Annotated in this window: 53 protein-coding genes and 1 tRNA gene (1 of these 54 running past the window's edge); 42 read left to right on the forward strand and 12 right to left on the reverse strand. The window is 66.3% G+C overall.

The features are described 5' to 3' along the window. Positions 1 to 86: 86 nt before the first annotated feature. A complete protein-coding gene (locus tag ABIC50_RS03465) occupies positions 87 to 1,004 on the forward strand; it encodes a 3-hydroxyacyl-CoA dehydrogenase NAD-binding domain-containing protein (protein WP_354161582.1) in 918 nt (305 codons plus the stop codon). A 7-nt stretch (positions 1,005 to 1,011) separates the two neighbouring features. Here ABIC50_RS03465 and ABIC50_RS03470 read toward each other — a convergent pair whose 3' ends face one another. Beyond that, a complete protein-coding gene (locus ABIC50_RS03470; RefSeq protein WP_011656476.1) occupies positions 1,012 to 1,860 on the reverse strand; it encodes a LysR substrate-binding domain-containing protein in 849 nt (282 codons plus the stop codon). Between the two features lie 332 nt (positions 1,861 to 2,192). Here ABIC50_RS03470 and madL point away from each other — a divergent pair, with 332 nt between their 5' ends. The 11 genes from madL (at position 2,193) to ABIC50_RS03525 (ending at position 11,307) form a co-directional block, all read left to right on the forward strand. Next, positions 2,193 to 2,588, forward strand: a complete 396-nt coding sequence (madL, locus tag ABIC50_RS03475; RefSeq protein WP_006754566.1) for a malonate transporter subunit MadL — start codon at positions 2,193 to 2,195, stop codon at positions 2,586 to 2,588. Positions 2,589 to 2,599: 11 nt separating this feature from the next. Further along, on the forward strand, positions 2,600 to 3,367 hold the full coding sequence (gene madM / locus ABIC50_RS03480) for a malonate transporter subunit MadM (RefSeq protein WP_354161585.1): 768 nt from the start codon (positions 2,600 to 2,602) through the stop codon (positions 3,365 to 3,367). Between the two features lie 164 nt (positions 3,368 to 3,531). Next, the gene (gene mdcA, locus ABIC50_RS03485; RefSeq protein ID WP_354161588.1) at positions 3,532 to 5,178 is read left to right on the forward strand and encodes a malonate decarboxylase subunit alpha; all 1,647 of its coding nucleotides are present in this window, start codon (positions 3,532 to 3,534) and stop codon (positions 5,176 to 5,178) included. A gap of 10 nt (positions 5,179 to 5,188) precedes the next feature. After that, complete coding sequence (gene mdcC / locus ABIC50_RS03490) at positions 5,189 to 5,503, forward strand: malonate decarboxylase acyl carrier protein (RefSeq protein ID WP_006754569.1); 315 nt, start codon at positions 5,189 to 5,191, stop codon at positions 5,501 to 5,503. Next, positions 5,500 to 6,423, forward strand: coding sequence for a biotin-independent malonate decarboxylase subunit beta (locus ABIC50_RS03495; RefSeq protein WP_354161591.1), 924 nt, complete (start codon positions 5,500 to 5,502; stop codon positions 6,421 to 6,423). The genes mdcC and ABIC50_RS03495 overlap by 4 nt, the downstream gene beginning before the upstream one ends. 79 nt (positions 6,424 to 6,502) lie before the next feature. Beyond that, the gene (gene mdcE, locus ABIC50_RS03500; protein WP_354161593.1) at positions 6,503 to 7,210 is read left to right on the forward strand and encodes a biotin-independent malonate decarboxylase subunit gamma; all 708 of its coding nucleotides are present in this window, start codon (positions 6,503 to 6,505) and stop codon (positions 7,208 to 7,210) included. After that, on the forward strand, positions 7,197 to 7,865 hold the full coding sequence (gene mdcG, locus ABIC50_RS03505; protein WP_354161596.1) for a malonate decarboxylase holo-[acyl-carrier-protein] synthase: 669 nt from the start codon (positions 7,197 to 7,199) through the stop codon (positions 7,863 to 7,865). Before mdcE ends, mdcG begins: the two co-directional genes overlap by 14 nt. Further along, positions 7,862 to 8,728: a triphosphoribosyl-dephospho-CoA synthase MdcB gene (mdcB, locus tag ABIC50_RS03510; protein ID WP_354161599.1), complete on the forward strand. Its 867-nt coding sequence runs from the start codon at positions 7,862 to 7,864 to the stop codon at positions 8,726 to 8,728. The genes mdcG and mdcB overlap by 4 nt, the downstream gene beginning before the upstream one ends. Further along, positions 8,725 to 9,657 carry a malonate decarboxylase subunit epsilon gene (mdcH, locus tag ABIC50_RS03515; protein ID WP_354161602.1) on the forward strand — a complete coding sequence of 311 codons (933 nt, stop codon included), beginning with the start codon at positions 8,725 to 8,727 and terminating at the stop codon, positions 9,655 to 9,657. Before mdcB ends, mdcH begins: the two co-directional genes overlap by 4 nt. Before the next feature lie 280 nt (positions 9,658 to 9,937). Then, a complete protein-coding gene (locus ABIC50_RS03520) occupies positions 9,938 to 10,459 on the forward strand; it encodes a phospholipase D-like domain-containing protein (protein ID WP_012363539.1) in 522 nt (173 codons plus the stop codon). Between the two features lie 179 nt (positions 10,460 to 10,638). Beyond that, complete coding sequence (locus ABIC50_RS03525; RefSeq protein WP_354162173.1) at positions 10,639 to 11,307, forward strand: phosphoribosyltransferase; 669 nt, start codon at positions 10,639 to 10,641, stop codon at positions 11,305 to 11,307. Here ABIC50_RS03525 and phaZ read toward each other — a convergent pair. Beyond that, positions 11,294 to 12,517, reverse strand: coding sequence for a polyhydroxyalkanoate depolymerase (phaZ, locus tag ABIC50_RS03530; RefSeq protein ID WP_354161605.1), 1,224 nt, complete (start codon positions 12,515 to 12,517; stop codon positions 11,294 to 11,296). The genes ABIC50_RS03525 and phaZ overlap by 14 nt on opposite strands. Positions 12,518 to 12,700: 183 nt before the next feature. On the opposite strand from phaZ, the gene ABIC50_RS03535 reads away from it, so the two are divergent. Together ABIC50_RS03535 and ABIC50_RS03540 are read left to right on the forward strand one after the other, a co-directional pair. Then, positions 12,701 to 13,330 (forward strand): glutathione S-transferase family protein, encoded by a 630-nt coding sequence (locus ABIC50_RS03535; RefSeq protein ID WP_175661795.1) that lies wholly within the window; start codon positions 12,701 to 12,703, stop codon positions 13,328 to 13,330. 357 nt (positions 13,331 to 13,687) lie between these two features. Next, entirely contained in the window at positions 13,688 to 13,882 is a 195-nt protein-coding gene (locus tag ABIC50_RS03540; RefSeq protein ID WP_006750289.1) for a hypothetical protein, read from the forward strand. 111 nt (positions 13,883 to 13,993) lie between these two features. Here the strand turns inward: ABIC50_RS03540 and proP are convergent, their stop codons facing one another. Further along, positions 13,994 to 15,475, reverse strand: a complete 1,482-nt coding sequence (gene proP / locus ABIC50_RS03545; RefSeq protein ID WP_138847958.1) for a glycine betaine/L-proline transporter ProP — start codon at positions 15,473 to 15,475, stop codon at positions 13,994 to 13,996. A 539-nt stretch (positions 15,476 to 16,014) separates the two neighbouring features. Between proP and ABIC50_RS03550 the strand changes: the two genes are divergently transcribed. Then, entirely contained in the window at positions 16,015 to 16,347 is a 333-nt protein-coding gene (locus ABIC50_RS03550) for a YnfA family protein (protein ID WP_011656489.1), read from the forward strand. 43 nt (positions 16,348 to 16,390) lie between these two features. Here the strand turns inward: ABIC50_RS03550 and dnaQ are convergent, their stop codons facing one another. From dnaQ to ABIC50_RS03565, 3 genes are read right to left on the reverse strand one after another with little or no spacing between them, the layout of a single operon-like run. After that, positions 16,391 to 17,125, reverse strand: coding sequence for a DNA polymerase III subunit epsilon (dnaQ, locus tag ABIC50_RS03555; RefSeq protein ID WP_175655941.1), 735 nt, complete (start codon positions 17,123 to 17,125; stop codon positions 16,391 to 16,393). A 38-nt stretch (positions 17,126 to 17,163) separates the two neighbouring features. Beyond that, positions 17,164 to 17,607 (reverse strand): ribonuclease HI, encoded by a 444-nt coding sequence (gene rnhA / locus ABIC50_RS03560; RefSeq protein ID WP_006758689.1) that lies wholly within the window; start codon positions 17,605 to 17,607, stop codon positions 17,164 to 17,166. Further along, positions 17,604 to 18,416: a class I SAM-dependent methyltransferase gene (locus ABIC50_RS03565; RefSeq protein ID WP_006750294.1), complete on the reverse strand. Its 813-nt coding sequence runs from the start codon at positions 18,414 to 18,416 to the stop codon at positions 17,604 to 17,606. The genes rnhA and ABIC50_RS03565 overlap by 4 nt, the downstream gene beginning before the upstream one ends. A gap of 18 nt (positions 18,417 to 18,434) precedes the next feature. Between ABIC50_RS03565 and gloB the strand changes: the two genes are divergently transcribed. The 8 genes from gloB (at position 18,435) to ABIC50_RS03605 (ending at position 29,035) form a co-directional block, all read left to right on the forward strand. Then, positions 18,435 to 19,316, forward strand: coding sequence for a hydroxyacylglutathione hydrolase (gene gloB / locus ABIC50_RS03570; RefSeq protein ID WP_354161608.1), 882 nt, complete (start codon positions 18,435 to 18,437; stop codon positions 19,314 to 19,316). Positions 19,317 to 19,467: 151 nt separating this feature from the next. Further along, positions 19,468 to 21,042 (forward strand): transglycosylase SLT domain-containing protein, encoded by a 1,575-nt coding sequence (locus tag ABIC50_RS03575; RefSeq protein ID WP_354161611.1) that lies wholly within the window; start codon positions 19,468 to 19,470, stop codon positions 21,040 to 21,042. Positions 21,043 to 21,201: 159 nt separating this feature from the next. Next, positions 21,202 to 22,434, forward strand: coding sequence for an MFS transporter (locus ABIC50_RS03580; RefSeq protein ID WP_354161614.1), 1,233 nt, complete (start codon positions 21,202 to 21,204; stop codon positions 22,432 to 22,434). A 363-nt stretch (positions 22,435 to 22,797) separates the two neighbouring features. Then, positions 22,798 to 23,943 (forward strand): glutamine-hydrolyzing carbamoyl-phosphate synthase small subunit, encoded by a 1,146-nt coding sequence (gene carA, locus ABIC50_RS03585; protein WP_006750298.1) that lies wholly within the window; start codon positions 22,798 to 22,800, stop codon positions 23,941 to 23,943. A 37-nt stretch (positions 23,944 to 23,980) separates the two neighbouring features. After that, a complete protein-coding gene (gene leuE / locus ABIC50_RS03590; RefSeq protein WP_105833746.1) occupies positions 23,981 to 24,652 on the forward strand; it encodes a leucine efflux protein LeuE in 672 nt (223 codons plus the stop codon). Between the two features lie 60 nt (positions 24,653 to 24,712). Beyond that, a complete protein-coding gene (carB, locus tag ABIC50_RS03595; protein WP_006750300.1) occupies positions 24,713 to 27,967 on the forward strand; it encodes a carbamoyl-phosphate synthase large subunit in 3,255 nt (1,084 codons plus the stop codon). Between the two features lie 118 nt (positions 27,968 to 28,085). Continuing rightward, a complete protein-coding gene (gene greA, locus ABIC50_RS03600; protein WP_006758682.1) occupies positions 28,086 to 28,562 on the forward strand; it encodes a transcription elongation factor GreA in 477 nt (158 codons plus the stop codon). A gap of 14 nt (positions 28,563 to 28,576) precedes the next feature. Continuing rightward, the gene (locus ABIC50_RS03605) at positions 28,577 to 29,035 is read left to right on the forward strand and encodes a DUF4149 domain-containing protein (protein WP_354162176.1); all 459 of its coding nucleotides are present in this window, start codon (positions 28,577 to 28,579) and stop codon (positions 29,033 to 29,035) included. A gap of 65 nt (positions 29,036 to 29,100) precedes the next feature. Here the strand turns inward: ABIC50_RS03605 and ABIC50_RS03610 are convergent, their stop codons facing one another. Continuing rightward, the gene (locus tag ABIC50_RS03610; RefSeq protein WP_012363551.1) at positions 29,101 to 29,628 is read right to left on the reverse strand and encodes a YhbY family RNA-binding protein; all 528 of its coding nucleotides are present in this window, start codon (positions 29,626 to 29,628) and stop codon (positions 29,101 to 29,103) included. A 193-nt stretch (positions 29,629 to 29,821) separates the two neighbouring features. On the opposite strand from ABIC50_RS03610, the gene ABIC50_RS03615 reads away from it, so the two are divergent. The 11 genes from ABIC50_RS03615 to phoR all read left to right on the forward strand — a co-directional run bounded on the left by ABIC50_RS03615 (position 29,822) and on the right by phoR (position 42,064). Beyond that, a complete protein-coding gene (locus tag ABIC50_RS03615; protein WP_012363552.1) occupies positions 29,822 to 30,484 on the forward strand; it encodes an RlmE family RNA methyltransferase in 663 nt (220 codons plus the stop codon). A gap of 166 nt (positions 30,485 to 30,650) precedes the next feature. Continuing rightward, positions 30,651 to 32,546, forward strand: a complete 1,896-nt coding sequence (gene ftsH / locus ABIC50_RS03620; protein WP_011656500.1) for an ATP-dependent zinc metalloprotease FtsH — start codon at positions 30,651 to 30,653, stop codon at positions 32,544 to 32,546. Between the two features lie 76 nt (positions 32,547 to 32,622). Then, a complete protein-coding gene (gene folP, locus ABIC50_RS03625) occupies positions 32,623 to 33,516 on the forward strand; it encodes a dihydropteroate synthase (RefSeq protein ID WP_471685942.1) in 894 nt (297 codons plus the stop codon). A 36-nt stretch (positions 33,517 to 33,552) separates the two neighbouring features. After that, a complete protein-coding gene (gene glmM, locus ABIC50_RS03630) occupies positions 33,553 to 34,908 on the forward strand; it encodes a phosphoglucosamine mutase (RefSeq protein WP_006758676.1) in 1,356 nt (451 codons plus the stop codon). Between the two features lie 455 nt (positions 34,909 to 35,363). Beyond that, entirely contained in the window at positions 35,364 to 36,398 is a 1,035-nt protein-coding gene (gene pstS / locus ABIC50_RS03635) for a phosphate ABC transporter substrate-binding protein PstS (protein WP_105833742.1), read from the forward strand. A 94-nt stretch (positions 36,399 to 36,492) separates the two neighbouring features. Then, positions 36,493 to 37,479, forward strand: a complete 987-nt coding sequence (pstC, locus tag ABIC50_RS03640) for a phosphate ABC transporter permease PstC (protein ID WP_011656504.1) — start codon at positions 36,493 to 36,495, stop codon at positions 37,477 to 37,479. Next, complete coding sequence (gene pstA, locus ABIC50_RS03645; protein ID WP_011656505.1) at positions 37,476 to 38,369, forward strand: phosphate ABC transporter permease PstA; 894 nt, start codon at positions 37,476 to 37,478, stop codon at positions 38,367 to 38,369. The genes pstC and pstA overlap by 4 nt, the downstream gene beginning before the upstream one ends. A 15-nt stretch (positions 38,370 to 38,384) precedes the next feature. Then, positions 38,385 to 39,233 carry a phosphate ABC transporter ATP-binding protein PstB gene (gene pstB, locus ABIC50_RS03650; protein ID WP_011656506.1) on the forward strand — a complete coding sequence of 283 codons (849 nt, stop codon included), beginning with the start codon at positions 38,385 to 38,387 and terminating at the stop codon, positions 39,231 to 39,233. Positions 39,234 to 39,251: 18 nt separating this feature from the next. Beyond that, positions 39,252 to 39,956: a phosphate signaling complex protein PhoU gene (gene phoU, locus ABIC50_RS03655; RefSeq protein ID WP_006750312.1), complete on the forward strand. Its 705-nt coding sequence runs from the start codon at positions 39,252 to 39,254 to the stop codon at positions 39,954 to 39,956. Between the two features lie 29 nt (positions 39,957 to 39,985). Continuing rightward, a complete protein-coding gene (gene phoB, locus ABIC50_RS03660) occupies positions 39,986 to 40,687 on the forward strand; it encodes a phosphate regulon transcriptional regulator PhoB (protein ID WP_006750313.1) in 702 nt (233 codons plus the stop codon). Between the two features lie 57 nt (positions 40,688 to 40,744). Further along, positions 40,745 to 42,064, forward strand: coding sequence for a phosphate regulon sensor histidine kinase PhoR (gene phoR, locus ABIC50_RS03665; protein WP_011656507.1), 1,320 nt, complete (start codon positions 40,745 to 40,747; stop codon positions 42,062 to 42,064). A 123-nt stretch (positions 42,065 to 42,187) separates the two neighbouring features. On the opposite strand, the gene ppk1 is transcribed toward phoR, so the two are convergent. Next, a complete protein-coding gene (gene ppk1, locus ABIC50_RS03670; protein WP_011656508.1) occupies positions 42,188 to 44,251 on the reverse strand; it encodes a polyphosphate kinase 1 in 2,064 nt (687 codons plus the stop codon). A 279-nt stretch (positions 44,252 to 44,530) separates the two neighbouring features. Between ppk1 and ppx the strand changes: the two genes are divergently transcribed. Continuing rightward, a complete protein-coding gene (gene ppx, locus ABIC50_RS03675) occupies positions 44,531 to 46,045 on the forward strand; it encodes an exopolyphosphatase (RefSeq protein ID WP_105833740.1) in 1,515 nt (504 codons plus the stop codon). A gap of 64 nt (positions 46,046 to 46,109) precedes the next feature. Here the strand turns inward: ppx and ABIC50_RS03680 are convergent, their stop codons facing one another. Next, positions 46,110 to 46,541, reverse strand: coding sequence for a hypothetical protein (locus ABIC50_RS03680; RefSeq protein ID WP_006750317.1), 432 nt, complete (start codon positions 46,539 to 46,541; stop codon positions 46,110 to 46,112). Between the two features lie 527 nt (positions 46,542 to 47,068). Between ABIC50_RS03680 and ABIC50_RS03685 the strand changes: the two genes are divergently transcribed. From ABIC50_RS03685 to ABIC50_RS03700, 4 genes are read left to right on the forward strand one after another with little or no spacing between them, the layout of a single operon-like run. Continuing rightward, positions 47,069 to 49,846 (forward strand): type VI secretion system Vgr family protein, encoded by a 2,778-nt coding sequence (locus tag ABIC50_RS03685; protein ID WP_354161620.1) that lies wholly within the window; start codon positions 47,069 to 47,071, stop codon positions 49,844 to 49,846. 35 nt (positions 49,847 to 49,881) lie between these two features. Next, positions 49,882 to 51,834 (forward strand): esterase/lipase family protein, encoded by a 1,953-nt coding sequence (locus tag ABIC50_RS03690; RefSeq protein ID WP_354161623.1) that lies wholly within the window; start codon positions 49,882 to 49,884, stop codon positions 51,832 to 51,834. Then, complete coding sequence (locus ABIC50_RS03695; RefSeq protein WP_244096832.1) at positions 51,828 to 52,868, forward strand: T6SS immunity protein Tli4 family protein; 1,041 nt, start codon at positions 51,828 to 51,830, stop codon at positions 52,866 to 52,868. The genes ABIC50_RS03690 and ABIC50_RS03695 overlap by 7 nt, the downstream gene beginning before the upstream one ends. An 11-nt stretch (positions 52,869 to 52,879) precedes the next feature. After that, positions 52,880 to 53,167 carry a PAAR domain-containing protein gene (locus tag ABIC50_RS03700; protein WP_175735768.1) on the forward strand — a complete coding sequence of 96 codons (288 nt, stop codon included), beginning with the start codon at positions 52,880 to 52,882 and terminating at the stop codon, positions 53,165 to 53,167. Between the two features lie 417 nt (positions 53,168 to 53,584). Here the strand turns inward: ABIC50_RS03700 and ABIC50_RS03705 are convergent. Further along, positions 53,585 to 53,661: transfer RNA gene (locus ABIC50_RS03705), tRNA-Pro, on the reverse strand. A gap of 161 nt (positions 53,662 to 53,822) precedes the next feature. Here ABIC50_RS03705 and sixA point away from each other — a divergent pair. Together sixA and ABIC50_RS03715 are read left to right on the forward strand one after the other, a co-directional pair. After that, a complete protein-coding gene (gene sixA / locus ABIC50_RS03710; protein WP_041491139.1) occupies positions 53,823 to 54,284 on the forward strand; it encodes a phosphohistidine phosphatase SixA in 462 nt (153 codons plus the stop codon). Positions 54,285 to 54,443: 159 nt separating this feature from the next. Then, positions 54,444 to 55,250, forward strand: a complete 807-nt coding sequence (locus ABIC50_RS03715; protein WP_011656520.1) for a GNAT family N-acetyltransferase — start codon at positions 54,444 to 54,446, stop codon at positions 55,248 to 55,250. 207 nt (positions 55,251 to 55,457) lie between these two features. Here the strand turns inward: ABIC50_RS03715 and ABIC50_RS03720 are convergent, their stop codons facing one another. After that, on the reverse strand, positions 55,458 to 55,628 hold the full coding sequence (locus tag ABIC50_RS03720) for a hypothetical protein (protein ID WP_006750326.1): 171 nt from the start codon (positions 55,626 to 55,628) through the stop codon (positions 55,458 to 55,460). Positions 55,629 to 55,766: 138 nt separating this feature from the next. Here ABIC50_RS03720 and ABIC50_RS03725 point away from each other — a divergent pair, with 138 nt between their 5' ends. Beyond that, the gene (locus ABIC50_RS03725; RefSeq protein ID WP_175668506.1) at positions 55,767 to 55,943 is read left to right on the forward strand and encodes a hypothetical protein; all 177 of its coding nucleotides are present in this window, start codon (positions 55,767 to 55,769) and stop codon (positions 55,941 to 55,943) included. 19 nt (positions 55,944 to 55,962) lie between these two features. On the opposite strand, the gene ABIC50_RS03730 is transcribed toward ABIC50_RS03725, so the two are convergent. Beyond that, on the reverse strand, positions 55,963 to 56,308 hold the 3' end of the coding sequence (locus ABIC50_RS03730; RefSeq protein WP_354161626.1) for an MATE family efflux transporter. It continues 1,025 nt past the right edge of the window; 346 of the gene's 1,371 nt are visible here — the last part of the coding sequence; the start codon falls outside the window, past its right edge; its stop codon occupies positions 55,963 to 55,965.

Raw genomic sequence — 56,308 nt, forward strand, 5'->3', positions numbered from 1 at the left:
GAAATTGCAACCGGCATCAATACGTGGCGATGCGAATCGATGCGACAATCGTCGCGCTATCCACAGACCACGGAGACGGGACGGACATGGACATTCAACGCATCGCGATCGTTGGCGCCGGCGTGATCGGCGCGAGCTGGGCGGCCTTCTATCTGTCGCAGGGCTTCGACGTCGTCGCGACCGATCCCGCGCCGCAGGCCGACGCGCGGCTGCGCGACGCACTCGCAGGGTTTCTCGGCGAACGCACCGCAGAACTTTCCGCGCGGCTGTCGTTCGACGCGGATCTCGTGCGCGCGCTCGACGGCGTCGATTTCGTGCAGGAGAACGGCCCCGAGAGGCTCGACCTGAAGCGGGAGTTGTACCGGCAGATGGACGACGTGCTGCCCGCGCGCGTGCCGATCGCGTCGAGTTCGTCGGGCCTGAAGATGTCGGAGATCCAGACCGCGTGCGACAAGCATCCGGAACGCTGCCTGATCGCGCATCCGTTCAACCCGCCGCACCTGATTCCGCTCGTCGAGCTGGTCGGCGGCGACGCGACCGACCCGGCCGTGATCGCGCGCGTGAAAGCGTTCTACGACGCGCTCGGCAAGCAGACGATCGTGCTCAACAAGGAAATGACCGGCCACGTCGCGAACCGGCTCGCCGCCGCGCTGTTTCGCGAGGTGTATCACCTGGTCGGCGAAGGCGTGGTGAGCGTCGCCGATGCGGACAAGGCCGTCGCGTGGGGCCCCGGCCTGCGCTGGGGACTGATGGGGCAGTGCCTGACCTATCACCTCGGCGGCGGCGCGGGCGGGATCGCGCACTTCCTCGAACACCTGTCGGGGCCGATCACGACGTGGTGGGACGACCTCGGCACGCCGTCGTTCGATCCGGCCGTCGATCGCAAGCTGAACGACGAACTGCGCGCGATCCAGGGCGAGCGTTCGATGCAGGAACTGGCGGCCGAGCGCGACCGGCTGCTCGTCGAGCTGATCGACGCGCGGCGGCGCAGTTTCCTGCCCTGAGCGCTCGCTACAGTTCGGCGGCCGCCGTGATCAGCGTCGCCTCGAGCGCGAGCGTCGAGCGTGATGCAGCCGCGGGCCGGTCGATCACGTATTCGAGTTCGCCGAGTTCGGGCAGCCCCGCGTCGAGCCGGGCGAGCCCGGCCGGAATCACGTAGCCGGCGAACGCGCTGACGCCGAGCCCCGCGCTCGCGGCCGCGCGCAGCACCGCGATGCTGCTGCTCACCACGGCGATCCGGTAAGGGCGGCCGACCGCCTCCAGCGACTCGAGCACACGGCGGCGCGACACGCTCGGCTCCGGGTGCAGCGCGAGCGGCAGCACGGCCTCGTGACCGGTGATCCGCGAATCGGGGCCGGTGCACCAGTACAGCGGTTCGCTGCGGATCACGCGGCCGCGCCGGCTGCCCGCGACGCGCTTCGCGAACACCAGATCGTGGCGGCCTTCGTCGAGCGCATCGAACAGGTCGCCCGACAGCCCCGTCGAGATCGCGAGCTCGACGTCCGGATTGCGCTGCACGAAGCTCGCGAGCGCGGCCGTCAGGTGCGCGCTCGCGAAATCCTCCGACATCGCGAGCCGCACCTTGCCCGACAGCGGCGGCCCGCACACCGACGTGACGGCCTCGTCCATCAGTTCGAGAATGCGCACCGCGTAGCGGAACAGCGCGTCGCCGTGCTGCGACAGGTGCACGTTGCGCGTGTCGCGCTCGAACAGCGGCCGGTCGAGCAGCTCCTCGAGGCGGCGGATGTGCTGGCTGACGGTCGACTGCGACAGGCTCACGCGCTCGGACGCGGCGGTGAAACTGCCGGACTGGGCGACGGCGACGAAGCTGCGCAGCAACTCGGGCGGTAAGGGACGCATTGCTAAATCCACTGAATCGGTTTCGACAACTTCATAAATGGCCGCATTTTGCGGCGCTAGTATCGGATCACGCCTCGGTGCGGCCCATGCAAGGGGGCACATCGGACGCGTAGCCCGTGTCGCGCCGCCAGCTCCATCGGTCAGTCTAAGCCATCCGGCGTCCGGCCCGAAACCGCATCATCCCATCGACCGCCCGAGAACGCGCTCGCACGACGAGCCGCCGGGTCGCGGCGCCCCGCCGCAGGAGACAGACTGTCCGCGCCCGGGACCGGCGTGCGGGCCTGGCTTCCGCACGCGTCAGGCGCCCGTCACGAAGAGACTGGAGACGACTCATGATCATCTACGGAACCGCGCTGCTGGCGTTCTGCCATCTGGCCGGGCTGTTCCTCGGCGACCTGCTGGGCGCCGCGATCGGCGTGAAGACCAACGTCGGCGGCGTCGGCATCGCGATGCTGCTGCTGATCTGCCTGCGCCTGTGGCTGCACCGGCGCGGCTGGCTGCCGAAGGAGACCGAAGCGGGCGTCGGTTTCTGGGGCGCGATGTACATCCCGGTCGTCGTCGCGATGGCCGCGAACCAGAACGTCGTCGCCGCGCTGAAGGGCGGGCCGGTCGCGCTGCTGGCCGCCGTCGGCGCGGTCGGGATCTGCGCATGCTGCATCGCGGTACTCGTGCGCACCGGGCGCGACGACACGGCCTTCGCGGGCGTGCCGCAATTCGAAGAACAGTGAAGGAGGCCGCCATGTTGCAGATGCTCGAAAAAACCGTCGCCCATAACGGGCTCGTCGCGTCGTTCGCGCTGGTCGGCCTGATCATGTGGGTGTCGTCGATCGCGTCGCGCAAGCTCACGTACGGCCGCGTACACGGCTCCGCGATCGCGATCGTGATCGGCCTGGTGCTCGCCTATGTCGGCGGCGCGTTCACCGGCGGCGAGAAGGGGCTCGCCGACGTGCGGCTGTTCGCCGGTGTCGGCCTGATGGGCGGCGCGATGCTGCGCGATTTCGCGATCGTCGCGACCGCGTTCGAAGTGCAGCCCGCCGAGGCGCGCAAGGCCGGCCTCGTCGGCGTCGTGTCGCTGCTGCTCGGCACCGTGCTGCCGTTCGTCGTCGGCGCGAGCATCGCGCGCGCGTTCGGCTACACCGATGCGGTCAGCATGACGACCATCGGCGCGGGCGCCGTCACCTACATCGTCGGGCCCGTGACGGGCGCGGCGATCGGCGCGAGCTCCGACGTGATCGCGCTCAGCATCGCGACGGGGCTGGTCAAGGCGATCATCGTGATGGTCGGCACGCCGGTCGCGGCCAACTTCATGGGCCTGAAGACGCCACGCTCCGCGATGATCTTCGGCGGCCTCGCCGGCACCGTCAGCGGCGTGAGCGCGGGCCTCGCCGCGACCGACCGCCGGCTCGTGCCGTATGGCGCGCTGGTCGCGACGTTCCATACGGGCGTCGGCTGCCTGCTCGGCCCGTCGCTGCTGTTCTTCACGACGCGCGCGCTGGTCGGCGCATAGCCGCCGCGTGCGATTCGGGCGGGCCGCGCATGTAGTCGGTGTGCGCGGTTTCCGGCGCGCCGAATCCATCGCGGCGCCCTCTGAGTCGCATTCTTCAACATCATCAATCGACGGCGGCGCCAGGCTTAGAATGCCGCTGGACCATCGAAGCGGGAGAACTGTTCATGACGGGATGGAATCACGCGCGGCAGGCGCGCGATGCACGCCTCGCGGCCGGCGCGGCGTACGCGCAGGGCAAGCGGGTCGATGCGCGCGACACCGTCGCGTTGCTCGAAGCGGTGCTGCGGCCCGGCGACCGCGTTTGCCTCGAAGGCGACAACCAGAAACAGGCCGACCTGCTCGCGACGGCGCTCGCCGACGTCGACAGCGCGAAGATCCACGACCTGCACATGGTGCAGTCGGGCGTCGTGCTGCCCGAGCATCTCGACGTGTTCGAGCGCGGCATCGCGAAGCGTCTCGACTTCGCGTATTCGGGCCCGCAGTCGCAGCGGATCGCGAAGCTGCTGTTCGGCGGCAAGATCGCGCTCGGCGCGGTGCACACGTATCTCGAGTTGTTCGCTCGCTACTTCATCGATCTCACGCCGCAGGTCGCGCTGATCGCGGCGGTCAGCGCCGATCGCGACGGCAACCTCTATACCGGCCCGAACACGGAAGACACGCCGACCGTCGTCGAGGCCACCGCGTTCAAGGACGGCATCGTGATCGCGCAGGTCGACCGCATCGTCGACAAGGTGCCGCGCGTCGACATTCCCGGCGACCGCGTGCATTTCGTCGTCGAGGCCGGCCGGCCGTTCTACGTCGAGCCGCTGTTCACGCGCGACCCGGCCGCGATCACCGAAACGCAGATCCTGACCGCGATGCTCGCGATCAAGGGCATCTACGAACCGTACGGGATCAAGCGCCTGAACCACGGGATCGGCTTCAACACGGCCGCGATCGAGCTGCTGCTGCCGACCTACGGCGCGAAGCTCGGGTTGAAGGGCAAGGTCTGCACGCACTGGGCGCTCAACCCGCACCCGACGCTGATTCCCGCGATCGAGTCGGGCTGGGTCGAGCAGATTCACTGCTTCGGTTCCGAAGTGGGGATGGACGACTACATCCGCGCGCGCTCCGACGTGTGGTTCACGGGCCCCGACGGGTCGCTGCGCTCGAACCGCGCGTTCTGCCAGACCGCGGGCCTCTACGCGTGCGACATGTTCATCGGCTCGACGCTGCAGATCGACCTGGCGGGCCATTCGTCGACGGTCACGGCCGAGCGGATCGCCGGCTTCGGCGGCGCGCCGAACATGGGCAGCGACGCGCGCGGCCGGCGCCATCCGAGCGAGCCGTGGCTGAAGGCCGGCGCGCAAGCCGACCCCGACACGCCGGCGGCGCTCAGGCGCGGCCGCAAGCTGGTCGTGCAGATCGGCGAGACGTTCGGCGACAAGAACGTGCCGATGTTCGTCGAGAAGCTCGACGCATTGAAACTCGCCGACAAGCTGCAGCTCGACCTCGCGCCGATCATGGTCTACGGCGACGACGTCACGCACATCGTCACCGAGGAAGGCATCGCGAACCTGCTGATGTGCCGCGACAAGGATGAGCGCGAGCACGCGATCCGCGGCGTGGCCGGGTATACCGAGGTCGGCCGCGGCCGCGACCGCAGGATGGTCGAGCGGCTGCGCGAGCGCGGCGTGATTCAGCGTCCGGAGGATCTCGGCATCGATCCGCTCGATGCCGACCGCCGCTGGCTTGCCGCGCGTTCGATCAAGGATCTCGTGCACTGGTCGGGCGGCCTCTATGCGCCGCCGGCCCGGTTCCGCAACTGGTGAGGAAGAGGGCATGGAACAGTTGAACTACCGCTTCACCGCGCGCGAGCGCGCGCAGGGCGAACGGGCCACGGCGCTCGTCGGCGTGGTCGCGTCCGGCAATCTCGAGGTGCTCGTCGAGCGCGTGCTGCCGGGCAATGAATGCGAGATCGACATCCGCACCGCGGCGGTGGGTTTCGGCGCGGTGTGGCAGGCCGTCGTGTCGGACTTCGTCGAACGGCGCGCGCCGGGCGGCCTGAAGCTGTCGATCAACGACGGCGGCGCGCGGCCCGACATGGTGTCGCTGCGGCTCGCGCAGGCCGTGCGCGCGATCGAGGGGGACGCATGACGACCGACATGATCCATGACGCGCCCGCGTTCGTCGCGAACGGCGCGAGCTGGTACGAAGCGTCGGCGCGCCAGCGCGTCGACGGGCTGCTCGACGCGGGCAGCTTCACGGAATTTCTCGGGCCGGGCGACCGCGTGACGAGCCCGCACCTGCCGTTGTTCGACCTGCCGCAGCAGTTCGACGACGGGATGGTGGTCGGCCACGGCCGGCTCGACGGCAAGCCGGTGTTCGTCGCCGCGCAGGAAGGCCGCTTCATGGGCGGCGCGTTCGGCGAAGTGCACGGCGCGAAGCTCACCGGGCTGCTGCGGGCGGCGCGCGAAGTCGGCACGCCGGTGCTGATCCTGTTCGATACGGGGGGCGTGCGGCTGCAGGAAGCGAACGCGGGCGAGCTCGCGATCGCCGAGATCATGCGGGCGCTCGTCGACGCGCGTGCGGCCGGCGTGCCGGTGATCGGACTGATCGGCGGGCGCTCCGGCTGCTACGGCGGCGGCGGGTTGCTCGCCGCGTGCTGCTCGGCGCTCGCGGTGTCCGAGCAGGGGCGCATCAGCGTGTCGGGCCCCGAGGTGATCGAGACCAATCGCGGTGTCGAGGAATTGGACGCGAAGGATCGCGCGCTGATCTGGCGCACGATGGGCGGCAAGCATCGGCGGCTGATCGGCGGCGCGGATCGTTACGTGGCCGACACGCCCGACGCGTTTCGCGCGGCGGCGCTCGAGCTGCTCAAGCGTGCGCCGACATTCGACGTGGCGATGCTGCGCGCGGAGCAGGCGCGTCTCGAAGCCCGCGTCGAACGGTTCGATGGCTGCAAGGACGCGCTCGACGTGTGGCGCGCGCTCGGCGCGGACACGCCCGAAGCGATCCCTGGGATGCCCGACGACGAATTCGCGAAGCTCGCCGACCAACTGCAGGAGCAGAAATGAAACGACCCCCACGCTCACTTCGTTCGCTGCCCCCCGAGGGGGCGCCTGCCTTCCTTGGGGCGGCCCGGCGGGAGGCAGCATGACGCTCGATGAAGTCCTGACCTCGCTGTTTCCCCAAGGCCATTCGATTACGCGTAGCGGCGGCCTGCTGACCGGCCACGCGCAACTGGCCGACACGCGCGTCGACGTGATCGGCGTGACCGACCGCTTACCGTTCGGCATCGACGAAGCGCTGACGCTCGCGTCGCACGTGCTCGACACGATCGAGCGCGGCGGCGACACGCCGATTCTCGTGCTCGTCGACAGCGACAGCCAGCGGATGAGCAAGCGCGACGAATTGCTCGGCCTGAACGAAGGGCTGTCGCATCTCGCGAAATGCCTGATGCAGGCGGAGCTCGCCGGGCACCGGACGATCGGGGTGCTGTACGGCCATACGGCCGCGGGTGCGTTCATCGCGACCGCGCTCGCGACGCGTACGCTGCTCGCGGTGCCGGGCGCCGAGCCGGAGGTGATGGACCTGCCGTCGATGTCGCGCGTGACGAAGCTGCCGATCGACGTGCTGAAGGAGATGGCGCGCTCGACGCCGGTGTTTGCGCCGGGGCTCGACAATCTCGTGAAGATGGGCGCCGTCGACGCCGTGCTCGATCCGGCCCGCGCGCTCGACGCGCAGGTCGGCGAATGGCTCGGCAGGCCGGCCGATCGCGGCGACGGCCGTGCGGCGCGCGGCCGGCCGGTCGCGGCCGACGTCGCGCGACGCGTCGAGGCACTCGCGCGTGCCGCACGCTGACACACCGCTGCGCCGCCACACGCTCGTCACGCTGACGGCGGCCGGGTGGCGCGCGGCATGCGCGCGCGATCCCGCGCTGGCGGCCGATCCGCTCGTGCAGGCGTGGGCCGCGCACGGCTGGCCGCTGATCGTGCGCCGCGCGTCGCCCGACGAGGCCGACGCGGGTCGCATTCCGCTCGGCTTGCCGCTGCCGCCTTCCGCGGGCAAGCGGCGCATCGCGCTGAACGTCGCCGCCGACGCGGTGGCGGCGGTCGGCCCGCTGCCTGCGCTGGCCGACGTGCTCGCTGCCGCGCCCGACGCATGGCACGCGACGTTGCGCGAGCTGGATGCGCTCGGCGCGCGCTGCGGCGTGCCGGGCCGCGTGTTCGGCAGCCTCGCCTGGCAGGCGCTGACGGGCGAGCGCTACCTCAGCGCGTCCTCCGATCTCGACATCGTGTTTCCGCTGCCGGCCGCCGCCTCGCTCGCCGCGTTGCTCGACGGCCTGGCGGCGCTCGATGCGCGCGCGCCGATGCGCATCGACGGCGAACTGCTGCGCGACGACGGCGCCGGCGTGAACTGGCGCGAACTGCATGCGCGGCTGCCTGAAGTCGCGGTCAAGACGGCAATCGCCGTCGAATTGATGTCGGCCGACGCATTCACGGGAGGCACGCGATGACTGCAGGAGCCGCCCGCCTCGCCACGGCGCCGTCCGACGCCGAGCGCATCGCCGCACTGGCCGAGCATAGCCTCGTGCTCGAAATCGATACGTATCCGAAACCGGGGCTCGTCAGTCACGTCGACACCGGCAGCCATGCGGACATGGATGCCACGACGTTCGCTCGCAGCGCGGCCGTGCTGCGGCCGTATTTCGCGGAGCTCGCGGAAGCCGGCGCGCGCGACGCGGACATGGCCGTGCTGCGCAAGATCGGGCTGCGCGCGGAGCACGCGATGCTCGCCGCGACCGGCGGCGTCAACACGCATCGCGGCGCGATCTTCGGGCTCGGGCTGCTGTGCGCGGCTGCCGGCCGCCGCACCGTGCCCGGCACGGCGGCCCGCGAGATGACGCTCGGCGCGTTCGTTGCGCAGCGCTGGGGCACCGACATCCTCGGCGGCCCGCGGCTGCCCGACAGTCATGGCGAGCGCGCGAGCCGTCGTTACGGCGTCGGCGGCGCGCGTCGCGAGGCGGCCGACGGGTTCGCGACCGTGTACGGCGTCGGGTTGCCGGCCCTGCGTCGCGCGCGGCGCAGTGTCCCGGGCGATCCGGAAGCCGCGCGTGTCGACGCGTGCTTCGCGCTGATCGGCGCGCTCGACGATACGAATCTGCTGCACCGGGGCGGGCAGGCCGGCCTCGAGTTCGCGCGGGCCACGGCACGCGCGTTCGTCGCCCGCGGCGGCATACGCGCCCGCGACTGGCGCTTGCGCGCGGCGGCCGCGCACCGCGCATTCGTTGCCCGTCGGCTGAGCCCGGGCGGCGCGGCCGACCTGCTGGCGATGAGCGTGTTCGTCGATGCGCTCGAAGCGGACGAGGTGGGGCGATGACGCTGGCGATCCTGTGCTCGGGGCAAGGCGCGCAGCGCGCGGACATGTTCGAGCTGACCGGCGCGGTGCCGCAGGCCGATGCGCTGTTCGCGCACGCCGGCCGGCTCCTCGGCGACGATCCGCGCGACTGGGTCCAGCACGCCGAACCGGACGCGCTGCACGAGAACCGCGCCGCGCAGCTCCTCTGCACGCTGCAGGCGCTCGCGGCGGCCGCGTTGCTCGATACGGTGTGGCCGCGGCCTCGCTGTGTCGCGGGATACAGCGTCGGCGAAGTCGCGTCGTGGAGCGTCGCGGGGATGATCGATCCGCACGACGCGCTGGATCTTGCCGATGCACGCGCGCGCGCCATGGACGCCGCGAGCGGCGGCGATGAACGGATGGCGTTCGTGCGCGGGCTGACCCGCGCGCAACTCGCGCAGCTATGCGACGGACGCGAGGCCGCGATCGCGATCGTCAATCCCGGCGACGCGTTCGTGGTGGCCGGGCGGCAGGCCGACGTCGCCGCGGTGGCCGACGACGCCGCACGCGACGGCGCGCTGCGCGTGGCGCCCGTGTGCGTGCGGATCGCGTCGCACACGCGACGGCTCGCGGCGGCGGTCCCTGCGTTTCGCGCGTCGCTAGCTGCCGTGAACGTGCACCGGCCGCCGCCCGGGACGCGACTGTTTTCGGGGATCGACGGCGCGTCGGTGCTCGATGTCGGCGCGGGGCTCGACAAGCTCGCGCGGCAGATCGCGGAGCCGGTCGAGTGGGCGGCTTGCCTCGCCGCGTGCGTCGAGGCCGGCGCGACCGCGTTTCTCGAACTCGGCCCCGGTCGCGCGCTGGCCGAGATGGCGGGCGGCGCGTATCCGGCGCTGCCGGCGCGCAGCGTCGCGGATTTCCGTTCCGTCGACGGTATCGCGAGCTGGCTCGCGCGCGTCGCGGCCGGCTGAGCGGCGGCGCGCAAGCGTCGGCAAGTGCCCCGCAGGCACCACGGAGGCACTACGCAGGCACGACGCAGGCACTACGCAGGTACTACGCATGCACTACGCAGCCACACGCAGCCACACGCAGCCACACGCAGCCACACGCAGGGCGGCGTCCCACAAGCGCCCCGACAACGCGGCAAATCGCCTCGTAAACCGCTCGGTTCGATAGCCATTCCGCCGCGTGTGTTGCGCCGGCGCAGCACCGTTTCAGCAGGTGCTTGCCACGCGAATTGGCGTCGCTACAATGGCGCCCGCCATGAGACCAGCCGCCTTCCTCCTCGCCGCGCTCGGCTGCGCGGCGAGCGCCCACGCCAGCCCGATTCCGTCCGACGCCGCGTCGGTCGGCACGTACTTTTCGTATGACAATGCGGCGGCCGACGCGACCGTCGACTTGATCGGCCAAGCGCAGCGCCGCGTGCTGCTGGCAGGCTACGCGTACGTGCCGCCCGCGGTCGCCGCCGCTCTGCGTACGGCGCGCTCGCGCGGGATCGAAGTGCGGGTCGTGCTGGTGCGTTCGTCGCGTGCCGGCAAGTACAGCGGCGCGGGCTATCTGAAATCGGCCGGCATCGACGTCGCGATCGACTCGCGCCACGGCGATCCGGCACCGCGCTTCGTGATCGTCGACGACAGCGTCGCGCTGACGACGCTGTCCGACGACGCCGCCGCGCGGGCGGAAACGGTGAACGTGTTCCAGCGCGCGCCGGAGCTCGCGCAGTCGTACGCGCAGTCGTTCTGGCGGCTGTACCGGCAGGCCGGCGGCCTCTGACCGGCGAGCCCGCCTGGGCGAACTCCACCGCCCCTTTCTTCGCGGCAAGCCCCAAACCGCAATCCGCAGCCTTCCACGCCGGTGTGACCCCGCTTGCATCGGCGCGTCCGATGAACCATGCTCGTTGGACAGGCGCCGGCGCGGGTATCGCGCATGGGGCGCCACGCAGGGAGCCGATCGTGACCGAGTGTTTTGCCGATCGCGCCGACGCGGGTCGCCGGCTTGCGGACGCGCTGCATGACTATGCGGGGCGTCGCGACGTCGTCGTGCTCGCGCTGCCGCGCGGCGGCGTGCCGGTGGCATACCAGGTCGCGCTGGCGCTGCGCGCGCCGCTCGACGTGCTGGTCGTGCGCAAGCTCGGCATGCCGTCCGATCCCGAATTCGCGATCGGCGCGATCGCGACCGGCGGGGTGATCCACCTGCAACACGCGGCGATTCGCGCGATGGGCGTGACCGATGGCCAGCTGGCCGACGTGATCGCGCGCGAAACCGTCGAACTGGAGCGTCGCGATGCGCTGTATCGCGGCGGCCGGGCGCCGCTGCCGGTCGACGGCCGCGTCGCGATCGTCGTCGACGACGGCGTCGCGACCGGCGCATCGATGCGCGTCGCGCTGCAGGCGCTGCGCGAGCGCCATCCCGCGCGCATCGTGGCCGCCGCACCGGTCGCGCCGGCCGGCGCGCGGCACGTGTTCGACGGTCTGGCCGACGCGTTCGTGACGGTGTCGCAGCCGTACCTGTTCTTCGGGATCAGCCAGTTCTACGCGCGTTTCGACCAGACCGGGGACGACGAGGTGCGCGCGCTGCTCGAGGCGTCCCGCGCGCAGGACGACGACATCACGTCCGTCTGATCCGGCGCCGGCGCGCTGCCGGGCGAGCGGCTTCGGCCTGCGCGAACGCCCGCTGCAGCGCCGGATGGACGTCGCCGCGCCACCGGTCGCCCGTGAACAGCCCGTAGTGATCGCAATCGTCGATATCGACACGATGGCGCTCGCCGGCGGCGAGGCCGCCGCACATGTCGAGCGCCGCATGCGTCTGGCCGGCGCCGGTGACGGCGTCGCAACGGCCTTCCACCGTCAGCAGCAAAACGCCGCGCAGCGCGGCTGGCTCGACGCGCTGGCCGCCGACGTCCCACGTGCCGTTCGGCAAACACATTCGCTGGAACACGACATCGACGGTATCGAGGAAGTATTCGGCCGGCATGTCGAGCAGCGACGTGTATTCGCGCAGCGCGCGCCGCGCGTCCGCCAGCGCCGTCAGGTCGAAGCGCGACGCGGCGCGCGCGTACTCCTCGATCAGCGTCAGCAAGCGTTGCGGATACAGCAGCGCGATTTCGCCTTGCTGGAGATAGGTCGGGAACACATGCCGGCCGCGGCCCGGGAAGCAGGGCGGCACGATGTCGATCAGATGGCGGCGGCACCACGTGAGCGAGCGCGACGCGGCGGTCGTGCCGAGCGAGCTCGGGTTGACGCGCGCGTCGAGCGGGCCGCCGATCAGCGTGACGCTCGCGGGCGGCGCGAGGCCGCGCGCGGCGCGCAGCGCGAGCGCGCCGAGCGCGGGCACGGTGGCCTGGCACACGGCGACGACGTGCAGCGGCCGGGCGTCGCGGGCGAGCGCGTCGACGAAGCCGTCGAGCGTCGCCACGTATTCGTCGAGCCCGAAGCGGCCGGCCGCGAGCGGCACGTCGCGCGCATTGACCCAGTCGGTCACGCACACGTCGCCGTCCGCGAGGAGCGCCTCGACGGTCTCCCGCATCACCACGGCCGCGTGACCGGCGAGCGGCGCGCACAGCAGCATCGTGCGTCGGGTGTCGTCGCGCGCGAAGCGCCTCAACTGGCAGAACGGCGTGTGCGCGACGATCCGCTCGTCGACGGCCGGCCGCCGGATCTCGAAGCGCGGCGGCTCCACGGCCGGCCCGAGCAGCGGCTCGAACAGGTCGTCATAACACGACGACGCGGCGTGCGGCAGCGTCTCGGCGGGCCACACGTCGAACGCGTGACGCGTCGCTTCGCGCCACGCGCGCATCCATTCCCGCTGCTGCTCGACGACGGCGTACCACATGGCAAACCTGGCGCGGAAGGGGCGTGAATCTGCATTATGGTCACTCCGGCCGCACAGCGGGTGTCGAAAAAATCGTCACCGGGTGACGTGGATCAAGCATGCAGCGGGCATGCGTCGCGCTAGGCGGCGACGCACGGCGCTGCTACAGTCGTCGCTCCCATTCCCCTCAAGCGGAGCGTTGCAATGAAGCTGATCGGCATGCTGGATTCCCCGTTCGTGCGCCGTGTCGCCATATCGGCGAGGCTGCTCGACCTGCCGTTCGAACACGAGTCGGTGTCGGTGTTCCGCCACTTCGACCGGTTCCGGACGTTCAGCCCGGTCGTGAAGGCGCCGACGCTCGTGACCGACGACGGCACGACGCTGATCGACTCGTCGCTGATCGTCGACTACCTCGACCATCGCGTCGCGCCGGAGCGGCGCCTGCTGCCCGATGCCGCCGACGCGCGGCTGCGCGCGCTCGTGCCGGTCGGTTTCGCGCTGGCGGCGGCCGAGAAGACGGTGCAGGTCGTGTACGAGCAGGCGCTGCGGCCGGCCGACAAGCAGCACGCACCGTGGCTCGAGCGGGTGCTGAGCCAGCTCGAGGCCGCATACGGCGAACTTGAGCCGCTCGTCGCGGCCGCGAACGGCTGGCTCGGCGGCGCGCGCCTGCTGCAGTCGGACGTGACCGTCGCCGTCGCATGGCGTTTCACGCAGTTCATGACCGCCGATTACCCGGCGCTCGCGCGGATCGATCCGGCCCGTTATCCGGCGCTCGCCGCGCATTCGGCGCGTGCGGAATTGCTGCCGGCGTTCGTCGAGACGCCGCTCGACTGAAGCCGGCGTCGCTCGCGGCGGCGCGGGATCGACGGGGTGGGGGCGGGACCGGCATGCGTGGGGCCGCATCGGGACCCGGGCCGGCGTCCGGCGCGGATCGACCCGGCCGTCCTTGACTGCCGGGCCGCGCCCGTTTTTCTCCCCGACCGTTCAGCACAGTGTGCGCAAAACAACGGCGCGTGCGCCCGTTTTAGTATCCCCGGAGCGCCCCTCGCGACCCGCTCGTCCCCGTCCGGCAAGGCCCGGCCGATTGTTCTCGGCCGCTGACAAGTGACTTCGCATTCGTGCCATTTATCCGGATGCACCCGGTCCCTAGAATCCACTCCATCGAATACGCATTGCCAGATGGAGCCGAAGATGAGAGCCCTGATCGAATCGAGCCTGTACCACCCGTCCGTCGTGTTGCCGCTTGCCGCGCTGACGCAGCTGATGGTCGAGCGCGATTTCAATCTCGGCCAGGTCGGCCTGATTGTCGCCGCACGCGGCGCGCAGGCTGCGATGTCGCGTTCGCGCGCACTGATCTTCTCCCGCAACGGCGAAGCGCACGCATGAACGCCCGTGCGCCGCACAGATGCAAAAAAGCCCGGCCGGCGCAAGCGCCGGTCGGGCTGATCGGATTCGATCGAGCCCCGGCTTCGGCCGGGGCTTTTTCATTCATGGCGCTCAGGCACGGGCGGCCGACACGACGCCGTAGATCTCCGTGTCCTCTTCCTCGCGCAGCTGGCGCACCAGCTGGTGGGCTTCACGATGCGACGCGACGGCCGGCGGCGAGCCCTTGAGCGGCTGGCGCGCGGTTTCGGCGAGCGCGACGACCGACACGATGCCGATCACGGCGGCGCCCATCATGTAGTACGCGGGCATCATCAGGTTGTGAGTCACGTCGACGAGCCACGCGGTGACGAGCGGCGTCGTACCGCCGAACAGCGACACCGACACGTTGAAGCCGATCGCAAGCGCGCCGTAGCGGATCTCGGTCGGGAACAGCGCCGGCAGCGCCGACGGCATCACGCCGGTGAAGCACGACAGCAGCACGCCGAGGATCAGCAGCCCGCTGAACACCGACGCGGTGGTGCCCGCATGGATCAGCATCATCGACGGGATCGACAGCACCAGCAGGCCGACGCAGCCGGCCAGCATCACGGGCTTGCGGCCGATCTTGTCCGACAGGCGGCCGGCGGCGAGCGTCAGCGGCATCATCAGCACCATCACGATCAGCACCAGCACGAGGCTGTGCGATTCGTCGAAGTGCAGCGTCGACGACATGAAGCTCGGCAGGTACGACAGCACCATGTAGTCGGTCACGTTGAAGATCAGCACGAGGCCGACGCAGAGCAGCAGCGCGCGCCAGTTGCGCAGCAGCGTTTCGCGGAAGCGCGTCTTCGGCACGGCCTTGTCCTGCGCTTCGCGCTCTTCGGCCTGGCGCTTGAACGCCGGCGTTTCCTCGAGCTTCATCCGGATGTACAGGCCGATCAGGCCGAGCGGGCCCGCGATCAGGAACGGCACGCGCCAGCCCCACGACAGCAGCGCTTCCTGCGACAGCGACGCGGTGAGCAGCGCAACGACGCCGGCCCCCATCACGTAGCCGATCAGCGTGCCGAACTCGAGGAAGCTGCCCATGAAGCCGCGGCGCTTGTCGGTCGAGAACTCGGCGATGAAGGTGGCGGCGCCGCCGTATTCGCCGCCGGTCGAGAAGCCCTGCACGAGGCGGGCGACGAGCAGCAGCACGGGCGCCATGATGCCGATCGATGCGTAACTTGGGATCAGGCCGATCGCGAAGGTGCCGACGGCCATCATGATCATCGTGGCGGCGAGCACGCGCTGGCGGCCGATGCGATCGCCGAGCGGGCCGAACACCATGCCGCCGAGCGGGCGCACGAGGAACGCGGCCGCGAACGTGCCGAAGGTCGCGAGCAGTTGCGCGGACGGGCTGCTCGACGGGAAGAACACCTTGCCGAGCGTGACGGCGATGTAGCTGTAGACGCCGAAGTCGAACCATTCCATCGCATTGCCGATGGCCATCGCGCTGACGGCGCGCTTGAGCAGGCTCTGGTCGACGACGGTAATGTCGTCCGCGGCGAGCGGGGCCTCGGACGAAGCGGAGGAAGAAGCAGCGGTCGGGCTGACGTGTGTTGCGGTCAAGGTCATGCACTCCTTTGACTGCGCCGGAACGGGCGAGCCGTCCGACACGGTTTGCCGGCGAGCGCGATGTCGTGTGCTGCGCGTCGGGGCAAGCCTTTATGCGCTTACTGCACAGGGGGCAGCAAGAGGCCGTAAGGGATTGCTTCGACGCGGGCCCGATGGGCCGTCGCGACGGTGCGCTCATGAAGAATGGGCCGCGTGATGCGAGCGGCGGATGCCGGTGCGGACGGGGTCCGGTGTTCCGGCAACTGCCCCGGAGGGGCAACGAAACGAGAAAAGCGGGCCTGTCGGGCGGGCTTTCCTGTGGATGCAATTCCGGTCGAAGCACCGGCCCGCAACGCGCGGACGGACTTCTCTCGAAATCGAATAGACAGAGATTGAATGTTGAAACAGGCGACATGATAGCACGATGACAGACGATCGTGCAAATTGCCCGGAATCCCCCGTGGGGCGGGGGTTCCGGCGCGCTCGGCTCCGGTATGATCGGCGGCGCGCGGCGGGGTCGGGCGGCTCGCCGGGCGACAGGAGAATTCACGAGGAACCGGATGACCGAACTGATGAAGATCGCGGCGCTGTTCGCCGTTACCGCGCTGGCCGAAATCGTCGGCTGCTACCTGCCGTGGCTCGTGCTGAAGGGCGGGCGGCCCGTGTGGCTGCTGGTGCCGGCCGCGCTGTCGCTCGCGCTGTTTGCGTGGCTGCTGACGCTGCACCCGAGCGCCGCGGGGCGCACGTACGCGGCGTACGGCGGCGTGTATATCGCGGTGGCGCTGATCTGGCTGCGGGTGGTCGACGGCGTCGCGCTGACGCGCTGGGATGCGGCGGGCGCGGTGCTCGCGCTCGGCGGGATGGCCGTCATCGCGCTGCAGCCGCGCGCATAAGCGCGGCTGCAGGCGAGACTTTCGGGACGCGCAGGACGCCGCGTCAGGCGGCTTCGGCGGTGTCCACCTCGGCGGACGTGCGCCACACGCACGTGCCCTTGACCGACTTGTCGAGTTCGTCGAGCTGCGTCTGGTGGGCGGCAAGCTCGTCGTCGCTTGCCGCGAGAACCGGCAGGGCGAGCGACGCGAGCGATACGCGCTGGCCGTTCGCCGCACCGCCGTCGGCGCCTGCGTCATCGAGCATGTCGATCACGAGGCTGTCCTGGCCGCGCGTCATCGCGAGATACACCTCGGCGAGCAGCTCCGAGTCGAGCAGTGCGCCGTGCAGCGTGCGATGCGCGTTGCTGATGCCGAACCGGTCGCACAGCGCGTCGAGCGAGTTGCGCTTGCCCGGGAACATCTGCTTGGCCTGCACGAGCGTGTCGATCACGCCGCCGCAATGCTCGGTGAACGGCGGTAGGTCGAGCCGCGCGAATTCGGCGTCGAGAAACCCGAGGTCGAACGGCGCGTTGTGGATGATCAGCTCGGCGCCTTTCACGAAGTCGCGAATCTGGTCGACGACTTCCGCGAACTTCGGCTTGTCGCTCAGGAACTCGGTGGTGAGGCCGTGCACGGCCAGTGCGCCCGGATCGCTGTCGCGCTCGGGGTTCACGTAGATGTGCAGGTTGTTGCCGGTGAGCCGCCGGTTCAGCAGCTCGACGCAGCCGATTTCGATCAGGCGGTCGCCCGTGCGGGGGTTCAGGCCGGTGGTTTCGGTATCGAGAATGATCTGGCGCATGTCGGATAAATCGGGAAAGACAATAGGGTGGCCTGAATTCAGGCCACGAGCGATTCGACGCCGCGATTCGCGAGCGCGTCCGCACGTTCGTTTTCGGGATGGCCGGCGTGGCCCTTCACCCAGCGCCACTCGATCTCGTGTTGTACGACGAGCGCGTCGAGCCGCTTCCACAGGTCGGCGTTCTTCACCGGCGTTTTCGCCGCGGTGACCCAGCCTTTTTTCTTCCAGCCGTGGATCCACTCGCTGATGCCTTTCTGCACGTACTGCGAGTCGGTATGGACGATCACGCGGCACGGCCGCTTGAGCGCTTCGAGCGCGCCGATCACGCCCATCAGTTCCATGCGGTTGTTGGTCGTGTTGGGCTCGCCGCCGAACAGCTCTTTTTCGCGGTCGCCGTAGCGCAGCAGGGCGCCCCAGCCGCCGGGGCCGGGGTTGCCCTTGCAGGCGCCGTCGGTATAAATGTCGATGGTGTCGGTGGTCATGAGTGTTCTTGATGGGTGGTCGGGGTGGCCGCCGGCGTGAGGCCCGGCGCGAGCACCGGCTTTTTCATCTTGATCTGGCCGACGAGGCGCATGCCGCGCACGCGCTTGACGGCCGTGACCATGTAGACCGCGCCGAAGATCGGCCACCAGCGGTCGCCGGCGGCTTCCATGAAGCCGTAGCGGGCAAGCCATTTGTCGGTGACGAGCGGTGGCCGGTAGCAGCCGAAGCGGCCGCGCTCGAGATCGAAGCCGAGCAGCTTGATCCAGTCCTTGAGCCGGATGAACGCGATCTGATCGCGCGCGGCCGGCACGAACGGGCGATTCGCCATGCGCCCGAACGATTGCCGCATGCCCCACAGGCTCAGCGAATTGAACCCGGTGATCACGAGCTGGCCTTCCGGCATCAGCACGCGTTCGGCCTCGCGCAGCAGCCGGTGAGGGTCGGACGTGAATTCGAGCGTGTGCGGCATCACGATCAGGTCGACGCTCTGCGACTCGAACGGCAGGTCGAGCAGGTCGCACCACGTCGTGCTGCGATCGGCCGGCGCATGTTCGGGCCCGCGCGCCTCGCGCGCCCATGGATACTGGTAGGGCGCGCTCGCGCCGCTCGCCGGATCGAGCACGAGGCCGCGATACGGCATGCGGTTCTCGCGCAGCGCGTCGAGCTGCGGCAGGCCGAGCTGGAGCGCGTGAAACCCGAACACGTCGGACACGATCCGGTCGAGCTGCGCCTGCTCCCAGCCCAGCACGTAGCGGCCGGGCGGCGAGTCGGTCCAGGCGGGCCAGTCTATAATTTGTGGATCGGACATAACGTTGATTGCGCGCCCATGAACGAGCTGGAATACGTGCCGGTGCCGGCATTCGAAGACAACTACATCTGGCTCGTGTCGGACGGCCGCGATGCGATCGCCGTCGATCCGGGTGAAGCCGCGCCGGTACGCCGTGTTCTTGCGGAACGCGGCTGGCGGTTGACCGCTATTTTACTCACGCACCACCACGCCGACCATGTCGGCGGTGTCGCCGCACTGCGAGATAGCCAACCGGACGATGCGCCGCTCGTGGTTTACGGCCCCGCAGCCGAGGCGATCGGCGTGGTCACGCGGCCGCTCGCGGGCGGCGATCGCGTGACGCTCGACGCACCGGCGCTCGCGTTCGACGTGCTCGACGTGCCCGGTCACACGCGCGGCCACATCGCGTATTTCCAGGCGGCCGGCGTAGGCGCGGCCGGCATAGGCGCGGCCGGCATAGGCGCGGCCGGCGTAGGCGCGGCCGGCGCAGGCAAGGCCGGTCAAGGCGCGGCCACGCCGCACGTGTTCTGCGGCGACACGCTGTTCTCGTGCGGCTGCGGCCGCCTGTTCGAAGGCACGCCCGCGCAGATGCTCGCATCGCTCGACGCGCTCGCGGCGCTGCCCGGCGACACGCGCGTGCATTGCGCACACGAATACACACTGTCGAACATCCGCTTCGCGCTCGCGTGCGAACCGGGCAATGCGGCGCTCGCCGCGTGGCGCGACGACGCGCAGGCGCTGCGCGCGCGCGGCGTGCCGACGCTGCCCACCACCATCGCGCACGAACGTGCGGTCAACCCGTTCATGCGCGCGGACAGCGCGGCGATCCATGCGACGCTCGAGGCGGAGCTGCACGAAAGGGTGCCGGATCGTCTGGCGGCATTCACGCTGATGCGCGAGTGGAAAAATCGTTTCCGATGACGCATTCCGGAGGACTCCAAACCTCAGGTGGCGCCTGTAAAAATTGCTCCAAATGTAGGATTTCGCTGAGTTTTCGGTGTTTTTATTGACGTGAAGCACGCACTTCCGTAGTATCGCCTGCAATTTCCAGCCGTCGGAAGCCGAGATTTTCATGCGACTTATATTGAGTGCGATGGTGGTCCTGCTACTCGCCGCTTGTGCGAGCCAGGCTCCTGTCGCCAACAACGCCGCCGATTCGCAGGCGACGTCCAACTACCTCCGTAAATCAGCCACCGCCAAAGAAACTGTCGACGTCGACAAGCAATCCGTCGGCGACCTGACCAGTGCGGACTCCGATCTCTGGGGCCGCATCCGTCGCGGCTTCCAGATGCCCGACCTGCAGAGCGACCTCGTCGACATGCAGACGACGTGGTACACGCAGCGTCCCGATTACGTGCAGCGCATGACCGAGCGCTCGCAGAAGTACCTGTATCACATCGTCGAGGAACTCGAGGCGCGCCACATGCCGACCGAGCTCGCGCTGCTGCCGTTCATCGAATCCGCGTACAACCCGCAGGCGCTGTCGGTCGCGAAGGCGGCCGGCATGTGGCAGTTCATGCCGGGCACGGGCCGCACGTACAACCTGAAGCGCAACATGTGGCAGGACGAGCGTCGCGACGTGCTCGCGTCGACGAGCGCCGCGCTCGACTACCTGTCGCGCCTGCATGACATGTTCGGCGACTGGTATCTGGCGCTGGCCGCCTACAACTGGGGCGAGGGCAACGTGCAGCGCGCGATCGCGCGCAACCAGGCGGCCGGCCTGCCGACCGACTACCAGAGCCTGCGGATGCCGAACGAGACGCGCAACTACGTGCCGAAGCTGCAGGCGGTGAAGAACATCATCGCGAGCCCGCAGCAGTACGGCCTCGTGCTGCCGGACATCCCGAACCACCCGTACTTCGTGACGGTCACGACGTCGCGCGACATCGACGTGGCGGTGGCCGCGAAGCTCGCGAACCTGTCGCTCGACGAATTCCGCTCGCTGAACCCGTCGTTCGCGAAGCCGGTGATCCTCGGCGCGACCGAGCCGCAGATCCTGCTGCCGTTCGACAATGCAGCGGCGTTCGAGAAGAACCTGAAGGCGCACAACGGCCAGCTGTCGTCGTGGACCACCTACACGGTCAGCGAGCGCGCGCGTCCGGCCGCGATCGCCGAGAAGATCGGTGTCGACGCCGATACGCTGATGTCGATCAACAAGATTCCGGCCGGCATGCGCCTGAAGCCGGGTTCGACGATCGTCGTGCCGCGCGGCGATGACGACGACGAGGACATCAGCGCGGACGTCGCCGAAAATGGCGTGCTCGCGATGGAGCCCGACGTGCCCGACACGCGCAAGATGCTGATCCGCGTGCGCCGCAAGCAGTCGATGGCCGCACTCGCCGGCCGCTACGGCGTGTCGGTCGGCCAGCTGAAGGCATGGAACCGCACGCACCGCGATATGGTGATGCCGGGCCAGGCGCTCGTGCTGCACGTGCCGGTTGGCCGTGCGGTGCCGGCGGAACCAGGTCCGGAGCGGATCGCGACGTCGGCGGCCGGCGCGCATATCGAGCGCGCGAGCCTGTCCGTCGGCGGCAAGTCGCGTGGCGCGAAGCACGCCGCCGCGAAGCCGGCGGCCCGCGCGGCGAAGGCGGCTCCCGCGAAAGCGGCACCGGCCAAGGCTGCTGCCAGCAAGAGCAAGAAGAAGTAACGCGGTCGCGGTCGCAACGCAGCGGTCCGTGCGGGCCGCGCGATTGCGTTATCATCCGACGAAACGCGAGGCAACGCCGTCACCGAGGTGACGGCGTTTTCATTTGTGCGCGGCGGCGCGGCCGCTGTTGCGCCAGACGTGGAACAACAAGGAGAGGCGATGTCATCGGTGCAGGCGAGGGTGCTCGCGCTGTTTGCGATCGGGTATTTCGTGTCGTACGTGTTCCGCGGCGTCAATCTCGGCTTCGCGCCGTTCGTCACGCACGAGCTCGGGCTGTCGGCCGCCGATCTCGGGCTGCTCACCAGCCTTTATTTCCTCGGCTTCGCAGGCGCGCAGATTCCGGCCGGCGTGCTGCTCGACCATTTCGGCCCGCGCCGCGTGACGGCCGGGATGCTGCTGTTCGCGGCGGCCGGCGCCGCGGTGTTCGGCGTCGCCCACGACCTCGGCACGATGATGATCGGCCGGCTCCTGATCGGCGTCGGCGTATCGGTGTGCCTCGGTGCGGCGTTCAAGGCGCTCGCGCAGCATTTTCCGGTCGGCCGGTTGCCGCTCCTCAACGGTCTCGTGATGGCGGTCGGCGGCCTCGGCGGCGTCGCGGTCGGCTCGCCGCTGACCTGGCTGCTCGGATTCGCGAGCTGGCGCGCGATCTGCGGCGGCCTCGCGGTGCTGACGATCGTCGTCGCCGCCGCGATCGGCTTCGGCGCGCCGGAAGCCGAACGGCCGCGCCACCAAGGCGGGCTCGTCAGCCAGTTCAAGGGCACCTGGCACATCCTGAGCAGCCGCGCGTTCTGGAAGATCTCGTCGTTCTCGGTCGTCACGCAGGGCGTGTTCTATGCGATGCAGTCGCTGTGGGTCGGGCCGTACCTGCGCGATGTCGCGGGGTTCGATGCGCAGCGCGCGGCCCAGCTCGTGTCGGTGCTCGGCTTCGCGATGATGGCCGGCTGCGTCGGCTTCGGCGCGGCGGCGCGCATGCTCGAGCGGCGCGGGGTGTCCGTCCAGGCGTTTTGCGGCGTCGGCATGGCGCTGTTCGTCGCGACGCAAGCCGCGATCGTCGCGCGCGTCCCGCTGCCGCCGGCCGTACTATGGGCGGCGTACGGGATGTTCGGCGGCGTCGGAATCCTGACCTATGCGGTGCTGGCCCGTCATTTCCCGGCCCATCTGATCGGCCGCGCGAACACGACGCTCACGCTCGTGATCTTCGTGCTGATCTTTGCGTTCCAGATCGGTATCGGCGCGGTGCTGTCGCACTGGCCGGCGATCGACGGCCATTACCCGGCTGCCGCACACTTCACTGCGTGGAGCACGCTGCTCGCGCTGCAGCTCGCGAGCGCGGTCTGGTACGCGTGGCCTGCGCGCGGCACTGGCAAGCAGGGTGATCCGGCGGTACGCTGACGGGTAGGGCGTCCCGCGCAAACGGGGCCGCAGCAGCGCGCGCGGTGCGCGGTCGCGGCAATGTCAGACGCGCCGCATGCAGGATCGGACGGCCATATCGATTGAAGATAGGGCCATTTTCGGGCTATAATTTGAAAGTTTGTGCTGATCAACCTCGCACCCTAGCGCCTACCTCACTCATCCCGTTCATCCGCCGCACGCCGCCTGTCGGGCGATGCCGCGAAGCCTCGTGCGCCACGCGCCGGGTTCGCGTCTCGACAACGCAGGTCGCGTCCAGCTAGCGACTCCGCGCGCCCACGCAGCGCGGCGCACGCGCGGCAGGGTAAACAGGTCGGCAGCAGGGTGTTCCCCAAGGAGCCTCCCGTGTTGCCGTCTTTTTCTCCCGCCTTGCTTGCACTCGCCGACGGCACGGTCTTTCGTGGTTATTCGATCGGGGCCGAAGGCCATACGATCGGTGAAGTCGTGTTCAACACCGCGATTACCGGCTATCAGGAAATCCTGACCGATCCGAGCTACGCGCGTCAGATCGTCACGCTCACTTACCCGCATATCGGCAACGTCGGCATCAACGCCGAAGACGTCGAAGCCACGAAAGTCCATGCCGCCGGCCTGATCATCCGTGATCTGCCCACGCTCGCATCGAACTTCCGCATGGACCGCACGCTCGGCGATTACCTGCGCGACGAAGGCGTCGTCGCGATCGCCGGCATCGATACCCGCAAGCTGACCCGTATCCTGCGCGACAAGGGCGCGCAGAACGGCTGCATCCTGGCCGGTTCGGACGACGAGGCGAAGGCGATCGAGCTCGCGCGCTCGTTCCCGGGCCTCGCCGGCATGGATCTCGCGAAGGTCGTGTCGACCACGAAGCCGTTCGAGTGGAAGCAGACCGAATGGCGCCTCGAAGGCGGCTACGGGATGCAGGAATCGCCGAAATACCGCGTCGTCGCGTACGACTTCGGCGTCAAGTACAACATCCTGCGCATGCTCGCGGAACGCGGCTGCCAGGTGACGGTGCTGCCGGCGCAGGCCAGCGCGGCCGACGCGCTCGCGCTGAATCCGGACGGCATCTTCCTGTCGAACGGCCCCGGCGACCCGGAGCCGTGCGACTACGCGATCGCTGCCACGAAGGAATTCATCGAGCGCGGCGTGCCGACCTTCGGCATCTGCCTCGGCCACCAGATCATGGGGCTCGCGGTCGGCGCCAAGACGCTGAAGATGAAGACGGGCCACCACGGCGCGAACCATCCGGTGAAGGATCTCGGCGACGGCCGCGTGGTGATCACGTCGCAGAACCACGGCTTCGCGGTCGACGCGGATTCGCTGCCGGCCAATGCGCGCGTGACGCACGTGTCGCTGTTCGACGGCACGCTGCAGGGCTTCGAGCTGACCGACAAGCCGGCGTTCTGCTTCCAGGGCCACCCGGAAGCGTCGCCCGGCCCGCACGACATCGGCTATCTGTTCGACCGTTTCACCGCCCTGATGGACGCGGCGCAGCAGCGCAACGCCTGACGCCACTGAAGCAACCGAAGAACGGGAGATTCGCATCATGTTCGGCCACGCACTCGGCATCACGGATATCTGGACCTACGTGTTCGGCGTGATCTTCATCATCCTGCTGCCGGGGCCGAACTCGATGTACGTGCTGTCGCTCGCGGCGCAGCGCGGCGTGAAGGCCGGCTATCGCGCGGCCTGCGGCGTGTTCGTCGGCGATACGGTGCTGATGGTGCTGTCGGCCGCGGGGGTCGCGTCGCTGCTGAAGACGAACCCGCTGCTGTTCTCCGTCGTCAAGTACGGCGGCGCCGCGTATCTGCTGTACATCGGTGCCGGGATGCTGCGCGGCGCGTGGCGCAAGCTGCGCGCACGCGCCGATGCGCCGGCCGACGCGCCGCTCGCGGTCGACGGCGAGCGCTCGTTCGACAAGCCGTTCCGCAAGGCGCTGATCGTGAGCCTCCTGAATCCGAAGGCGATCCTGTTCTTCATCTCGTTCTTCATCCAGTTCGTCGACCCGGCATTCCCGCATCCCGCGCTGTCGTTCGTCGTGCTCGGGGCGATCGCGCAATGCGCGAGCTTCCTGTACCTGAGCACGCTGATCTTCGCGGGTGCGCGGCTCGCCGAGCATTTCCGCCGCCGCCGCAAGCTCGCGGCGGGTGCGGCGAGCAGCGTGGGCGGCCTGTTCATCGGTTTCTCGGTGAAGCTCGCGCTCGCCACCATGAGTTGAGCGCAGCCGGCCGACCCGCGACAACGCCACGACCAAGATTACTTACTGAATTCACAAGCCATGCCAAAACGCACAGACATCAAAAGCATCCTCATCATCGGCGCCGGCCCGATCATCATCGGCCAGGCTTGCGAGTTCGACTATTCGGGCGCGCAGGCTTGCAAGGCGCTGCGTGAAGAGGGCTACAAGGTCGTCCTCGTGAACAGCAACCCGGCGACGATCATGACCGACCCGAATACGGCCGACGTCACGTACATCGAGCCGATCACGTGGGAAGTCGTCGCGCGCATCATCGAGAAGGAGCGCCCGGACGCGATCCTGCCGACGATGGGCGGCCAGACCGCGCTGAACTGCGCGCTCGACCTGCATCACCACGGCGTGCTCGAGAAATTCGGCGTCGAGCTGATCGGCGCGTCGCCGGAAGCGATCGACAAGGCGGAAGACCGCCAGAAGTTCAAGGACGCGATGACCAAGATCGGTCTCGGCTCGGCGAAGTCGGGCATCGCGCACTCGATGGAAGAAGCGACCCAGGTGCACGCCGAGATCATGGCGTACACCGGCGGCAGCGGCTATCCGATCGTGATCCGTCCGTCGTTCACGCTCGGCGGCTCGGGCGGCGGCATCGCGTACAACCGCGAAGAGTTCGAAGAGATCTGCAAGCGCGGCCTCGACCTGTCGCCCACCCGCGAACTGCTGATCGAGGAATCGCTGCTCGGCTGGAAGGAATACGAGATGGAAGTCGTGCGCGACCGCGCCGACAACTGCATCATCGTGTGCTCGATCGAAAACCTCGACCCGATGGGCGTGCACACCGGCGACTCGATCACGGTCGCGCCGGCGCAGACGCTCACCGACAAGGAATACCAGATCCTGCGCAACGCATCGCTCGCGGTGCTGCGCGAGATCGGCGTCGACACGGGCGGCTCGAACGTGCAGTTCTCGATCAACCCGAAGGACGGCCGCATGGTCGTCATCGAGATGAACCCGCGCGTGTCGCGTTCGTCGGCGCTCGCGTCGAAGGCGACCGGCTTCCCGATCGCGAAGGTCGCGGCGAAGCTGGCGGTCGGCTACACGCTCGACGAGCTGAAGAACGAAATCACCGGCGGCCAGACGCCGGCGTCGTTCGAGCCGACGATCGACTACGTCGTCACGAAGATTCCGCGTTTCGCGTTCGAGAAGTTCCGTGAAGCCGATTCGCGCCTGACCACGCAGATGAAGTCGGTCGGCGAAGTGATGGCGATCGGCCGCACGTTCCAGGAATCGTTCCAGAAGGCGCTGCGAGGCCTCGAAGTCGGCGTCGACGGTCTCGACGAGAAGTCGACCGACCGCGACGAGATCGCGATCGAGATCCACGAGCCGGGCCCGGATCGCATCTGGTACGTCGGCGATGCATTCCGCATCGGCATGACGGCCGAAGAGATCTTCGCGGAAACCGCGATCGACCCGTGGTTCCTCGCTCAGATCGAGCAGATCATCCTGAAGGAAAAGGCGCTGTCGGGCCGCACGCTCGCGTCGCTGACGTTCGACGAGCTGCGTTTCCTGAAGCAGAGCGGCTTCTCCGACCGCCGCCTCGCGAAGCTGCTCGGCGCGACGCCGGAAGACGTCCGCAAGCGCCGCGTGGAGCTGAACGTGCGCCCGGTCTACAAGCGCGTCGACACCTGCGCGGCCGAGTTCGCGACGAAAACCGCGTACATGTACTCGACCTACGAGGAAGAGTGCGAGGCGCAGCCGACCACCAACAAGAAGATCATGGTGCTGGGCGGCGGCCCGAACCGGATCGGCCAGGGCATCGAGTTCGACTACTGCTGCGTGCACGCGGCCCTCGCGATGCGTGAGGACGGCTACGAAACGATCATGGTCAACTGCAACCCGGAAACGGTGTCGACCGACTATGACACGTCCGACCGCCTGTACTTCGAGCCGCTGACGCTCGAGGACGTGCTGGAAATCGTCGACAAGGAAAAGCCGGTTGGCGTGATCGTCCAGTACGGCGGCCAGACGCCGCTGAAGCTCGCGCTCGACCTCGAGGCGCACGGGGTGCCGATCGTCGGCACGTCGCCGGACATGATCGACGCGGCCGAAGACCGCGAACGCTTCCAGAAGCTGCTGCAGGACCTCGGTCTGCGCCAGCCGCCGAACCGCACCGCGCGCGCCGAAGAAGAAGCGCTCGCGCTGGCGGCCGAAATCGGCTACCCGCTCGTCGTGCGCCCGTCGTACGTGCTGGGCGGCCGCGCGATGGAAATCGTCCACGAGCCGCGCGACCTCGAGCGCTACATGCGCGAGGCCGTGAAGGTGTCGAACGATTCGCCGGTGCTGCTCGACCGCTTCCTGAACGACGCGATCGAATGCGACGTCGACTGCATCTGCGACGGCGAAGCGGTGTTCATCGGCGGCGTGATGGAGCACATCGAGCAGGCAGGCGTCCACTCGGGCGACTCGGCATGCTCGCTGCCGCCGTACTCGCTGTCGAAGGAAACCGTGGCCGAGCTGAAGCGCCAGACGGGCGCGATGGCGAAGGCGCTGAACGTGGTCGGCCTGATGAACGTGCAGTTCGCGATCCAGCAGGTGCCGCAGGCGGACGGCTCGAAGCAGGACATCATCTACGTGCTCGAAGTGAACCCGCGCGCATCGCGCACGGTGCCGTACGTGTCGAAGGCGACCAGCCTGCCGCTCGCAAAGATCGCGGCGCGCGCGATGGTCGGCCAGAAGCTCGCGCAGCAGGGCGTGACGAAGGAAGTCGAGCCGCCGTACTTCAGCGTGAAGGAAGCGGTGTTCCCGTTCGTCAAGTTCCCGACCGTCGATCCGGTCCTCGGGCCTGAAATGCGTTCGACCGGCGAAGTGATGGGCGTCGGGCAGACGTTCGGCGAAGCGCTGTTCAAGTCGCAGCTCGCGGCCGGTTCGCGCCTGCCGGAGTCGGGCACGGTGCTGCTGACCGTGATGGACGCCGACAAGCCGAAGGCGGTCGAAGTCGCGCGCATGCTGCACGACCTCGGCTACCCGATCGTCGCGACCAAGGGCACGGCTGCCGCGATCGAAGCGGCCGGCGTGCCGGTGAAGGTCGTCAACAAGGTGAAGGACGGCCGTCCGCACATCGTCGACATGATCAAGAACGGCGAGATCGCGCTCGTGTTCACGACGGTCGACGAGACGCGCCAGGCGATCGCCGATTCGCGTTCGATCCGCATGAGCGCGCAGGCGCACAAGGTCACGTACTACACGACGATGTCGGGCGCGCGCGCGGCCGTCGAAGGCTTGCGCTACCTGAAGGATCTGGAAGTCTATGATTTACAAGGTCTTCACGCTCGCCTAAACTAAGCAGTCAGTTTCCTGTCGAAGCAACACGTGCCGCGGTTAAGCGGTGTTTCCGGTTCACCGGAAATGCGCTTAATCGCGGTGATTTTTTTTATAGCCGTTATTATCGATTGAGCCGTTTATGAGCACCATTCCGTTGACAAAGCGTGGCGCAGAGCAACTGCGCGATGAATTGCAGCGCCTCAAGTCCGTCGAGCGGCCGGCCGTGATCAACGCGATCGCGGAGGCCCGCGCACAGGGTGATCTGTCCGAAAACGCCGAATACGACGCAGCGAAGGAAAAGCAGGGCTTCATCGAGGGCCGTATCGCGGAACTCGAATCGAAGCTGTCCGCCGCGCAGGTCATCGACCCCACCGTGCTCGATGCCGAGGGCCGCGTGGTCTTCGCGTCGACGGTCGAACTCGAGGATCTCGAGTCGGGCGACACCGTCAAGTATCAGATCGTCGGCGACGACGAAGCCGATATCGACCACGGCCTGATCTCGGTCAGCTCGCCGATCGCACGCGCGCTGATCGGCAAGTCCGAAGGCGACGTCGCGGCCGTGCAGGCGCCGAGCGGCGTGCGCGAGTACGAAATCATTTCCGTCAGCTACATCTGAAGCCGGGCGACGTGATGCCGCATCGCGTGTTCCGTCTGCTGTCGGCCGTGTGGGTCGGCAGCCTGCTGACGATCGGGTATGCGGTCGCGCCCGTGCTGTTCAAGACGCTGGAGCGGATGACGGCCGGTACGGTCGCCGCCCAGCTGTTTCGCATCGAGGCGATCGTCGGTGTCGTGTGTGGCGTGCTGCTGCTCGCGCTGTCGAATCAGCAGGTGCGGCGCGGCAGCGGCGATTATCGCCGCGTGCGCTGGATCGTCGCGGCGATGGTCGCGTGCGTGCTGGTCGGGTATTTTGCGCTGCAGCCGTTCATGAACGCGCTGCGCGTGGCCGCGATGGAAGCGGGCACCGATATCGCGAACTCGCCGTATGCGAGCCGCTTCGGGATGCTGCACGGCGTCTCGAGCCTGTTCTATCTCGTCGAGAGCGTGCTGGGGCTGATGCTGATCTGGCGTCTGCCGGCGCGCGACGCCTGAACGGCCCTCATTAGCCTGAGCGCCGCACGGGCAGGGCACGGGATGCCCCGTGCCGCCCGGCAGGATTACTTGTCCTGGTGCGGCCGCTTCGTGCTGGCCTGACGCTTTTTCGCGCGCTTCACCGTGCCGCCCGCCGTCACGCGCTCATTGCCGCGCACGACGACCTTGGTCGGCTTCGGGCGACGCACGGGGCTCGCGTTCGGCGACACCTTGACGACCTTGACGGTGCGCGGTGCGCGGCCTTTCCTGTCGTCGCTGGCTTCGGCCGCGCTCGGCAGCGTGCCGGCACGACGGCCGCGGGCCGGGGTTGCCACAGCGGCCTCGGGCTTCCAGATCACCAGCAGCTTGCCGATGTGCTGGATCGGCGCGGCGCTCAGGCGGTCGCAGATCTCGTCGTAAATGGCGACGCGCTCGTCGCGCTCGTCACCGAACACGCGGATCTTGATCAGCTGGTGCGCGGCGAGGTGCACCTTGATTTCCTTCAGCACTGCGTCGGTGAGCCCTTCGGCGCCGATCAGCACGACGGGCTTGAGCGCATGGGCCTGGGAGCGCAGCGCGGAGCGCTCGGCGGGGGAAAGCGAAAGGGCGGGCATGGAAATGTCGAAATCTAGATAAGGGGCGCTGCGTCAGAAGCGAATCGCGGGAAGTTACCGCATCAGCCGCGCGCCGAAACCACGTAAAATCGCGGCTTGGGCCTCAGAAGGGGCCGCAGCCGCGCGAAGAAGACGCGTATTATCCGCCAAAAGCACGGCTTCACGAAGCAAATAGCAGCAATCTCTCTCTCGAATGGCAAAAAACCGCTTCAACCAGCACTGGCTGCACGACCACATCAACGACCCGTACGTCAAAATGGCGCAGCGGGAGGGCTATCGCGCGCGTGCCGCGTACAAGCTGAAGGAAATCGACGAGCAGGACAAGCTGATCCGTCCGGGCCAGGTGATCGTCGACCTCGGCGCGACGCCGGGCAGCTGGAGCCAGTATGCCCGCAACAAGCTCGCGCAGGGCAAGAAGCGCGACACGCAACGCGAAGGCGGCATCGACGGCACGATCATCGCGCTCGACCTGCTGCCGATGGAGCCGATCGCCGACGTCCACTTCATCCAGGGCGACTTCCGCGAGGACGACGTCCTCCGGCAGCTCGAAGATGTGCTCGAAGGTCGCGCGGTAGACCTTGTTATTTCCGACATGGCCCCCAACCTCTCGGGCGTAGCCTCGGCGGACGCAGCACGCATCGAGCATCTGTGCGATCTGGCGCTTGAATTCGCGCAGAACCATCTGAAGCCGGATGGTGCGCTGCTCGTGAAATGCTTTCACGGCAGCGGCTACAGCCAGATCGTCGAGAAGTTCAAGCAGCAGTTTAAGGTGGTCGCGCCCCGCAAGCCGAAGGCGTCGCGCGACAAATCGTCCGAAACATTCATTTTGGGCCGGCAGCTGAAGCAACCGCGGTGACGCGGAGCGCGGTGCCGCAAACGGGCTCCGGCCCTTGCCAGACAAGCGAAGCGCTATCGCAGCGGTTGTCAATGCTTATGGCAGGGGTGGTCGGACTGGATTAGAATGACCGAGGAGCGCCGCAAGGAAAATGTAGGCGCTCGTCTACGAGTGAAGGAGTGGTGCTTTGAACAACAATATGTTTTCGAAGGCAGCAGTGTGGCTGGTGATCGCACTGGTGCTGTTTACGGTGTTCAAGCAGTTCGACAAGCCCCGCGTCCAGGAAGGTGTGTCCTATTCGCAGTTCATGGACGACGCCAAGAACGGCAAGGTCAAGAACGTCATCGTGCAGGGGCGCAACCTCACCGTCACTCCGTCTGATGGCCAGAAATACCAGATCGTGTCGCCCGGCGACATCTGGATGGTCGGTGACCTGATGAAGTACGGCGTGCAGGTCAGCGGCAAGGCGGACGACGAGCCGAACGCGCTGATGTCCGCGCTGTATTACCTCGGGCCGACGATCCTGATCATCGTGTTCTGGTTCTACATGATGAGGCAGATGCAGGGGGGCGGCAAAGGCGGCGCATTCTCGTTCGGGAAATCGCGTGCGCGGCTGATCGACGAGAACAACAACGCGGTCAACTTCTCCGACGTCGCGGGCTGCGACGAAGCGAAGGAAGAAGTGTCCGAGCTCGTCGACTTCCTGCGCGATCCGCAGAAATTCCAGAAGCTGGGCGGGCGCATTCCGCGCGGCGTGCTGCTCGTCGGTCCTCCGGGTACCGGCAAGACGCTGCTCGCCCGTGCGATCGCCGGTGAAGCGAAGGTGCCGTTCTTCAGCATCTCGGGTTCCGACTTCGTCGAAATGTTCGTCGGTGTCGGCGCGGCCCGTGTGCGCGACATGTTCGAGCAGGCGAAGAAGCACGCACCGTGCATCGTGTTCATCGACGAAATCGACGCGGTCGGTCGCCATCGCGGCGCCGGCATGGGCGGCGGCAACGACGAGCGGGAGCAGACGCTGAACCAGATGCTGGTCGAGATGGACGGCTTCGAGGCGAACTCCGGCGTGATCGTGATCGCCGCGACCAACCGTTCCGACGTGCTCGACAAGGCGCTGCTGCGTCCGGGCCGTTTCGACCGCCAGGTCTATGTCGGCCTGCCGGACATCCGCGGCCGTGAGCAGATCATGCGCGTGCACCTGCGCAAGGTGCCGATCGCGAACGACGTCGATGCAGCGGTCATCGCGCGCGGCACGCCGGGTTTCTCGGGCGCCGATCTCGCGAACCTCGTGAACGAAGCGGCGCTGTTCGCCGCACGTCGCGGCAAGCGCATCGTCGAGATGCAGGATTTCGAGGACGCGAAGGACAAGATCTTCATGGGTCCGGAGCGCAAGTCGGCGGTGATTCGCGAGGAAGCGAAGCGCGCGACGGCTTACCACGAGTCGGGCCACGCGGTGATCGCGAAGCTGCTGCCGAAGGCCGACCCGGTGCACAAGGTCACGATCATTCCGCGCGGTCGCGCGCTGGGCGTCACGTGGCAACTGCCGGAGCATGACAACGAGACGTACTCGAAGGACTACCTGCTCGATCGCCTGGCGATCCTGTTCGGTGGTCGCGTGGCCGAGGAGCTATTCCTGAACCTGATCAGCACCGGCGCGTCGGACGACTTCAACAAGGCGACGCAGACGGCACGCGCGATGGTGGCCCGTTTCGGCATGACCGACGCACTCGGACCGATGGTCTACGTCGACGACGAGAGCGACAACGGCCCGTTCGGCCGCGGCTTCACGCGCACGATCTCGGAAGCGACGCAGCAGAAGGTCGACGGCGAAATCCGCCGCGTGCTCGACGAGCAGTACAACCTTGCGCGCCGCCTGCTCGAAGAGAACCGCGACAAGGTCGAGGCAATGACGGCCGCGCTGATGGAGTGGGAAACGATCGACGCCGATCAGATCAACGACATCATGGAAGGGCGTCCGCCGCGCTCGCCGAAGAGCTCGCCGGCTGTCGGCGGCGACTCGTCGGGTGGTGGCACGACCGCCGAAGTGAAGCCGGCCAACGCGCCGGCGCCTGCTTCGCCGGCCTGAGCGCCGCTGTAGCACCGTTCACGGGCTGGTGTGGCTTCACACCGGCCCGTTTTGCATTCATCAACGCCTCCCGCCCGTGTCCGATTCCGCTGTTTCCGCGTTCATCCCCGCGCCGCTCCAGTGCGGCCGTTTCTCGCTGACGTTCGAACGCCCGCTCGTGATGGGCATCCTCAACGCAACCCCCGATTCGTTTTCCGACGGCGGCCGCTTCCTCGCGCGCGACGATGCGCTGCGCCAGGCCGAGCGGATGATCGCCGAAGGCGTCGAACTGATCGACATCGGCGGTGAGTCGACGCGTCCCGGGGCGCCGCCCGTGCCGCTCGACGAGGAGCTCGCGCGCGTGATCCCGCTCGTCGAGGCGCTGCGGCCGCTGAACGTGCCGCTGTCGATCGACACCTACAAGCCGGCCGTGATGCGCGCGGCGCTCGCGGCCGGCGCCGACCTGATCAACGACATCTGGGGGTTCCGCCAGCCGGGTGCGATCGACGCGGTGCGCGACGGCAACAGCGGGCTGTGCGCGATGCACATGCTCGGCGAGCCGCAGACGATGCAGGTCGGCGAGCCCGACTACGGCGACGTCGTGACCGACGTGCGCGACTTTCTCGCCGCGCGTGCGCAGGCGCTGCGCGACGCGGGCATCGCGCCGGAGCGGATCTGCGTCGATCCGGGCTTCGGGTTCGGCAAGGCGGTGGTCGACGACAACTACGCGCTGCTGGCCGCCTTGGCGGACACGGCGCCCGCGCGGCCTGACGGGCGCGCGTATCCGATTCTCGCGGGCATGTCGCGCAAGTCGATGCTCGGTGCGGTGATCGGCGGCAAGCCGCCGATGGAACGCGTCGCGGCGAGCGTGGCGGCCGCGCTGTGCGCAGTCGGGCGCGGCGCCGCGATCGTGCGCGTGCACGACGTCGCGGCGACGGTCGACGCGCTCAAGGTCTGGAACGCCGTGCGCGAAGCCGCGCGGCAACGATAAGTCAGAATTCAGAAAGACGAAGGAGGAAGATTCGCCATGGGACGTCGATATTTCGGCACGGACGGCATTCGCGGCACGGTAGGCGAGGCGCCCATCACGCCTGATTTCGTGTTGCGTCTCGGCTATGCGGCCGGCAAGGTACTGGCCGGCACGGCCGACGTCGCGGCCGGCGCGCGTCCGACGGTGCTGATCGGCAAGGACACGCGCGTGTCGGGCTACATGCTCGAGGCCGCACTCGAGGCCGGGTTCTCGGCGGCCGGCGTCGACGTGATGCTGGCCGGCCCGATGCCGACGCCGGGCGTCGCCTACCTGACGCGCGCGCTGCGCCTGTCGGCCGGCGTCGTGATCAGCGCATCGCACAACCCGTATCAGGACAACGGCATCAAGTTCTTTTCCGCGGACGGCAACAAGCTGCCCGACGATACCGAAGCCGCGATCGAAGCGTGGCTCGACAAGCCGCTCGAATGCGCATCGTCGGACCGGCTGGGCAAGGCGCGCCGCCTGGAGGACGCCGCCGGCCGCTACATCGAGTTCTGCAAGAGCACGTTCCCGGCCGCATACGATCTGCGCGGGCTGAAGCTCGTGATCGACTGCGCGCACGGCGCCGCGTACCAGATCGCGCCGCACGTGTTCCACGAACTCGGCGCGGACGTGATCCCGATCGGCGTCGCGCCGAACGGCTTCAACATCAACGACGGCGTCGGCGCGACGGCGCCCGACGCACTCGTGCGCGCGGTGCGTGCGAACCATGCGGATCTCGGCATCGCGCTCGACGGCGACGCGGACCGCCTGCAGGTCGTCGATTCGACGGGCCGGCTGTACAACGGCGACGAACTGCTCTACGTGCTCGTGAAGGACCGCATCGCGACGGCCGGCAAGGTCGACGGCGCAGTGGGCACGCTGATGACGAACCTCGCGGTCGAGGTCGCGTTGCAGCGCGAGGGCGTGCCGTTCGTGCGCGCGGCGGTCGGCGACCGCTACGTGCTCGAGCAGCTGCGCGAACGCGGCTGGCAGCTCGGCGCGGAAGGCTCGGGCCACATCCTGTCGCTCGACCGCCATTCGACCGGCGACGGCATCGTGTCGGCGCTGCTCGTGCTCGCCGCGCTCAAGCGCAGCGACCGCACGCTCGCGCAGATGCTGGACGGCGTCACGCTGTTCCCGCAGAAGCTGATCAACGTGCGGATGAAGCCGGGCGCGGACTGGAAGGGCAGCGCATCGATTCGCGCGGCGATCGACGCGGCCGAAGGCGCGCTCGCGGGGAGCGGCCGCGTGCTGATCCGCGCATCGGGCACCGAGCCCGTGCTGCGGGTGATGGTCGAGGCGCAGCAGGCCGCCGACGCGACCCGCCACGCGGAAGCGATCGCAGACGCGGTGCGGATGGCGACGAGCTGAGCCGAACCGGCGACGGCGCGCGACGCTCCGACCGAGGGCGCGCCTGCCGCTGCAATGAATCGACCTGCGGCGCCTTCGGGCGCCGCAATTCATCAGACGCAAAGGTTTGCGCTATTAAATAGAAGGGGCTTCGGCGCGGATTTCATCTGACCGAACAAATCATCCGACCCTGAGCAGAAGCGGCGTCAGAGCAGGGCATTGCCCGCCTGTTTTTCACCGCGACTGAATCGCCCGCGCACCCGCCAAAGGGTGCCCACATCGTCCCTCCCTGACCGGCAATTCTTGCCGCTGTCCCCGCCGCGCCTGGCCTCCGCGGCCCATCGCACCACCCCGGATACACCCTTTCAACCAGTCATGTTACTGTCACGCCAGTTTCATCGATTGTCACATTATCGTCATGAGGAGCCCCTAACCTTCGCGGTGCCGTAGTCATCCGCTCACACACTGGAGGTCTCATGAAATTGATGCAAACCGCGATTGCCGGCCTGGCTGGCGCGCTTTTCGCCGTTGCCGCGCACGCTGCCGACATCACGGGCGCAGGTAGCACGTTCGCCATGCCGATCTATACGAAATGGGCTGCCGACTACCAGCAGTCCGGCGGCGCGAAGGTGAACTACCAGGGTATCGGTTCGTCGGGCGGCCTGAAGCAGATCAACGCGAAGACGGTCGATTTTGCCGGTTCAGACGCTCCGCTGAAGGATGAAGAGCTCGCGAAGGAAGGCCTGTTCCAGTTCCCGACGGTGGTCGGCGGCGTGGTGCCGGTCGTCAACGTGCCGGGCGTGAAGGCCGGTGAACTGACGCTGTCGGGCCCGGTGCTCGGCGACATCTACCTCGGCAAGATCAAGAAGTGGAACGATCCGGCGATCGTTGCACTGAACCCGAAGGTCAAGCTGCCGGACACGGACATCGCGGTCGTTCGCCGCGCTGACGGCTCGGGCACGAGCTTCATCTGGACGAACTACCTGTCCAAGGTGAACGACGAGTGGAAGTCGAAGGTCGGCGAAGGCACGACGGTCAACTGGCCGACGGGCACGGGCGGCAAGGGCAACGACGGCGTCGCGGCCTTCGTGCAGCGCCTGCCGGGCGCGGTCGGCTACGTCGAGTGGGCGTACGCGAAGAAGAACAACATGGTCTACACCGCGCTGAAGAATTCGACGGGCACGGTGGTCGAACCGAAGACGGAAACGTTCAAGGCCGCCGCGGCCGGCGCGAACTGGTCGAAGTCGTTCTACCAGATCCTGACGAACCAGCCGGGCAAGGATGCATGGCCGGTCGTCGGCGCGACGTTCGTGCTGCTGCACGCGAAGCAGGACAAGCCGGAGCAGGGCGCCGAAACGCTGAAGTTCTTCAGCTGGGCGTTCAAGAACGGCGAGAAGGCGGCCGACAGCCTGGACTACATCTCGCTGCCGCCGGCAGTCGAGGCGGAAATCCGCAAGCAGTGGAAGACGAAGGTCACGGACGCATCGGGCAAGCCGGTCGCCGCGGAGTAAGCATTGCAGCGGTTCACTGCCCGGCCGTGCCGGTCGGGCAGTGTGTGCGGTAAGGCCGGGCGTCACGGCGCCCGGCGATCCAGAACAGGCACCCATGTCTGAAATTTCCTACACGTCCTCCCGGTCCCCCGACGCCGCGTCGCAACGCGCGCCGAGCCGCCTCGGCGACGTTCTGTTCGGCGGCCTCGCATGGCTTGCCGCGATCGTGACCCTGCTGCTGCTGGGCGGGATCATCGTTTCCCTGATCATTGCGTCGATGCCGACCATCCAGAAGTTCGGCCTCGGCTTCCTGTTTCAATCCGAGTGGGATCCGAACTCGGATGTCTTCGGCGCACTCGTGCCGATCTACGGCACGCTCGTGACGTCGATCATCGCGCTCGTGATCGCGGTGCCGGTCAGCTTCGGCATCGCGCTGTTCCTCACCGAGCTGTCGCCCGTGTGGCTGCGCCGCCCGCTCGGCATCGCGATCGAGCTGCTCGCCGCGATTCCGTCGATCGTATACGGCATGTGGGGCCTGCTCGTGTTCGCGCCGATCTTCGCCGAATACTTCCAGAAGCCGATCGGCCGCATCTTCAAGGACGTGTGGGTGGTCGGTCCGCTGACGTCCGGCGCGCCGATCGGCATCGGCATCCTCGCGGCCGGCGTGATCCTCGCGATCATGATCATCCCGTACATCGCGTCGGTGATGCGCGACGTGTTCGAAGTCACGCCCGTGCTGCTGAAGGAATCGGCGTACGGGATCGGCTGCACGACGTGGGAAGTGATGTGGAAGGTCGTGCTGCCCTATACGAAGACCGGCGTGATCGGCGGCGTGATGCTCGGCCTCGGCCGCGCGCTCGGCGAAACGATGGCCGTGACCTTCGTGATCGGCAACACGAACCTGCTCGACAGCGTGTCGCTGTTCGCGCCGGGCAACAGCATCACGTCGGCGCTCGCGAACGAATTCGCGGAAGCGCAGCCGGGCCTGCATACGTCCGCGCTGATGGAACTGGGCCTGATCCTGTTCGTGATCACGTTCATCGTGCTGTCCGTCTCCAAACTGCTGCTGCTTCGTCTCGAGAAGGGAGAGGGCAAGAAATGAGCGAGCCCATCATGAATTTCCCCGGGCCGAACGGCGCCGCGCTCGACGCGATGCGCAACCGCCTGCAACGCAGGCGCAAGTTCACCAACGCGATCGCGCTCACCGCGTCGCTTGGCGCGATGGCATTCGGGCTGCTGTGGCTCGTGTGGATTCTCTACACGACCGTGCACCTCGGCGTCGGCGGCCTGTCGCTGCAGTTGTTCACCGAATCGACGCCGGCACCGAACACGGAAGGCGGCGGTCTGGCGAACGCGATCGTCGGCAGCCTGCTGCTGTGCGGTTTCGGCACGCTGGTCGGCACGCCGATCGGCATCCTCGCGGGCGTCTATCTCGCCGAATACGGCCAGAAGAACCTGCTGGCGAGCACGATCCGCTTCATCAACGACATCCTGCTGTCGGCGCCGTCGATCGTCATCGGCCTGTTCGTGTACGCGATCGTCGTCGCGAAGTCGGGACGCTTCTCGGGCTGGGCCGGCGTGATTGCGCTTGCGCTGCTGCAGATTCCGATCGTGATCCGCACGACCGAGAACATGCTGAAGCTCGTGCCGAACGCACTGCGTGAAGCGGCCGTCGCGCTCGGCACGCCGAAGTGGCGCATGGTGCTGAAGATCACGCTGCGCGCGTCGGTCGGCGGGATCGTGACGGGCGTGCTGCTCGCGATCGCGCGGATCGCCGGCGAAACGGCGCCGCTGCTGTTCACGGCGCTGTCGAACCAGTTCTTCTCGTGGGACATGAGCCAGCCGATGGCGAACCTGCCCGTCACGATCTACAAGTTCGCGATGAGCCCGTTCGCCGAATGGCAGTCGCTCGCATGGGCGGGCGTGTTCCTGATTACGCTCGGGGTGCTCGGACTCAACGTCCTGGCGCGCTCGATCTTCTCGAAAAAGTAACGGCGGAGCGATCCGATGAATATGGCAGAAAGCCACCTGAATTCCGTCGAGCGCACCGCTGCGCCCGCCGGCACGCACGACGCGGTGCATGGCAGCCCGCTGGCGCCGCTGAACGCGAAGATCGAGGTCAACGACCTCAACTTTTTCTACAACAAGTTTCACGCGCTGAAGAACATCAACCTGCGCATTCCCGAAGGGAAGGTGACGGCGTTCATCGGCCCGTCGGGCTGCGGCAAGTCGACGCTCCTGCGCACGTTCAACAAGATGTACGCGCTCTATCCGGAGCAGCGCGCCGAAGGCGAAATCCTGATGGACGGCGAGAACCTGCTGACCACCAAGCGCGACATCTCGCTGCTGCGCGCGCGCATCGGCATGGTGTTCCAGAAGCCGACCCCGTTCCCGATGTCGATCTACGACAACATCGCGTTCGGCGTGAAGATGTTCGAAAAGCTCACGCGCTCGGAGATGGACGACCGCGTCGAGTGGGCGCTGTCGAAGGCCGCGCTGTGGAACGAAGTGAAGGACAAGCTGAACCAGAGCGGTTACGGGTTGTCGGGCGGCCAGCAGCAGCGTCTGTGCATCGCGCGCGGCATCGCGATCCGTCCGGAAGTGCTGCTGCTCGACGAGCCGTGCTCGGCGCTCGACCCGATCTCGACGGGCCGCATCGAGGAGCTGATCGCGGAGCTGAAGAGCGACTACACGGTCGTGATCGTCACGCACAACATGCAGCAGGCCGCGCGCTGCTCGGACTTCACGGCCTACATGTACCTGGGCGAGCTGATCGAATTCGGCGAGACCGAAAAGATCTTCATCAAGCCGGTGCGCAAGGAAACGGAAGACTACATCACCGGCCGTTTCGGCTGATGACGGAGAACAACAACCATGTCGGATAAACATCTGTCGAGCCAGTTCGATGCGGACCTGAATGCCGTGTCGTCGAAAGTGCTGGAAATGGGCGGACTCGTCGAGTCGCAGATCGTCGGCGCGATGCATGCGCTGAACGAGTTCGACCGCGACGCGGCCGAGAAGGTGATCACGGCCGAGGAAACGCTGAACGCGATGGAAGTCGACATCGACCAGGAGTGCGGCAACATCATCGCGCGGAGGCAGCCCGCCGCGCGCGACCTGCGCCTTCTGATGTCGATTTCGAAAACGATTACGAACCTCGAGCGCGCGGGCGACGAGGCCGAGAAGATCGCGAAGCGCGTGCGCCGCCTGGTCGACGAACCGGCCGCGCGCACGGTGAACATCGCCGAGATCAAGGTGTCGGGCGAGATGGCCGTGACGATCCTGCGCCGCGCGCTCGACGCATTCGCGCGCCTCGATACGGTGGCCGCCGCGCAGATCGTCAAGGACGACAAGGAAATCGACCTCGAATTCCGCGCGTTCGTGCGCAAGCTCGTGTCGTACATGCAGGAAGATCCGCGCACGATCTCGGTCGGCCTCGAATATCTGTTCATCGCGAAGGCGATCGAACGGATCGGCGACCACGCGAAGAACATCGCGGAGTTCATCATCTACATCGTGAAGGGCACGGACGTGCGGCACCAGCCGCGCGACACGCTCGAGCGCGAAGCCAACAGTTAACACCACGCACAGGAAGAACAGAGGTGCCGATGCCCAGCAACATTCTCGTCGTTGAAGATGAGCCCGCGATTTCCGAACTGATCTCGGTGAATCTCCAGCATGCCGGTCACTGCCCGATCCGCGCGTACAACGCGGAGCAGGCGCAGAACCTGATCAGCGATGTGCTGCCCGATCTCGTGCTGCTCGACTGGATGCTGCCGGGCAAGTCCGGCATCGCGTTCGCGCGCGACCTGCGCAACAACGAACGGACCAAGCACATCCCGATCATCATGCTGACCGCGCGTGGCGACGAGCAGGACAAGGTGCTCGGCCTCGAAATCGGTGCGGACGACTACGTGACCAAGCCGTTCTCGCCGAAGGAACTGATGGCGCGCATCAAGGCCGTGCTGCGCCGCCGCGCGCCGCAGCTGACCGAGGACGTCGTGTCGATCAACGGGCTGCGCCTCGATCCGGCCACGCATCGCGTCGCCGCGCACGGCGACGGCAGCGAGATCAAGCTCGATCTCGGCCCGACCGAATTCCGCCTGCTGCATTTCTTCATGACGCATCCGGAGCGCGTGCACAGCCGCACGCAACTGCTCGACCAGGTGTGGGGCGATCACGTGTTCGTCGAGGAGCGCACCGTCGACGTGCACATCAAACGATTGCGCGCGGCCTTGAAACCGGCCGGCTGCGATGCGATGATCGAGACCGTGCGCGGCAGCGGCTACCGGCTCGCCAAGCACGCGTAACGTATCCGCGCATGCCGTGTGCCACGGCATGCCGTTCATTCTTTCGGGCGCTGAATCATGAACATCATCTGGGCGCGCTTTCTCGTGTCGCTCGTGCTGCTCGTGCTGATCAGCGTATTGGTCGGCGTGTTCGCCGGCCCGACCGCGGCCTGCGGGTTCGCGGCCGTGATGCTGGTCGCGCAGGGCTTCTTCAGTACCTTCCATACGCAACGCCTGTGGCGTCTGCTCGATGCGCCCGTCTACGGCGAGGTGCCGAGCGCACCGGGCATCTGGGGTGAAATCTATTACCGGCTGCACAAGCTCGCGAAGCAGTGGCATGCGCAGGTGCGGCAGGTCGAGCAGCAGCATTCGCGCTTCATCCAGGCGATCCAGGCGTCGCCGAACGGCGTCGCGATGCTCGACGACCACGACCAGATCGAGTGGTGCAACGCGATCGCCGAGGTGCATTTCGGCCTCGATGCGAAACGCGACCTGCGCCAGCACATCACGAACCTCGTGCGTCATCCGGAATTCGTCCGCTACCTGAACGCGCAGCACTACGATGAAACGCTCGTGATGCGCGGGATGGGCGACTCGCGGCAGAACGTGCTGGAGGTGCAGGTGTTTCCGTACGGCGAGAACCGCAAGCTGCTGCTCACGCAGGACATCACCGAGCTCGAGCGGACCGACGCGATGCGCCGCGACTTCGTCGCGAACGTGTCGCACGAACTGAAGACGCCGCTCACCGTGCTGTCGGGTTTTCTCGAGACCATGCGCGAACTGCCGCTGAACGAGGAAGATCGCGCGCGCTATCTCGAGATGATGGAGCAGCAGGCGTCGCGGATGCGGCACATCGTCACCGATCTGCTGGTGTTGGCGAAGCTCGAGGGCGAAAGCAGGCCGCCGGTCGATCACGCGATCGACATGCGCGCCGTGTTCGACCATCTGAAGGAGGATGCGCAGACGCTGTCGAACGGGCATCACGAGATCGCGTTCGCGATCGACGAGACGCTCGGCGTCACGGGCGCGCAGACCGAAGTGTTCAGCGCGTTCGCGAATCTCGTCACCAACGCGATCCGCTATACGCCGGACGGCGGCAAGATATTCGTGTCGTGGCGGCGCGAGGGCGCGCAGGGCGTGTTTTCCGTCACCGACAGTGGCTTCGGCATTCCGGCCGCCGACCTGCCGCGGCTGACCGAGCGCTTCTATCGCGTCGACCGCAGCCGTTCGCGCGATACGGGCGGCACGGGGCTCGGCCTCGCGATCGTCAAGCACGTGCTGCAGCGGCACGACTCGCACCTGTATGTGCAGAGCGAGGAAGGGCGCGGCAGCACGTTCACCGCGCGCTTCCCGGCGTCGCGGATCATCGCGATCCGGCCGGCGGCGTTCGAAGCTTGAGCGCGTGATCGTGTGACACGGTTCGTGCGCATCGCATCCGCGCACGACCGAAACGAAAAAGGCACAGCCCGCATGAGCTGTGCCTTTTTCGTTTGATGCGCGCCGTCTGTCTACGCCGCCTGCCTACGAACAGAACTTCGCGAGCAGCCCGAGTTGCGCGTTGCGCAGCGTCTTGCCCGCGCGGCGGCGCCGATAGTGACCGTCGCTTTGCATCAGCCATGCCGACTGATTGTCGCCGAGACAGACCGACAATCCCTCGGCGATCACGCGGCGCTTGAGCTTGCGCTCGCGGATCGGGAACGCGACTTCGACGCGGCGGAACAGGTTGCGGTCCATCCAGTCCGCGCTCGACAGATAGACTTCCTCGGCGCCGTCCGCGTGGAAATAGTAGATGCGGTGGTGTTCGAGGAAACGCCCGACGATCGAGCGCACCGTGATGTTTTCCGACAGCCCCGGCACGCCCGGCTTCAGCGCGCACACGCCGCGCACGATCAGGTCGACCTTGACGCCGGCCTGCGACGCTTCGTACAGCGCGGCGATCACCGTCGGCTCCAGCAGCGCGTTCATCTTCGCGACCACGCGCGCGCGCTTGCCGGCGCGCGCATTGTCGATCTCCGCGCGGATCGATTCGATGATGCGCGGATGCAGCGTGAACGGCGACTGCCACAGCTCGTGCAGCGTCAGCTCGCCGCCGATTCCGGTCAGTTGCTGGAACACGTGGTGGACGTCCTCGCAGATCTTCTGGTCGGCCGTCATCAGCCCGAAGTCGGTGTAGAGGCGCGCGGTGCGCGGGTGATAGTTGCCGGTGCCGAGGTGCACGTAGCGGCGCAGCGTCGCCTTGCCGCCCTCCACGACGCGGCGCACGATCAGCATCATCTTCGCGTGGCACTTGTGACCGACCACGCCATACACCACGTGCGCGCCGACGGCTTCGAGCTGCGACGCCCAGTTGATGTTGGTTTCCTCGTCGAAGCGCGCGAGCAGCTCGACGACGACGGTCACTTCCTTGCCGTTGCGCGCGGCGGCCATCAGCGCGTCCATCAGCGGCGAATCGGTGCCGGTGCGGTAGATCGTCTGCTTGATCGCGACGACGCTCGGGTCTTTCGCGGCCTGCTGCAGCAGTTCGAGCACCGGCTGGAAACTTTCGTACGGGTGGTGCAGCAGGATGTCGCCGTCGTCGATCGCGTCGAACATCGCCGGTGCATTGGCGATCACGGGCGGGATCGATGCGGTGAACGGCGCGAACTTCAGGTCGGGACGATCGACGAGATCGGGGATCTGCATCAGCCGCACGAGGTTCACGGAGCCGGCCACGCGATAGCAGTCCTTCTCGTCGAGCAGGCTTTCCTCGAGCAGGCGGCGCACGATATGTGCCGGCGTGTCGGCCGACACCTCGAGCCGCACCGCGTTGCCGAGATGGCGCGCGGGCAGTTCGCCCTGCAGCGCGACGCGCAGGTTGGTGATTTCGTCTTCGTCGACGAACAGCTCGCTGTTGCGCGTGATGCGGAACTGGTTGCAGCTCTTCACGACGAGTTGCGGGAACAGTTCGCCGACGAAGCGCTGCATGAACGTGCTGAGCAGCACGAAGCCGTGCTCGAAGCCCGACAGCGCCTGCGGCATGCGCACCACGCGCGGCAGCGCGCGCGGCGCCTGCACGATGCCCATCACCGCCTGACGGCCGAACGCGTCGCGGCCTTCGAGCTCGACGACGAAGTTCAGGCTCTTGTTCAGCACGCGCGGGAATGGGTGGGCCGGATCGAGGCCGATCGGCGTCAGCACCGGCAGCAGTTCGTCGAGGAAGTAGCGGCGCGCCCATTCGAGCTGCTCGTCGTTCCACGTGTCGGCCGCGTGGAAGTAGATGCCTTCCTGTTCGAGCGCCGGCAGCACGGTTTCGTGCAGCATCGTGTACTGGCGGTGCACGAGCCGCTGCGCGCGCTCGACGACGAGGTCGTAAGCGTGCTGTAACGACATGCCGTCGGGCGTCAGGGCGCCCGGGTTGTCGCGGATCTGTTCCTGAAGGCCGGCCATCCGGACTTCGAAGAATTCGTCGAGGTTGCTGCTGGTGATGCAGATGAAGCGCAGGCGTTCGAGCAACGGGACTTGCGGGTCGGCAGCCTGGGCCAGCACGCGCTCGTTGAACCCGAGGATGCCGAGTTCACGATTGAGAAGCGGATAACGGACGGACATCGGCAGAGTAGGGGATGATTCGGGCGATGATTCGAAAGGACGCTCGGAAACTCTCACGGTACGATGACGTGCTGATGACGATTATGTATTTATATCGGGAAATTCTACGCCGCAACCGTTTCATCTCATAAATGTTTCGGCCATATACAATCTACCCGGGTACATGCCCGTGAAGCGTGGCTACGGCAAGCGTTCCACGCTTAAAATATCGCCTTTGATTGATCGTCCAGCGTGGCCGCAGCGGCTGGCGCGGGCGAACGCGCACGGAGCCCCCTTCTGATGGTTACATCCCCCCACTTGCTGGCTGCCGTCGATCTCGGCTCGAACAGCTTCCGGCTGATCGTCGGGCGCGTCGAGGAAACCCCGGCGGGCAGCCAGATCTATCCCGTCGATGCGCTGCGCGAGCCCGTTCGACTGGCCGCGGGCCTGTCGAGCGACAAGATGCTCGATCGCGCGTCGCAGGAGCGTGGCTGGGAGGCGCTCAAGCGGTTCGGCGAGCGCCTGCGCGATTTCCACCCCGATCACGTGCGGGCGGTGGCGACCAACACGCTGCGCGTCGCGAAGAACGCGGCCGAATTCCTCGGCGAGGCCGAGGCGGCGCTCGGTTTTCCGATCGAAGTGATCGCGGGCCGCGAAGAGGCGCGCCTGATCTATGCGGGTGCCGCGCATTCGGTGCCGGCCAGCGCCGGCAAGCGGCTCGTCGTCGACATCGGCGGCGGCTCGACCGAATTCATCATCGGCTCGCACTACACGCCGATCGTGATGGAGAGCCTCTACATCGGCTGCGTGAGCCACAGCCGTGCGTTCTTTCCGGCCGGCAACGTCGACGAATACACGATGCGGCAAGCCGAACTCGCGGCCAAGCGCGAGATCCAGATCATTTCCAGCGAGTACAAGAAGGCCGGATGGGACCAGGCGATCGGCTCGTCCGGCACTGCACGTGCGCTCGCGGAGCTCGTCGAGGCGAACGGCTTCAACGACGCGGGCATCACGCACGGCATTTCGCGCGGCGGGCTCGAACGCCTGAAGCGCGCGCTGATCAAGTCGGAGAACGTGAACCGGCTGAAGCTGATCGCGCTGAAGCCCGACCGCGTGCCGGTGCTCGCCGGCGGCCTCGCGATCATGCTCGCGGTATTCGAGGAACTCGGTGTCGACTATGTCGATACCACCGACGGCGCGCTGCGTCTCGGCGTGCTGTACGACCTGCTCGGCCGGACCCAGCACGAGGACATGCGCGCGGTGACCGTCGAGGGTTTCACGCGCCGCTACGGCGTCGATCGCGCGCAGGCCGAACGCATCGGTGCGCTTGCGGTGCGGTTCTACGACGAGCTCGATGAAGCCGACGACGAAGCGCGCGAGGAAGCCCGGATGTTCCTCGGCTGGGCCGCCGCGTTGCATGAGATCGGGCTGTCGATCTCGCACAGTTCGTATCACAAGCATTCGGCCTATATCGCGAGCAACGCCGACATGCCGGGTTTCTCGCGCACCGACCAGGCGCGCCTCGCCGCGCTCGTGCTCGGGCACGCGGGCAAGCTCGGCAAGCTGTCGCAGGCGCGCGACGTCGAATGGCCGCTGCTGTTCTGCCTGCGGCTCGCGGCGCTGCTGTGCCGGCGCCGGACCGATGCCGGGCTTCCGGACATTTCCGTGTCGCAGATGAAGAAGGGCGGGTATGAAGTGCGCCTGCCGAGCGCGTGGGTCGAGCAGAACCCGCTGACCGACTACAGCCTCAGCCAGGAAGCGGCCGAGTGGGAGAAGGTCGGCATTCCGTATCGCGTGGTTTATACGGGCGCGTAACGAGGCGCGCTTCGGGCGAGCGACACCGGCGCGGCGAGTTTGCGCCGCTTTCCTTGCGACGCGCTCAGTCCGAGCACACGATCGCGGTCAGGAACGGGAACGCCTGCTTGACGGTCGCGTCGCTGCCAGCCTTGCGCACGGCCTGTTCGACGGCACTCTTCGTGCCGCGTACCACGACGCCATACGCCCAGTTGCCGATCGGCGTGCCGTCGCCCGGCTGGAAGATCGGGTCGTTCGCCTGGTAGCCAAGCACGACGTAGACGCCGAAGCCGTAGGCGGTCAGCGGGTGGTTCGTGCGGAATGCGTTCACCGAATTCGCTTCGACGTGCATCGGCTCCGACTGGATGTCGCCGGCCGCGAGCAGCGGCGCGACGAACTTGTGGCCGTTCGAATGGCAGTCGAGCGCGTCGTCGAGCGACTTGGCCGACGCGGCGCCGGACGCGCCGAATGCGAGCAGCGCGCCGAACAGGGCAGTCTTGAGAACGTTGTTTTTCATGCTCGGTTGCGGGTTGGTCACGGATATTATCGCGTGTTCTCGCAAGATTCGTGCGCGGGGGGCGGACAACACCACCCATTTACCCCGCCACCTCATTCGCTTTCGCAGTGCATTTTCTGTTTCGAAGTGACGGTGGGGCGAGCCAGCCTGGACGTGTTCCGTGTCGTTGCAGCGACACCTTCCGATTGGGCCTTTCCCGTAAGGCTTAGGGAAAATTTACGACTTCGGCCAATGGCATGGTCGCAATTCAGAAGGTACTCGTCCTGCGCGACGAATATTTGCGGAACCTCCTCGTCCGCGTTACCGCGCCAAGGGCGCCTCAATGAATTTGTGACAATGATTCGCTGTCGCCCAATCGTGCCTGGGCGCGAGCCTCCGCGTCGCTAGGCAACCGGGCGTCAAATTCTGTCAGGCCGAACGATATTTGTCAGACTTTAGATTAAAATCGCGCGGGCGACTTGCTGTCGCAATGGCTGACCGTCTTTGTGCGACTGACGGGACGGTCGAACCTGAGAGAGATAACGAAAATGGATATCAGACCGTCCGCACTCGGGGACCTGAAGTTGCGCGACCTCTACGAGGCGATCAGTAAGGGCGTTTTGCAGGAGGGGCGGCTGTTGATGCTGAGTACGCCGCTCGGCAAGAATGCGCTGGTACCGTTACGTGCGCGCGGATCGGCCAGAATCGGGCGGGACTATTCGTACACGATCGATGTAGCGTCGACGCGCGACGATACTGCGCTCCTGTCGCTGATGCATCAGCCTGTCACCCTGCAGATTCAGCAAGTAACGGCTCCCTTTGCGGTTCCCGTCTATCGTCCGGTGCACGGCTTCGTCCATCGGGTTGCCTATTTGGGCGGTAACGGCAGCCTTTCGACGTATCAGATCGAGTTTTCATCGGCGCTGGTCTTCCTTGAAAAAACCCACAACGAAGAAGGCTGGCTCGAGAAAGATGCCCGCGAGATCATTTCCGACGTGCTTGATCGGTATCCGCAGTTACGCGGGCAGTATCGTTTTGCGCTGTCGACCGATCCTGCCAAGCGGTCGTGGTGCAGGCAAAGCGAATCCGATCTTCACTTCGTAAATCGCTTGGCCGAAGCCGAGGGCTGGTATTTCTACTGGATCCACGAAAACGTGAGTGAAGGTGACGCGCCCAAGACGACGCTCATAATCGTTGACCGCGTCTCGACACTTCCCGACGCCAAGTCGGTTGAATTCATTCAGGCCAACGACAGCAGCGAATCTGACGGTTTCGCCCATTGGGCCGCGGTGCAGACGATGCAGAGCACGCGCTACATGTCGCGTGCGTTCGATTACAAGCGGCCCGCGTCCAATTTTCAGGTTGAAAGTGGGCTTGCCGCGACCAGCTATGTCACGGAGGAGCACCGCCAGAAAGTGGAGCAGCGCGTTCCTGATGCGCCGATGACGGTCTATGAATCGACGGCTTATGGCTATTCCAGCTCAGACACTGGCGAGGTGCGAGCGCGACGGCGAGTAGAGATATGGGATGCGCGAGCAAGCCGATATTTTGGCGTCGGAGGCGTGCGGTGGCTCGATGCCGGTTCGCGGTTTATGTTGAACGGGCATCCCCGCCACGATGGCGGTGATGCGAAGAAGCGAGAATTTCTGGTGGTCGAGGCACGTTGGTTCATCGAGAACAACGTCCCGATCGGCCAGCAGACGGCCGAGTTTCCGCAAAGTCTTCGTGCAACTCTGGCCGAGCAACAGGCGATTCACCGGGAGCGGTTCAAGACGCTTGGACATGAGGCGGATGGTTCGGCCGGATTTTTCGTGCTCGAAGTCGAAGCGCAACCCACGGCAGTTGAATACCGGAGTCCGCTGGATCATCCGAAGCCGGTCATGTCGGTCGAACACGCGCTTGTCGTGACCCCCGATGGCGCGGAAGCGTGGACCAACGACCGAAACCAGATCAGGGTGCATTTCGCATGGGATCGCAAGAATCCACCGGACGCCTTCAATTCCTCACCGTTGCTGTCGTCGCTTCAATCCGATACCGGCAACGGTTATGGAGCGGTTCACGTTCCGAGGGCGCGGGAATGGGTCATCGTCGGCTACTGGAACGGCGACTGTGATAAGCCGTTCGTATTAGGGCGTATCAACGGAGGCGCCACCCCATCGCCATGGCATTCGAACGCGTTGCTGTCAGGGTTCAGGTCGGAGGGGTTTGGGAAGACCGGCGCATACAACTCGTTCGTCCATGACGATTCTACGAATCAAAGCGGGACGCGGCTGGTTAGCTACACGGGCAAGAGCTATGCGGCACTGACGCAGGGCTACCTGATCAAGCACGACGACGGCAACACACGAGGTCAGTATTTGGGTGCCGGCTTCATCTTGCACGCTGACGAGTTCGGTGCGGTTCGTGCCAGCAAGGGGCTCTCTATCAGTGCGCACTCGAAATCCTACGACGATGAGCAGATGGGCGTGGACGAGGCGCGCTCGCAGTTGCAGCAGGCGGGAATGCTGATCGAGTCGCTCTCTAGCGCAAGCACAACCGCTCAGGCGGAATCGCTGCAAACCGGACAGGATGCGCTCAAGGCGCTGTCGAAGGACATCAAGCATCCGGTGTCGGGCGATACGTCGGGCGGCGTGACGGCAGGGGGCGGCACCGGTAGCGCCAATGGATTCGCGCAGCCGAACATACTGGTATCGACGCCGAAGGACATTGCACTGGTCGCAGACAACTCGACGCATATCGTGGCCGAGAAAGAGGTCAACGTCGTCAGTAACGAGAACACGTATGTGGCGACGGGCAGGTCGTTCGTCGTCGCGGCTGCGGAAAAGGTGAGCTTCTTCGCGCAGAAACTTGGTGCGTACTTCGTGACCGCGAAAGGCCCGATCAAGCTGTCGGCCAACACGGATGACGTGAGCGTCAACGCGGGCAAAGACGTGACCGTGAAGGCCAAGCGGATTGTGCTCGACGCCGATGAAATCATCATCAAGGCTGGCGGCTCGTACACGAGGTGGGTGGCCGCTGGCATCGAGGATGGCACGCAAGGGCCACGCACGATCAAATCGGCATCGCTCAGCCGTCAGGGGCCGAGTTCGATTGCGCAGCATATGAACAGCCTGCCGCAGGCCAAGTTTAACGATCCGTATGTGCTGCGCGATCGCATCACGGGCGAGGTGCTGAAAAACCACCCATATGAACTGATCCGCGGGGACGGCACACGTCTGACCGGAATGACGAACGAGCTGGGGCAGGTGGCCGAACAGAAGAGCGAGGATATCGAGAAGCTGGCGGTGCGTGCATTGCGGCCGAAGCCGAACGGTCCTGCGGCTTGAACCCGATAACCTATGGTCGAATCTGAAGAACGACGATGAGCGAAAACACAGATCAATCCGGCGGCGGATCGCCGTTCAGTGACGATGCCGAGAAGGAAGTCGTCCAGCAGGCTGGTCGCACGGACAAGGACGGCGCGTCGGTCGGGCATTTTACGTTGACGCCGGCGAGTGACACGCGCTCCAAAGAACTGCTGTGCGACGTGCGGCCAATCATTCCGGTGATCTTCCTGCCAGGCGTGATGGGCTCACCATTGGTGAACACCGACACCGGTGACGAGATGTTCTTTGCACCGGAAACGGACGGCCTATTTGGGAAGGCGGGCGCATTGCCAGCGCTGCTCGGCCTTTGGTTCAAGGGTGCGTCCACGCGGGAAAAGCTGTTCGACCCGACCCAGGCAGCCGTCACCCCGTTCGGGCCGGTCAGCGCCGGCAAGCACGAAAAGGATGCTGAACCCGACCAGTACGTGGACGAGAAGGAGGCCATTCGGCGGGGGTGGGGCTCAGTGTATCGATCGAGCTATCAGCCCATGTTGGCGTGGCTGCAGGAGCAACTGAACGAGCCGATGCATCTGGGGAAGCATAAAGGACCCTGGATTGCAGGCGACCCCGACGGTAAGAAATGGGCGCTGAAGCCGCTGCTGGACACGGAGCCGGCCGACTACGGGGCGCTCGGCGTCGGCGCGCAAGGCCGGGGGCAGGCGATTGCAAAAGACTCTGAGGTGTTCAAGCACTTCATGAAATACCAGTATCGAGTGTACGCAATTGGGTACAACTGGCTGCAATCGAATGAAAAATCGGCGCAACAGGTAATTGATGGCACGGACTTCAAGGACAAGAAGACCGGCAAGACGGCGCGCCTGATGGGCATCAAGGAGATCATCGAGGAGAATCATAGCGGCAAGGCGATTATCCTCACGCACTCAATGGGCGGGCTGGTAGCACGGATGGCGATCGCGATGCACGGTGCAGCGGACCTGATGCACGGTGTATTCCACAACGTGCTGCCGGCGACCGGAGCACCCATCGCGGCGAAGCGGTTCCGCACCGGTGGCGGCAGCGAGGGCGGCGTGAACGGTTTCATCAATGGTGCACTTCTTGGGAGTGATGCAGACGAGTTTGTGGCGGTGGCCGCGAATGCGCCGGGACCGCTTGAGCTGTTGCCGATGCCGGATTACCACAATGGCGAGGCATGGTGGATCTTTTCGCGGCTCGACGGTACTCCGGTGATGAAGTTTCCGAAGGAAGGGAGTGCATACAAGGAGATTTATGCCAATACCAAATGGTACGGATTGGTACCTGAGGAATCAGTATCGCTACTCGATCCGGCGGGGATCGTAACAAAGCGGCTGGACGATTTGGGGCGTGGGGACACAGTTCTTAGTAATTTCCAAGCATTGATGGGAGACGTTGTTACGGCGAATCAAAATAAGATAAAAAATAAATACCATGATAGGACTTATATTTCCTATGGCGACGGAGCTTTGCTGCCCAAAGGGCGAGCTACCTCAAGCAATGAGTCAAGCAAACCTGCGATCGAGAAAGGCAAGGAGCTCGACGAGCTGTTGGCATGGGGTACGGTGATCTGGAAGGGCAACGTGCCCGCCGGCGTAACGGAGGAAGAGCTGCGCGCTGCACGGTTCCTCGGTGAGAAACACGACGATTCCCACACAGGGACACTGCGCGTGCATCTGGACTCGCGCAATGTCACCATCGAGTTCGAGGTGCAGAAGGTGGCAAAGCTGCCGCCGGGCAGTGACGCGCCCGATCCTGAGAAGAACGGCATCATCGCAGGCGACGGTACTGTGCCGGCCTGGTCGGCCGAAGCACCCGCGTATGGCTTGGAAGGGGGCGCGGCCAACGGTGTACAAATGGTGTTCGACCAAGGAGGATATGTGCATCAGGAAAGCTATAACCATCCATGGGCGCGCTGGGCTCTCCTCTATAGCATCGTTCAAATCGCGCAAGATGCTCCGGAGCCGAAATGCTGACGAGAATTGGCCGACTCCTATTTTTAGTGATGGGCGTGTGCGCCTGTTCGATGACCTTTTCTGTGGAACCGACGATGACGAATCCTTTGTTGTCCAAGCCGCGCCCGTGGTGCATCGGGCGCTTTGTGTTCCAACGACCTGCGACTAGCGAAATCACGAATCAGCGGTACGCGTTTCGCGGAGAAAAACTGGAAACACAACATAATGCGTCAATTGCTACATATCGAGCAAAAGTAAGTGATTTGGAGAAGACGCTAAAAACAAATATACGCATCGACCCGAGTGAAAATAACAAACCAACGAATCATGCTTGGCTGGAAAGGGAGGTCTCGCCAAGAAGCGACTCGAAGGCTTTTGTTTATCAGATGTCGCACACTGACGGGATAAGACTCCCATTTAAGTCTGAGGGTTTTGTTTTTGATGGTGATGAAATATTTCATACGACCGGATCATTTGGTCCAGATGCACTGAGCAAATTTGAAGGGTTTTATACTGATCTATATCGGCGCATTAAGGCGCGCGATAACTGGTCGGTTCCGACCGAATCGGGGTTCTGCTTCGATGGCGGGATTGTCACGGGGTCTTCGACCTACCCCGAAGAAGCCAGCCAGTCGTTCGCGCTGATGCCGGGGCGGCCGGCGCTACTGGTCATTCAGACGCGCAAGTCGATGAGCGACGACCAAGGGCAACCATTGACCAAGACGCTTCCTGATCTGCGCGCGAAGATGGATCAGATTTCAAGCGGCAGCTACCGTATCCTGCGGCAGGGGAAACGCACGGTGGCCGGGATGGACGCGGAGGAAGTATTGTTCGCGCTGAAGGAAGGCGAGATCACGTCTTTCCGCTTCTATCTGCTCGCGCCAGGCGATCCGAGCACGTTGGCGAAACCGCATACCGCTATTCAGTTGCTGCTCGGCGCGAGCAGCCCCGATTTGAAGCCTGAAGAGGCGACGTCACCGGTCGATGAGGCTGGCGCACTGCAAACATGGGACACGCTGTTGAACAGCCTGCGATTGCGGCCAGGCGCAGTCTGAGCGGAGGCGACATGCGACGCTACGACATCGTGAAGGGTGACACGACGACCGTCGGAGGTATCGTGCAGGGTGGTGACGGACAAGACATTCTGCACGACCGCGAACAAGCGTATGAACACGATCCGGTGTGGTGCCCGGTGTGCAAGACAGTCGGCTTGATTGAGTGCGACGGCCCACGTCATTCAAGCACCGGGCCGGATGGTCGACAGTCGGCGTTGAGTGACGACCTCTGTCGATGTGCATGTCCGACGCCGCCGAAGCTGGTTGCGTCGCAGTCGGTATCGTATACCGAGGTCTGAGCAACGTGACCAAAGTGAAACGTGCGCGGGAGCGCGGTGGCGAGTGCCTGTCGACCGCCTATAGCTTCGTGGCGAAGTATTGATTCCGATGCGGGCAGTGACATAAACGGGAGGCTGCGGGCCACACACTTGCGCAAGCCTTCGTGTCAAGAGTGCTCTGTCAATGGGCGGAGAGTGCCCAGACCGGCTTGCGAAGCTCCGAGACAAAGCGTTGGCGGACGAAGTTCGGCGGGCGACTACTTGCCGTCATCGCGCCAGTCTTCGAGCGATGAAAAGGCAGCGCTGAAAGAGACGGGACTGGCTGCCATCGGGCGCAGTTCCTTATGGAAGTCAATCCGGCTGATAGCAAAGGAGTAGTGCTAGGGCGGATTGCACAAAAGAAAAAGGGGTTAGCGTACGCTAACCCCTTGATTCCTTTGGTCGGAGCGATAGGATTCGAACCTACGACCCTCTGATCCCAAATCAGATGCGCTACCAGGCTGCGCTACGCTCCGACGAGCCAAAGATTCTATCGTCTAATGGGTGACCGGGTCAATCAAGTTATGCATATCGCCCACATCATCCCGAACCGTTCACGATTGGCGACAATTCAGAGTGTGAGCGTCCGGCACGCACCTGCGCGACCGGAACGTTCGCCGATGCATGGAGAGACATCATGATGAACCTGATCCTGTGGCGCCACGCCGAAGCCGAAGACTACGCGGCAAACGACCTCGCGCGCCAGTTGACGAGCCGCGGGCGCAAGGAAGCGCAGACAATGGCCAAATGGCTGCGCGGCCGGCTCGAGTCGAACAGCGTGATCCTCGCGAGCCCGGCGGCACGTACCGTGCAAACCGTCGAGGCGCTGACCGACCAGTACCGGACCGTCGATGCGCTCGCGCCTGGCGGTAGCGTCGACGACGTGCTGACCGCCGCCGGCTGGCCGGACGGCATCGCGCCGACGGTCATGATCGTCGGACACCAACCGACCCTCGGCAGCGTCGTCGCGCACCTGATCGCAGGCAACGGTGACAGCTGGAGCATCAAGAAGGGCGGCATCGTGTGGATCGCAAGCCGGACGCGTGACGGCAGCCGTCAGGCCGTGCTGCGTGCGTTGTTGCCGCCGGACCTTGTGTGACGGGGTTTGACCGTATTGATCATACGGTTTCGCAAGCTTTCTGCTAAAGTCAATTCGGCGACACGTCATTGAATGGACACGGTCGTGCCACAGAATGGTAACGGCCGGTTACTACATTGGCTGGCATGTCGTCCTATTCCTTACGACCAGGAAAGCCTAATGCGAGAACTGCCGACGCCTACGCTCCCTTTTGCCTCGCTTCCCCTCGACACGACGCGGCGTCACCTGCCGCGCGCTGCTGAAACCGTCACATCCGAGTACCGTCTGCGTGCCGCATGGGCGCGTACAGAAGACGAATTGCGCGAGGCACAGCGCCTGCGTTACACCGTCTTCGCCGAAGAGATGGGCGCGCAGCTCAGCGGCCCGTCCGGTCTCGACGTCGATCCGTTCGATGCCTATTGCGACCACCTGCTGGTGCGCGATCTCGACACATTGAAGGTGGTCGGCACGTACCGCGTACTGCCGCCGCACGAGGCCGCGCGTGTCGGCCGTCTGTACGCGGAAGGCGAATTCGACCTGTCGCGCCTGACTCACCTGCGCGGAAAGATGGTCGAGGTCGGCCGCTCGTGCGTGCACAGCGACTACCGCAGTGGCGCCGTGATCATGGCGCTGTGGGGCGGCCTCGGCGCCTACATGATGCAGAACGGCTACGAGACGATGCTCGGCTGCGCGAGCGTGTCGATGGCCGATGGCGGCCACTATGCGGCGAACCTGTATCAATCGCTGTCGGCCAACGCGCTGACGGCGCCCGAATATCGCGCGTTCCCGCATACGGCGCTGCCGGTCGACGAACTGCAGACGGGCACCGTCGTCGCGCCGCCGCCGCTGATCAAGGGCTACCTGCGCCTCGGTGCGAAGATTTGCGGCGCGCCGGCCTGGGATCCCGACTTCAACTGCGCGGATTTCCTGACGCTGTTCCGGCTGTCGGACATCAACGCCCGTTACGCCCGCCACTTCCTGGGCTGAGCAAACCAGATCGCGCGGCGCGCACGAATGCGAACGCCGTCGCATGGGCAGGCTCTCACGGCCTGCCAGCGACGGCGTTCGGCTATTCGGACGAGGTCGGCCTATCCGGCCCTGTTAATTTGAACGGCACGCAGCAACCACGGTGCGCGCGGGCGCACGTTCGGGGCGGGTCCCGCGGGCGGCGACCCGGACGACAGGGCGGCTTGCCTAGTGCTTGCGCCGCCAGTCGAGCAGATGGTGTTCGGCCATCCAGTGATGGACCATCCCTTCGCCGCCGTGGCTGCGCTTGTATTCGCGCGATTCGAAGTACGACAGGGCGACGAGCACCATCAGGCCGACGAACAGGCCGATCAGGCCAGCGATCTCTTCAGACGACATGGCAGCCTCCTTTCAACGGGCACAGCGCCATGCCTTCATACTAGAACATCCGCGGGACGACCCCTAACCGGGAATTCCGCTAGACTCGGCGCGGTCCTGGCGCGCGATGGGCGCGCCGTTTTCCGGAGAGCCTTCCCGATGACTCGTTTCATGCTGGCCGTGCTGGCCGCGTCCATTCTTGCCGGCTGTTCCAGCGATCCCCGCCAGGCCCGTCGCGGCCACCCGCCGCAAGATCCGGCCGATTACCACGGCGTGCCGACCGACATGACGCCGCCATCGATGCTCGGCGCGCCGGCGCCCGCACCCGCGCAATAACGTCCGGCCCGCGCGGCGGTCAGGCGCCGGCCGCGGGAGCGTCGGCGCCGATCCGCCGCACGAGCGCCGGCAGGTAGCGTGCGAGCGTCGCACCGCGCGCGACCATGAACAACAACAGCGCGAACCACAGCCCGTGATTGCCGAACGGGCCGACGACGGTCACCGTCGCCGCGATGAAGATCGCAAACGACGCGACCATCGCGCGCATCAGCGATTGCGTCTGCGTCGCGCCGATGAACACGCCATCGAGAAGGAATCCCCACACGGACACGATCGGCGAGATTGCCGCCCACGGCAGGTATTGCAGCGCGACCGCGCGGATTTCGGCCTGGTCGGTCAACTGCGCGACGATCCATCCGCCGGCC

This window comes from Burkholderia sp. 567 (genome assembly GCF_040545115.1).
GTDB classification, from domain to species: domain Bacteria; phylum Pseudomonadota; class Gammaproteobacteria; order Burkholderiales; family Burkholderiaceae; genus Burkholderia; species Burkholderia ambifaria.

Bases quoted from the DNA above. Each gene is read 5' to 3' on its own strand.
- ABIC50_RS03610 (WP_012363551.1), bottom strand. From the start codon at position 29,628: ATGCCCGCCCTTTCGCTTTCCCCCGCCGAGCGCTCCGCGCTGCGCTCC.
- ABIC50_RS03700 (WP_175735768.1), top strand. From the start codon at position 52,880: ATGCGACGCTACGACATCGTGAAGGGTGACACGACGACCGTCGGAGGT.
- glmM (WP_006758676.1), top strand. From the start codon at position 33,553: ATGGGACGTCGATATTTCGGCACGGACGGCATTCGCGGCACGGTAGGC.
- rnhA (WP_006758689.1), bottom strand. From the start codon at position 17,607: ATGACCACCGACACCATCGACATTTATACCGACGGCGCCTGCAAGGGC.
- ABIC50_RS03540 (WP_006750289.1), top strand. From the start codon at position 13,688: ATGAGAGCCCTGATCGAATCGAGCCTGTACCACCCGTCCGTCGTGTTG.
- pstC (WP_011656504.1), top strand. From the start codon at position 36,493: ATGTCTGAAATTTCCTACACGTCCTCCCGGTCCCCCGACGCCGCGTCG.
- ABIC50_RS03565 (WP_006750294.1), bottom strand. From the start codon at position 18,416: ATGTCCGATCCACAAATTATAGACTGGCCCGCCTGGACCGACTCGCCG.
- proP (WP_138847958.1), bottom strand. From the start codon at position 15,475: ATGACCTTGACCGCAACACACGTCAGCCCGACCGCTGCTTCTTCCTCC.
- ABIC50_RS03495 (WP_354161591.1), top strand. From the start codon at position 5,500: ATGACGACCGACATGATCCATGACGCGCCCGCGTTCGTCGCGAACGGC.
- mdcH (WP_354161602.1), top strand. From the start codon at position 8,725: ATGACGCTGGCGATCCTGTGCTCGGGGCAAGGCGCGCAGCGCGCGGAC.
- ABIC50_RS03575 (WP_354161611.1), top strand. From the start codon at position 19,468: ATGCGACTTATATTGAGTGCGATGGTGGTCCTGCTACTCGCCGCTTGT.
- ABIC50_RS03615 (WP_012363552.1), top strand. From the start codon at position 29,822: ATGGCAAAAAACCGCTTCAACCAGCACTGGCTGCACGACCACATCAAC.
- madM (WP_354161585.1), top strand. From the start codon at position 2,600: ATGTTGCAGATGCTCGAAAAAACCGTCGCCCATAACGGGCTCGTCGCG.
- ppx (WP_105833740.1), top strand. From the start codon at position 44,531: ATGGTTACATCCCCCCACTTGCTGGCTGCCGTCGATCTCGGCTCGAAC.
- mdcE (WP_354161593.1), top strand. From the start codon at position 6,503: ATGACGCTCGATGAAGTCCTGACCTCGCTGTTTCCCCAAGGCCATTCG.
- ABIC50_RS03685 (WP_354161620.1), top strand. From the start codon at position 47,069: ATGGATATCAGACCGTCCGCACTCGGGGACCTGAAGTTGCGCGACCTC.
- pstB (WP_011656506.1), top strand. From the start codon at position 38,385: ATGAATATGGCAGAAAGCCACCTGAATTCCGTCGAGCGCACCGCTGCG.
- greA (WP_006758682.1), top strand. From the start codon at position 28,086: ATGAGCACCATTCCGTTGACAAAGCGTGGCGCAGAGCAACTGCGCGAT.
- pstS (WP_105833742.1), top strand. From the start codon at position 35,364: ATGAAATTGATGCAAACCGCGATTGCCGGCCTGGCTGGCGCGCTTTTC.
- ABIC50_RS03725 (WP_175668506.1), top strand. From the start codon at position 55,767: ATGACTCGTTTCATGCTGGCCGTGCTGGCCGCGTCCATTCTTGCCGGC.
- carB (WP_006750300.1), top strand. From the start codon at position 24,713: ATGCCAAAACGCACAGACATCAAAAGCATCCTCATCATCGGCGCCGGC.
- ABIC50_RS03720 (WP_006750326.1), bottom strand. From the start codon at position 55,628: ATGTCGTCTGAAGAGATCGCTGGCCTGATCGGCCTGTTCGTCGGCCTG.
- phoU (WP_006750312.1), top strand. From the start codon at position 39,252: ATGTCGGATAAACATCTGTCGAGCCAGTTCGATGCGGACCTGAATGCC.
- ABIC50_RS03465 (WP_354161582.1), top strand. From the start codon at position 87: ATGGACATTCAACGCATCGCGATCGTTGGCGCCGGCGTGATCGGCGCG.
- mdcC (WP_006754569.1), top strand. From the start codon at position 5,189: ATGGAACAGTTGAACTACCGCTTCACCGCGCGCGAGCGCGCGCAGGGC.
- ABIC50_RS03690 (WP_354161623.1), top strand. From the start codon at position 49,882: ATGAGCGAAAACACAGATCAATCCGGCGGCGGATCGCCGTTCAGTGAC.
- gloB (WP_354161608.1), top strand. From the start codon at position 18,435: ATGAACGAGCTGGAATACGTGCCGGTGCCGGCATTCGAAGACAACTAC.
- ABIC50_RS03715 (WP_011656520.1), top strand. From the start codon at position 54,444: ATGCGAGAACTGCCGACGCCTACGCTCCCTTTTGCCTCGCTTCCCCTC.
- mdcB (WP_354161599.1), top strand. From the start codon at position 7,862: ATGACTGCAGGAGCCGCCCGCCTCGCCACGGCGCCGTCCGACGCCGAG.
- ABIC50_RS03520 (WP_012363539.1), top strand. From the start codon at position 9,938: ATGGCGCCCGCCATGAGACCAGCCGCCTTCCTCCTCGCCGCGCTCGGC.
- mdcA (WP_354161588.1), top strand. From the start codon at position 3,532: ATGACGGGATGGAATCACGCGCGGCAGGCGCGCGATGCACGCCTCGCG.
- phaZ (WP_354161605.1), bottom strand. From the start codon at position 12,517: ATGTGGTACGCCGTCGTCGAGCAGCAGCGGGAATGGATGCGCGCGTGG.
- sixA (WP_041491139.1), top strand. From the start codon at position 53,823: ATGATGAACCTGATCCTGTGGCGCCACGCCGAAGCCGAAGACTACGCG.
- ABIC50_RS03550 (WP_011656489.1), top strand. From the start codon at position 16,015: ATGACCGAACTGATGAAGATCGCGGCGCTGTTCGCCGTTACCGCGCTG.
- ABIC50_RS03535 (WP_175661795.1), top strand. From the start codon at position 12,701: ATGAAGCTGATCGGCATGCTGGATTCCCCGTTCGTGCGCCGTGTCGCC.
- ppk1 (WP_011656508.1), bottom strand. From the start codon at position 44,251: ATGTCCGTCCGTTATCCGCTTCTCAATCGTGAACTCGGCATCCTCGGG.
- phoB (WP_006750313.1), top strand. From the start codon at position 39,986: ATGCCCAGCAACATTCTCGTCGTTGAAGATGAGCCCGCGATTTCCGAA.
- phoR (WP_011656507.1), top strand. From the start codon at position 40,745: ATGAACATCATCTGGGCGCGCTTTCTCGTGTCGCTCGTGCTGCTCGTG.
- ABIC50_RS03605 (WP_354162176.1), top strand. From the start codon at position 28,577: ATGCCGCATCGCGTGTTCCGTCTGCTGTCGGCCGTGTGGGTCGGCAGC.
- dnaQ (WP_175655941.1), bottom strand. From the start codon at position 17,125: ATGCGCCAGATCATTCTCGATACCGAAACCACCGGCCTGAACCCCCGC.
- ABIC50_RS03680 (WP_006750317.1), bottom strand. From the start codon at position 46,541: ATGAAAAACAACGTTCTCAAGACTGCCCTGTTCGGCGCGCTGCTCGCA.
- madL (WP_006754566.1), top strand. From the start codon at position 2,193: ATGATCATCTACGGAACCGCGCTGCTGGCGTTCTGCCATCTGGCCGGG.
- leuE (WP_105833746.1), top strand. From the start codon at position 23,981: ATGTTCGGCCACGCACTCGGCATCACGGATATCTGGACCTACGTGTTC.
- ABIC50_RS03470 (WP_011656476.1), bottom strand. From the start codon at position 1,860: ATGCGTCCCTTACCGCCCGAGTTGCTGCGCAGCTTCGTCGCCGTCGCC.
- ABIC50_RS03695 (WP_244096832.1), top strand. From the start codon at position 51,828: ATGCTGACGAGAATTGGCCGACTCCTATTTTTAGTGATGGGCGTGTGC.
- pstA (WP_011656505.1), top strand. From the start codon at position 37,476: ATGAGCGAGCCCATCATGAATTTCCCCGGGCCGAACGGCGCCGCGCTC.
- ABIC50_RS03580 (WP_354161614.1), top strand. From the start codon at position 21,202: ATGTCATCGGTGCAGGCGAGGGTGCTCGCGCTGTTTGCGATCGGGTAT.